This is a genomic window from Rhodopseudomonas palustris, assembly GCF_003591005.1.
Classification (GTDB): domain Bacteria; phylum Pseudomonadota; class Alphaproteobacteria; order Rhizobiales; family Xanthobacteraceae; genus Rhodopseudomonas; species Rhodopseudomonas palustris_K.
Genome location: NZ_QYYD01000028.1, coordinates 1 through 57,671 on the forward strand (window position 1 = coordinate 1; position 57,671 = coordinate 57,671).

Annotated in this window: 48 protein-coding genes (1 of these 48 running past the window's edge); 21 read left to right on the forward strand and 27 right to left on the reverse strand. The window is 66.4% G+C overall.

What is annotated here, in order from left to right; all coding sequences use genetic code 11:
- Window positions 1–287: 287 nt before the first annotated feature.
- The 12 genes from D4Q52_RS21910 to coxB form a co-directional block, all read right to left on the reverse strand.
- Entirely contained in the window at window positions 288–938 is a 651-nt protein-coding gene (locus tag D4Q52_RS21910) for a hypothetical protein (protein ID WP_119858699.1), read from the reverse strand.
- Between the two features lie 150 nt (window positions 939–1,088).
- Window positions 1,089–1,676, reverse strand: coding sequence for a GNAT family N-acetyltransferase (locus tag D4Q52_RS21915; RefSeq protein WP_119858700.1), 588 nt, complete (start codon window positions 1,674–1,676; stop codon window positions 1,089–1,091).
- Between the two features lie 57 nt (window positions 1,677–1,733).
- Window positions 1,734–3,023 carry a M16 family metallopeptidase gene (locus D4Q52_RS21920; protein ID WP_119858701.1) on the reverse strand — a complete coding sequence of 430 codons (1,290 nt, stop codon included), beginning with the start codon at window positions 3,021–3,023 and terminating at the stop codon, window positions 1,734–1,736.
- Complete coding sequence (gene thrC / locus D4Q52_RS21925) at window positions 3,020–4,438, reverse strand: threonine synthase (RefSeq protein WP_119858745.1); 1,419 nt, start codon at window positions 4,436–4,438, stop codon at window positions 3,020–3,022. Before thrC ends, D4Q52_RS21920 begins: the two co-directional genes overlap by 4 nt.
- A 155-nt stretch (window positions 4,439–4,593) precedes the next feature.
- On the reverse strand, window positions 4,594–5,391 hold the full coding sequence (locus tag D4Q52_RS21930) for an SURF1 family protein (RefSeq protein ID WP_119858702.1): 798 nt from the start codon (window positions 5,389–5,391) through the stop codon (window positions 4,594–4,596).
- A complete protein-coding gene (locus D4Q52_RS21935; protein WP_119858703.1) occupies window positions 5,388–5,783 on the reverse strand; it encodes a DUF983 domain-containing protein in 396 nt (131 codons plus the stop codon). Before D4Q52_RS21935 ends, D4Q52_RS21930 begins: the two co-directional genes overlap by 4 nt.
- 170 nt (window positions 5,784–5,953) lie before the next feature.
- Window positions 5,954–6,808: a cytochrome c oxidase subunit 3 gene (locus D4Q52_RS21940; protein WP_119858704.1), complete on the reverse strand. Its 855-nt coding sequence runs from the start codon at window positions 6,806–6,808 to the stop codon at window positions 5,954–5,956.
- 69 nt (window positions 6,809–6,877) lie between these two features.
- Complete coding sequence (locus D4Q52_RS21945) at window positions 6,878–7,501, reverse strand: cytochrome c oxidase assembly protein (protein WP_119858705.1); 624 nt, start codon at window positions 7,499–7,501, stop codon at window positions 6,878–6,880.
- A 9-nt stretch (window positions 7,502–7,510) separates the two neighbouring features.
- A complete protein-coding gene (locus D4Q52_RS21950; RefSeq protein ID WP_119858706.1) occupies window positions 7,511–7,672 on the reverse strand; it encodes a CoxF protein in 162 nt (53 codons plus the stop codon).
- Between the two features lie 12 nt (window positions 7,673–7,684).
- A complete protein-coding gene (locus D4Q52_RS21955; RefSeq protein ID WP_119858707.1) occupies window positions 7,685–8,626 on the reverse strand; it encodes a heme o synthase in 942 nt (313 codons plus the stop codon).
- 73 nt (window positions 8,627–8,699) lie between these two features.
- Window positions 8,700–10,325 (reverse strand): cytochrome c oxidase subunit I, encoded by a 1,626-nt coding sequence (gene ctaD, locus D4Q52_RS21960; protein ID WP_119858708.1) that lies wholly within the window; start codon window positions 10,323–10,325, stop codon window positions 8,700–8,702.
- Between the two features lie 70 nt (window positions 10,326–10,395).
- On the reverse strand, window positions 10,396–11,256 hold the full coding sequence (coxB, locus tag D4Q52_RS21965; RefSeq protein ID WP_119858709.1) for a cytochrome c oxidase subunit II: 861 nt from the start codon (window positions 11,254–11,256) through the stop codon (window positions 10,396–10,398).
- 422 nt (window positions 11,257–11,678) lie between these two features.
- Between coxB and D4Q52_RS21970 the strand changes: the two genes are divergently transcribed.
- Window positions 11,679–12,215, forward strand: a complete 537-nt coding sequence (locus D4Q52_RS21970; RefSeq protein WP_234831287.1) for an invasion associated locus B family protein — start codon at window positions 11,679–11,681, stop codon at window positions 12,213–12,215.
- A gap of 258 nt (window positions 12,216–12,473) precedes the next feature.
- On the opposite strand, the gene D4Q52_RS21975 is transcribed toward D4Q52_RS21970, so the two are convergent.
- Window positions 12,474–12,899 carry an organic hydroperoxide resistance protein gene (locus D4Q52_RS21975; protein ID WP_119858711.1) on the reverse strand — a complete coding sequence of 142 codons (426 nt, stop codon included), beginning with the start codon at window positions 12,897–12,899 and terminating at the stop codon, window positions 12,474–12,476.
- Window positions 12,900–13,012: 113 nt separating this feature from the next.
- A complete protein-coding gene (locus D4Q52_RS21980) occupies window positions 13,013–13,480 on the reverse strand; it encodes a MarR family winged helix-turn-helix transcriptional regulator (RefSeq protein WP_119858712.1) in 468 nt (155 codons plus the stop codon).
- Window positions 13,481–13,771: 291 nt separating this feature from the next.
- On the opposite strand from D4Q52_RS21980, the gene tldD reads away from it, so the two are divergent.
- Both tldD and lepB read left to right on the forward strand, forming a co-directional pair.
- Entirely contained in the window at window positions 13,772–15,199 is a 1,428-nt protein-coding gene (gene tldD, locus D4Q52_RS21985; RefSeq protein ID WP_119858713.1) for a metalloprotease TldD, read from the forward strand.
- Complete coding sequence (gene lepB / locus D4Q52_RS21990) at window positions 15,196–15,966, forward strand: signal peptidase I (protein ID WP_119858714.1); 771 nt, start codon at window positions 15,196–15,198, stop codon at window positions 15,964–15,966. Before tldD ends, lepB begins: the two co-directional genes overlap by 4 nt.
- 239 nt (window positions 15,967–16,205) lie before the next feature.
- Here lepB and D4Q52_RS21995 read toward each other — a convergent pair whose 3' ends face one another.
- The 3 genes from D4Q52_RS21995 to D4Q52_RS22005 all read right to left on the reverse strand — a co-directional run bounded on the left by D4Q52_RS21995 (window position 16,206) and on the right by D4Q52_RS22005 (window position 19,008).
- On the reverse strand, window positions 16,206–16,760 hold the full coding sequence (locus D4Q52_RS21995) for a PAN domain-containing protein (protein WP_119858715.1): 555 nt from the start codon (window positions 16,758–16,760) through the stop codon (window positions 16,206–16,208).
- A 295-nt stretch (window positions 16,761–17,055) separates the two neighbouring features.
- Window positions 17,056–18,426 carry a glutamate--cysteine ligase gene (locus D4Q52_RS22000; protein WP_119858716.1) on the reverse strand — a complete coding sequence of 457 codons (1,371 nt, stop codon included), beginning with the start codon at window positions 18,424–18,426 and terminating at the stop codon, window positions 17,056–17,058.
- Between the two features lie 90 nt (window positions 18,427–18,516).
- Window positions 18,517–19,008 carry a MarR family winged helix-turn-helix transcriptional regulator gene (locus D4Q52_RS22005; protein ID WP_119858746.1) on the reverse strand — a complete coding sequence of 164 codons (492 nt, stop codon included), beginning with the start codon at window positions 19,006–19,008 and terminating at the stop codon, window positions 18,517–18,519.
- A 124-nt stretch (window positions 19,009–19,132) separates the two neighbouring features.
- Here D4Q52_RS22005 and gstA point away from each other — a divergent pair, with 124 nt between their 5' ends.
- The 4 genes from gstA (at window position 19,133) to D4Q52_RS22025 (ending at window position 24,924) form a co-directional block, all read left to right on the forward strand.
- Window positions 19,133–19,747 carry a glutathione transferase GstA gene (gene gstA, locus D4Q52_RS22010; protein WP_119858717.1) on the forward strand — a complete coding sequence of 205 codons (615 nt, stop codon included), beginning with the start codon at window positions 19,133–19,135 and terminating at the stop codon, window positions 19,745–19,747.
- Between the two features lie 231 nt (window positions 19,748–19,978).
- Complete coding sequence (locus tag D4Q52_RS22015; RefSeq protein ID WP_147407843.1) at window positions 19,979–21,736, forward strand: hypothetical protein; 1,758 nt, start codon at window positions 19,979–19,981, stop codon at window positions 21,734–21,736.
- Window positions 21,737–21,832: 96 nt separating this feature from the next.
- A complete protein-coding gene (locus D4Q52_RS22020) occupies window positions 21,833–23,635 on the forward strand; it encodes a type I secretion system permease/ATPase (protein WP_119858719.1) in 1,803 nt (600 codons plus the stop codon).
- Window positions 23,632–24,924, forward strand: a complete 1,293-nt coding sequence (locus D4Q52_RS22025) for an HlyD family type I secretion periplasmic adaptor subunit (protein WP_119858720.1) — start codon at window positions 23,632–23,634, stop codon at window positions 24,922–24,924. The genes D4Q52_RS22020 and D4Q52_RS22025 overlap by 4 nt, the downstream gene beginning before the upstream one ends.
- Before the next feature lie 596 nt (window positions 24,925–25,520).
- Here D4Q52_RS22025 and D4Q52_RS22030 read toward each other — a convergent pair.
- On the reverse strand, window positions 25,521–27,737 hold the full coding sequence (locus D4Q52_RS22030; protein ID WP_119858721.1) for a 3-hydroxyacyl-CoA dehydrogenase NAD-binding domain-containing protein: 2,217 nt from the start codon (window positions 27,735–27,737) through the stop codon (window positions 25,521–25,523).
- A gap of 105 nt (window positions 27,738–27,842) precedes the next feature.
- Between D4Q52_RS22030 and D4Q52_RS22035 the strand changes: the two genes are divergently transcribed.
- Window positions 27,843–28,616 carry an EAL domain-containing protein gene (locus tag D4Q52_RS22035; RefSeq protein ID WP_119858722.1) on the forward strand — a complete coding sequence of 258 codons (774 nt, stop codon included), beginning with the start codon at window positions 27,843–27,845 and terminating at the stop codon, window positions 28,614–28,616.
- Window positions 28,617–28,732: 116 nt separating this feature from the next.
- Here D4Q52_RS22035 and D4Q52_RS22040 read toward each other — a convergent pair whose 3' ends face one another.
- The 3 genes from D4Q52_RS22040 to D4Q52_RS22050 all read right to left on the reverse strand — a co-directional run bounded on the left by D4Q52_RS22040 (window position 28,733) and on the right by D4Q52_RS22050 (window position 32,369).
- Window positions 28,733–29,941: an acetyl-CoA C-acetyltransferase gene (locus D4Q52_RS22040; protein WP_119858723.1), complete on the reverse strand. Its 1,209-nt coding sequence runs from the start codon at window positions 29,939–29,941 to the stop codon at window positions 28,733–28,735.
- 167 nt (window positions 29,942–30,108) lie between these two features.
- On the reverse strand, window positions 30,109–31,899 hold the full coding sequence (locus D4Q52_RS22045; protein WP_119858724.1) for an acyl-CoA dehydrogenase C-terminal domain-containing protein: 1,791 nt from the start codon (window positions 31,897–31,899) through the stop codon (window positions 30,109–30,111).
- Window positions 31,900–31,982: 83 nt separating this feature from the next.
- Window positions 31,983–32,369 carry a nuclear transport factor 2 family protein gene (locus tag D4Q52_RS22050; protein WP_119858725.1) on the reverse strand — a complete coding sequence of 129 codons (387 nt, stop codon included), beginning with the start codon at window positions 32,367–32,369 and terminating at the stop codon, window positions 31,983–31,985.
- Between the two features lie 353 nt (window positions 32,370–32,722).
- Between D4Q52_RS22050 and D4Q52_RS22055 the strand changes: the two genes are divergently transcribed.
- The 4 genes from D4Q52_RS22055 to D4Q52_RS22070 all read left to right on the forward strand — a co-directional run bounded on the left by D4Q52_RS22055 (window position 32,723) and on the right by D4Q52_RS22070 (window position 38,817).
- Window positions 32,723–33,271, forward strand: coding sequence for a TetR/AcrR family transcriptional regulator (locus tag D4Q52_RS22055; RefSeq protein WP_119858726.1), 549 nt, complete (start codon window positions 32,723–32,725; stop codon window positions 33,269–33,271).
- Window positions 33,272–33,613: 342 nt separating this feature from the next.
- A complete protein-coding gene (locus D4Q52_RS22060) occupies window positions 33,614–36,946 on the forward strand; it encodes a tetratricopeptide repeat protein (protein ID WP_119858727.1) in 3,333 nt (1,110 codons plus the stop codon).
- A gap of 162 nt (window positions 36,947–37,108) precedes the next feature.
- The gene (locus D4Q52_RS22065) at window positions 37,109–38,032 is read left to right on the forward strand and encodes a sulfite exporter TauE/SafE family protein (protein ID WP_119858728.1); all 924 of its coding nucleotides are present in this window, start codon (window positions 37,109–37,111) and stop codon (window positions 38,030–38,032) included.
- Window positions 38,032–38,817, forward strand: coding sequence for a TIGR02186 family protein (locus tag D4Q52_RS22070; protein ID WP_119858729.1), 786 nt, complete (start codon window positions 38,032–38,034; stop codon window positions 38,815–38,817). Before D4Q52_RS22065 ends, D4Q52_RS22070 begins: the two co-directional genes overlap by 1 nt.
- Window positions 38,818–39,140: 323 nt before the next feature.
- Here the strand turns inward: D4Q52_RS22070 and D4Q52_RS22075 are convergent, their stop codons facing one another.
- The 4 genes from D4Q52_RS22075 to D4Q52_RS22090 all read right to left on the reverse strand — a co-directional run bounded on the left by D4Q52_RS22075 (window position 39,141) and on the right by D4Q52_RS22090 (window position 45,716).
- On the reverse strand, window positions 39,141–40,442 hold the full coding sequence (locus D4Q52_RS22075; RefSeq protein ID WP_234831288.1) for an NRAMP family divalent metal transporter: 1,302 nt from the start codon (window positions 40,440–40,442) through the stop codon (window positions 39,141–39,143).
- 344 nt (window positions 40,443–40,786) lie between these two features.
- Complete coding sequence (gene pdeM, locus D4Q52_RS22080) at window positions 40,787–41,485, reverse strand: ligase-associated DNA damage response endonuclease PdeM (RefSeq protein WP_425328506.1); 699 nt, start codon at window positions 41,483–41,485, stop codon at window positions 40,787–40,789.
- A gap of 80 nt (window positions 41,486–41,565) precedes the next feature.
- On the reverse strand, window positions 41,566–44,244 hold the full coding sequence (locus D4Q52_RS22085) for a ligase-associated DNA damage response DEXH box helicase (protein ID WP_119858730.1): 2,679 nt from the start codon (window positions 44,242–44,244) through the stop codon (window positions 41,566–41,568).
- Between the two features lie 293 nt (window positions 44,245–44,537).
- On the reverse strand, window positions 44,538–45,716 hold the full coding sequence (locus D4Q52_RS22090) for an ABC transporter substrate-binding protein (protein WP_234831289.1): 1,179 nt from the start codon (window positions 45,714–45,716) through the stop codon (window positions 44,538–44,540).
- A 376-nt stretch (window positions 45,717–46,092) separates the two neighbouring features.
- Between D4Q52_RS22090 and D4Q52_RS22095 the strand changes: the two genes are divergently transcribed.
- The 7 genes from D4Q52_RS22095 (at window position 46,093) to D4Q52_RS22125 (ending at window position 54,228) form a co-directional block, all read left to right on the forward strand.
- The gene (locus D4Q52_RS22095) at window positions 46,093–47,448 is read left to right on the forward strand and encodes an outer membrane protein (RefSeq protein WP_119858732.1); all 1,356 of its coding nucleotides are present in this window, start codon (window positions 46,093–46,095) and stop codon (window positions 47,446–47,448) included.
- A 514-nt stretch (window positions 47,449–47,962) separates the two neighbouring features.
- Window positions 47,963–49,009, forward strand: a complete 1,047-nt coding sequence (locus D4Q52_RS22100; protein WP_119858733.1) for a ligase-associated DNA damage response exonuclease — start codon at window positions 47,963–47,965, stop codon at window positions 49,007–49,009.
- Window positions 49,006–50,841 (forward strand): ATP-dependent DNA ligase, encoded by a 1,836-nt coding sequence (locus tag D4Q52_RS22105; RefSeq protein WP_119858734.1) that lies wholly within the window; start codon window positions 49,006–49,008, stop codon window positions 50,839–50,841. Before D4Q52_RS22100 ends, D4Q52_RS22105 begins: the two co-directional genes overlap by 4 nt.
- Before the next feature lie 70 nt (window positions 50,842–50,911).
- Complete coding sequence (locus D4Q52_RS22110; RefSeq protein ID WP_119858735.1) at window positions 50,912–51,214, forward strand: DUF6460 domain-containing protein; 303 nt, start codon at window positions 50,912–50,914, stop codon at window positions 51,212–51,214.
- A 73-nt stretch (window positions 51,215–51,287) separates the two neighbouring features.
- Window positions 51,288–52,562, forward strand: a complete 1,275-nt coding sequence (locus D4Q52_RS22115) for an MATE family efflux transporter (RefSeq protein ID WP_119858736.1) — start codon at window positions 51,288–51,290, stop codon at window positions 52,560–52,562.
- Between the two features lie 132 nt (window positions 52,563–52,694).
- Window positions 52,695–53,402: a carbonic anhydrase gene (locus D4Q52_RS22120; protein WP_119858737.1), complete on the forward strand. Its 708-nt coding sequence runs from the start codon at window positions 52,695–52,697 to the stop codon at window positions 53,400–53,402.
- Between the two features lie 91 nt (window positions 53,403–53,493).
- A complete protein-coding gene (locus D4Q52_RS22125; protein ID WP_119858738.1) occupies window positions 53,494–54,228 on the forward strand; it encodes an MBL fold metallo-hydrolase in 735 nt (244 codons plus the stop codon).
- Window positions 54,229–54,444: 216 nt separating this feature from the next.
- Here the strand turns inward: D4Q52_RS22125 and D4Q52_RS22130 are convergent, their stop codons facing one another.
- A complete protein-coding gene (locus D4Q52_RS22130) occupies window positions 54,445–55,539 on the reverse strand; it encodes a quinone-dependent dihydroorotate dehydrogenase (RefSeq protein ID WP_119858739.1) in 1,095 nt (364 codons plus the stop codon).
- Window positions 55,536–55,880, reverse strand: a complete 345-nt coding sequence (locus D4Q52_RS22135) for a DUF952 domain-containing protein (RefSeq protein WP_119858740.1) — start codon at window positions 55,878–55,880, stop codon at window positions 55,536–55,538. The genes D4Q52_RS22130 and D4Q52_RS22135 overlap by 4 nt, the downstream gene beginning before the upstream one ends.
- 337 nt (window positions 55,881–56,217) lie before the next feature.
- On the opposite strand from D4Q52_RS22135, the gene D4Q52_RS22140 reads away from it, so the two are divergent.
- Both D4Q52_RS22140 and D4Q52_RS22145 read left to right on the forward strand, forming a co-directional pair.
- Window positions 56,218–56,844, forward strand: a complete 627-nt coding sequence (locus tag D4Q52_RS22140; protein ID WP_119858749.1) for a S24 family peptidase — start codon at window positions 56,218–56,220, stop codon at window positions 56,842–56,844.
- A gap of 86 nt (window positions 56,845–56,930) precedes the next feature.
- Window positions 56,931–57,671, forward strand: partial view of a carbonic anhydrase gene (locus D4Q52_RS22145; RefSeq protein WP_119858741.1) — the 5' portion only. It continues 18 nt past the right edge of the window; 741 of the gene's 759 nt are visible here — the first part of the coding sequence; it begins with the start codon at window positions 56,931–56,933; the stop codon falls past the right edge of the window.

Here is a 57,671-nt window from a genome sequence, read left to right on the forward strand (position 1 = left end):
CCCCCCCCCCCCCCCCCCCCCCCCCCCCCCCGCGGCGGGGGGGGGCCCCCCCCCCCCCCCCCGCGCCGGGCGCGGGGGGGGGGGGGGCCCCCCGAGCCGCGGGCATTGCGGATGAACTCTTCGCCACCCCACCCCGCTCGCTGCGCGAGCGACCCTCCCCCTCCAGGGGAGGGTGAAGAAAACCGCTTCGGCATGACCATCTAACTCACAGCCCGCGTCGCCCTCACCCCGGCCCTCTCCCGCAAGAGGGAGAAGGGGCGCGCTGCGGGTGGGGCAGCGTCGTGCGACTACTTCTTGCGGCGGCTTTTCGGTTCGGGCTTCAGCGCCTGCGGGTCGAAGCCGATGTAGAACACGTAGGCGTCGTTGACGTCGGCGGAGGGTGCCGGATAGACGACGTCTTCGGTGACCAGGCTGAACGGGACGCTGCCGTCGCTGCCCATGTTGACAGCGGTGCGGTAGGCCTTGGTGAACACGGTCTTGGGCGAGACGCCGTCCTGCACCACGGCGACGCGGATCGGGACTTCGACCGTGCCGGGCGCGCCGGCCGGGCCGGCGATGACGCGGCCCTGAATGCCGATATGCGCCGTGATCATTCCGCTGTTGAGATTGCATTCGCGCGCGGTGCGACCGATCACCACCTGATAGCGCAGGTCGTTGCCGGCGGCCTCTTTGCCCGGCAGCCCGATCGCATACGTCGCCGCACCGGCCCGGATGGTGACCGGCGGACAGGTCAGGTCGCTTTCGGCGATCGGACCGTTGGAGATGGTGGGCGCCGGCTCGGACGCACCGCCGCCGAACAGGCTCTTGAAGCGGTCGGTGAAGGATTGCGACCACGCCGGCGTCGCCAGCATGGCGCCGCAGACCGCGGCGCCGGCCGCCAGCCACACGGCGCGCCGCGTCCCGCGGCCCGCCGACGCTCGTTTCACATCATGTCTCATCACTCTACCCGGGCTGTGAAGGTCCACACTGCCGCTGTACGGCGCCGCGACGCGCGCCGATCCGAAAGGCAGCCGCGCGCGGCGTTATAGCAAAGCAATGCCGGCGATCCAAAGGCGGCAATGTCGCGAACCGCACCGTTGCGGCGCAGCTCAGCCGCGAAAGTCCTCGTGCAGCAGGCCGTACAGCAGGTGGTCCTGCCAGACCCCGTTGATGCACAGATAGCGCCGCGCCAGGCCCTCGCGGGTAAAGCCGCATTTTTCCAGCACGCGGATCGACGGCGCATTGGTCGGGATGCAGGCGGCCTCGACGCGGTGCAGATTGAGTTCGCCGAACAGCGTCGGCAGCAGCACCCGCAGCGCCGCCGTCATGATGCCGCGGCCCGCATAGGGCTCGCCCATCCAATAGCCGATGGTACCGGCCTGGACGATGCCGCGGCGGACATTGGCCAGCGTGATGCCGCCGAGCATTTCGCCGCTGCTCTCGATGAACACCAGAAACGGATAGGACCGGTCGGCCGCGATGTCCTCGGCATAGCGCCGCAGCCGGCGGCGGAAGCCGGAGCGGGTCAAATCGTCGGACGGCCAGATCGGCTCCCATGGCGTGAGATAGGTCCGGCTGCGCTCGCGCAGCTCGGCCCATTGCACGTAGTCGGCCATCTGCGGCGAGCGGAGCAGCAGCCCGTTGCCACGCGGCGCGAGCGCGGCGGGGCCGGCGGACGGAATTCGAAACAGCGCCATGTCGACACTCCGATCCGCGCTGGCGGGGCGCTCAGCCGCCGCGCAGCGTGCGCGGCGTCAATGATACGACGTCTTGGCCTTGGATTGTGTCAATCCTTCCGCAAAACCGACCGCGCTGTCCAGACCTCTGCCGCCGCCGAGCGCCACCACGGCGGGCTGGCCGCGCGACATCAACTGCCGGGCGGCCGCACGGGTGCTGTCGATGCTGACCGCGTCGATCCGGGCCACCAGCTCGTCGACCGGCAGTGGCCTTCCGTACGCCAGAATATGCCGGGCAAGCTGTTCGGCGCGCGAGCTGCAGCTTTCCAGCGCCATCAACAGGCCGGCCTTCATCTGCGCCTTGGCGCGGGCGATCTCGGCGTCGGTCAGGGTCTCCACCGCGTCGTTGATGACGTCGACGATGACTTCCATCATCTCCGGCGCATCGTCCGGATCTGTGCCGGTGTAGAGGCCGAAGAAGCCGGTGTCCGCATAGGGGGCGTGGAAGGTGTAGATCGAGTAGCACAGGCCGCGCTTCTCGCGGACCTCCTGGAACAGCCGCGACGACATTCCGCCGCCGAGGATGTTGGTGAACACCTGCAGGCTGAACAGCGATTCGTCGCGCTGCGGCAGGCCTTCCAGCGCCAGCGTCAGATGCGCCTGCTCGAGATCGCGCCGCACCACGCGCGAGCCGCCGGCACCGAACATCGCCGGCTGCGGCTTCGGCGCCGGCGTGGCGTCGAAGCTGGCGAAGCGCTGCTGCACTTCCTCGACGACGCGCTGGTGATCGACCGCGCCAGCCGCCGACACCACCATGTCGGGGCCGCGATAATGCGTCGACAAATAATTCTGCAGCTTGTCGCGGTTGAAGCCCTTCAGCGTCTTGGCGGTGCCGAGCAGCGAGCGGCCGATTGGCTGCTCCGGGTAGCAGAGCTCGTTGAGATATTCGAACACGACGTCGTCTGGCGTGTCCTGTGCGGCGCCGATCTCCTGCACGATCACGCTCTTCTCGCGCTCGAGCTCCTCGGCCTCGAACGACGGATGGGCCAGGATATCGCTCAGCACGTCGAGCGCCAGCGGCACGTCGGCCTTCATCACCCGCGCATAGTAGGCGGTGGTTTCGGTCGAGGTCGCGGCGTTGAGATCGCCGCCGACCGCCTCGATCTCCTCGGCGATCTCGCGCGACGTCCGCCGCGTGGTGCCCTTGAAGGCCATATGCTCGAGGAGGTGCGAAATACCATGTTCGTCCGGCTTCTCGTCGCGGCCGCCGACGCCGGTCCAGACGCCGAGCGCGGCGGTTTCGAGATGCGGCATAGTGTCGGTGACGACGGTCAGGCCAGAGGGAAGCTTGCTGACTTCGACCGTCATCCGAGAACTCCTTGCTGGGCCGCGCGACTGACTGACAGCACGTGGCGTTCGATCGCCGCCTGATCGCGCGGCATGATTTTAAAGGTTTCAGTCCGGCTCATCAGTCCGTCGAGCCAGGCCGGAAGCTCGGGCCGCATTCCGCAGGCGGCTTCCACCGCATCCGGGAATTTGGCCGCGTGCGCCGTGGACAGAACGATGTTGGGCACGGATGGGTCCGTGGTGTCGCGATCGGCGACCGCGAGCGCCACCGCGGTATGCGGATCGACCAGATCGCCGGCTTCGCGCCAGGCGGCGCGGATCGCCGATTCGGTCTCGGCTTCGTCGGCGCGGCCGGCGTCGAACTCGTCGCGCACCGCGGCCAGCAGCGCATCGGGCAGCACGAACCGGCCGGACTGGCCGAGCGAGCCCATCAGCGACCGGATCAGCGCCGTGTCGCGACCGGAGGCTTCGAACAGCAGCCGCTCGAAATTCGACGACACCTGGATGTCCATCGACGGCGAGGTGGTGGCGTGCACCTCGCGCACCTCGTAGATGCCGGTCTTCAGCGTGCGCGCCAGGATGTCGTTGATGTTGGCGGCGATTTTCAGCCGGCGCACCGGCAGGCCCATCTTCTTGGCGACGTAGCCGGCGAAGATATCGCCGAAATTGCCGGTCGGCACCGTGAAGTCGACCAGCCGGTTGGGGGCCCCGAGCGCGACCGCGCTGGTGAAGTAGTACACCACCTGCGCGACGATGCGGGCCCAGTTGATCGAATTGACGCCGGACAGCGCCACCTGATCGCGGAACTTGTGGTGGTTGAACAGGCCCTTCACGATCGCCTGGCAATCGTCGAAATGGCCCTCGATCGCCAGCGCATGGACGTTAGGCGCACCCGAGGTCGTCATCATCATGCGCTGCACGTCCGACACGCGGCCGTGCGGGAACAGCACGACGAGATCGACCGCTTCACGATTGGCAAAGGCATCGACCGCGGCGCCACCGGTGTCGCCCGAGGTCGCGACCACGATGGTGGTGCGCTGGCCGCGCTTCTGCAGCGCATGATCCATCAGCCGCGAGATCAGCTGCATCGCGACGTCCTTGAACGCCAGCGTCGGGCCATGGAACAGCTCGAGCACGAACTGGCTTGGCCCGCTCTGGCGCAGCGGCACCACCGCCGGATGGCGGAAGGTGGCGTAGGCTTCGTTGGCCATGCGGCCGAGCTCGGCGTCGGAAATCTCGCCGGCCACGAACGGCCGGATCACCTCGACGGCGACCTCCCAATACGGCCGGCCGAACAGGCTGGTGATCGTGTCCGGCGCTAGCTGCGGCCAGACTTCGGGCACATACAGGCCGCCGTCGCGGGCCAGCCCGGTCAGCATCACATCGCAGAAACCGAGGCGCGGGGCCTCGCCCCGGGTCGAAACATAGGTGGTCAAGGTGTCCTCCAAAGGCCTGGGTGCGACCAAGCCTTTGATATCGATTGGAATTACTCACGCGCGGGTGAAATCACCGGCACCATAAGGGTTTTGCCGCGCAGGGGAAACCGCTGTCGACGAAAAGACGTCGCCGCGGATCGGCCGATCGACGGGGGTTAGGCGATGCGCCGCGACGCGCGAGGTTGCGACGCCGCGGCGCCCCAGCGCTGGCCCAGCAGCCAGACCAGAAAGGCGATGCCGACGGCGGCCGCCAGCCCGAACCAGGTGATGGCGTATTGCAGATGCTGATCGCGCAGATGCACGCCGAGCGGCCCGGGCTTGGGCAGCCCGTTGGCCGGCACGGGGGATTCGAGATCGATGTAGAACGGCGCGACGTTGCCGCCCCAGCCGAGCAGCGCCGCCATCGCCGGAACGTCGCGGCTGAACCACAGCCGCTTGGCCGGATCGGGGCTGGGCGTAAACAGCCCGCCCCCCTCCGGAAAGCGCAGATAGCCGGTCATCGTCACCGTCTGGCCGCCGTGCAGCGGCTTGACGATGCGGTCCTGATAGGCTCGGTCCTGCATGGTGTTGGGCACGAAGCCGGCATTGATCGGAACCGTCGCGCCGTCCGGCAGCCGCGCCGGCAGGAACGCCCAGGTGCCGGGTCCGGCGACATCGTCACGGATCGCCGAGCCCGACGAGTACACCATGGCGTCCGGCAGCTCACCGTAAGTGGCCGTGAAGCTGACGCGGCGAAATTCGTCGGCGGCCGGCGTCAACGTCGTCCATTCGCCCGGCGGCGGCAGCGCGGCCGGCGCGGCGGCGAGGCGCTCGGTCAGAGCGGCGATCAGCGCGTGCTTGGCGGCGCGGCGCTGCAGCTGCCAGAACCCGAGCGACAGCAGCACCGCGACGATCAACAGCGCGATCAGGCTCATCCCGGCGATGCCGCGCCGGCGCGACGAGGTGCTGGTCATTTTGGTTCGCGCCCGACCAGGCGGCCTTCCTGCGCCTTATGGTGGAATTGCAGCGCGATCAGCAACGCTTTCATCGAGCGCAGCGGCAGCAGCGTGGTGGCGAGCACCAGCGGAATCCATAGCGCCGCATGCAGCCAGAACGGCGGCTGATACTTCACCTCGACGATCAGCGCGCAGCCGACCACGATAGCACCACCGAGCAAAATCATGAATACCGCCGCGCCGTCACCGACATCGATGAATGCGTAGTCGAGGCCGCAGGACTCGCAGCGCGGCGCAAGCGTGAGAAAGCCCGCATAGAGTTTGCCTTCACCGCACCGCGGGCAGCGGCAGGCGACGCCGCGCAGCGCGGATTGCGGGACGGTGGGAGACGGCTTCTCCGCGGGCGTCATTGCGAGCCGAAAGCGAAGCAATCCAGAACCCAGTGCACGGGGCTCTTGGATTGCTTCGTCGCTTCGCTCCTGGCAATGACGGACTTTTCCTGGCGCATCGTTAGTCAGCCTCGAAAGCAAAGGGCGGCCGCATGGGCCGCCCTTCTTTAACACAAACCGGAAGCCGATCCTCAGCCGCCGTGCGCCATGGTCGAGGCGCCGTGGCCCCAGACGTAGATGCAGACGAACAGGAACAGCCAGACCACGTCGACGAAGTGCCAATACCAGGCGGCGAATTCGAAGCCGAGGTGATGGGTCGGCGTGAAGTGGCCCTTGTAGACGCGGATCAGGCAGACCAGCAGGAAGATGGTGCCGACCAGCACGTGGAAGCCGTGGAAGCCGGTCGCCATGAAGAAGGTCGCGCCGTAGATGTTGCCGGCGAACGAGAACGCGGCGTGGCTGTACTCGTAGGCCTGCACGAAGCTGAAGGCGGCGCCGAGCAGCACGGTCAGGATCAGCGCCTTCTTCACGGCGGCGCGATCGTTGTGCAGCAGCGCGTGGTGCGCCCAGGTCACCGTGGTGCCCGAGGTCAGCAGGATCAGCGTGTTGAGCAGCGGCAGGTGCCAGGGATCGAATGTCTCGATGCCCTTGGGCGGCCAGACGCCGCCGAACAGCGCATCGCGGGTGGCGTGCACCGGATCGCCCGGAAACAGCGCCGAATTGAAATAGGCCCAGAACCAGGCGACGAAGAACATCACCTCCGAGGCAATGAATAGGATCATGCCGTAGCGGTGGCTGATCTGCACCACGCGGGTGTGGTCACCCTTGAACTCGGCCTCGCGGATCACGTCGCTCCACCAGCTCGCCATGGTGTAGAGCACGCCGATGACGCCGACGCCGAACACGATCGGAGCGCCCTGGAACATGTGATGCATCCAGGCGACCGCGCCGAGCGCCATGATGAAGGCGGCGACGGAGCCGACAAACGGCCACGGGCTGGGATCGACGAGGTGGTAGTCGTGATGTTTGGTGTGCGCCGTGGCCATGTTCGTGCTCTCCGTTGCAGTGCCGGGGCGGTCGCCCTGCCCGCCCGGCGTCGTCAGCGTTTCCGTTTGTTATAGATTGCCTTTGCGCGCCCCGGCCTCGCTCGAAGCCACCGGTTTCGGCGCCGGATCGCGCATCGGATAGAAGGTGTAGGACAGCGTGATGTTGTTGACGGTGTCGTTCTCGCTGTCGGCCGCGAAGGCCGGATCGACGTAGAACACCACCGGCATCTCGCGGGTCTCGCCGGCCGCCAGCGTCTGCTCGGTGAAGCAGAAGCAGTTGATCTTGGTGAAGTAGGAGCCCACCGTCAGCGGCGTGACGTTGTAGGCCGCCTGCCCGGTGGTCTCGTGCTTCGCGGTGCTGGTAACGGTGTAGTACACGGTGACCACCTTGCCGATCGGCACCTCGACCTCGCGCTGCTCGGGCTCGAACTTCCACGGCAGCCCGTTGATGTTGGAATCGAAACGCACCGTCACGGTGCGGGCCAGCGGATCGGAGGTCGGCGCGGCGCCGACCTGGGTGGTGCCGTTGAAGCCGGTCGTCCGACAGAACCAGTTGTAGAACGGCACGGCCGCGAACGAGGCGCCGACCATCAGCGCCACCACCAGCCCGCAGATCGACGCGACCATCGCGTCACGGCCGAAACCGCGGCGGGGAGCCGGCTGCGGCGCGGGACTGGGCGGGACCTGGGGCATCGCTCTCTCCTACATCGGCCGGTGCAGCACGATCGGACCCTTGACCATGGTCACGGCGAAGAACAACGCCACCAGGACGACGAGCGCGAGGGCGATCGCGATCGAGCGCTCACGCTGGCGCTTCTTCTGCGCTTCGGTGAGCACCACGCCCGGCCTCCTCTGCGGCTCCATCCGGCGGCCTCCTCAGGCGAACAGCGACCAAATGGCCTTCGCGGCGACCTCGACCAGCAGGATCGAGAACAGTGCGAACAGATACAGGATCGAGAACTTGAACAGATTGCGCGAGGCGCGCAGCGCCGCGCTGCCGGTGCGGTGGCGATACACCCGCACCGCCAGGACCAGCATCCAGCCGCCGAGCGCGAGCGACGCCAGGCCGTAGACGGCGTCGAAATAGCCGAGCGGCCACGGCGCGGCCGCAACCGCGACCAGCACGATGGTGTAGAGCAGGATCTGCAGCCGCGTGTGATCAGGTCCAGCGACGACCGGCAGCATCGGCACTCCGGCGCGCGCGTAGTCGTCGTTGCGGAACAGCGCCAGCGCCCAGAAATGCGGCGGCGTCCAGAAGAAGATGATGGCGAACAGCAGCAGCGGCTCGACCGCCAGCGACCCGGTCACCGCGGCCCACGCCACCACCGGCGGCAGCGCGCCGGCGGCGCCGCCGATCACGATGTTCTGCGCGGTCGAGCGCTTCAGCCACATCGTGTAGATCACGACGTAAAAGAAAATGGTGAAGGCGAGCAGCCCGGCCGACACCCAGTTCACCAGGATGCCGAGCGTCAGCACCGAGAAGAACGCCAGGATCAGGCCGAACGCCAGCGCTTCAGGCTTCGTCACGCGGCCGCGCGGAATCGGGCGGTTGGCGGTGCGCGTCATCTTGCTGTCGATGTCGTCCTCGTACCACATGTTCAGCGCGCCGGAGGCGCCGCCGCCGACCGCGATGCACAGGATGGCGGTGATCGCCAGCACCGGATGAAAGCTGCCCGGCGCCATCAGCAGGCCGACCAGCGCCGTGAACACGACCAGCGACATGACGCGCGGCTTGAGCAGCGCGAGATAATCGCGGACGCCCGCCTCGGAGATGCGGGGAGCAGCGAGTTCGACCTGATTGGTGTCGATGACCGACAATTCGTGACCTCTTGGGCTTTAGACCGCATCCGCCAAGGTCAAGCCGTGGCGGATGCTCGTTGATATCGGTGCCTCAGCGAACCTGCGGCAGCACCTCGAACTGATGGAACGGCGGCGGCGACGACAGCGTCCATTCCAGCGTGGTGGCGCCGACGCCCCACGGATTGTCCGCCGCCTTCTCCTTCTTGATGAAGGCGAGCGCGACGCCGTAGAGGAAGATCAGCACCGCAAAGCCGGAGATATAGGAGCCGATCGACGACACCAGGTTCCAGCCCGCAAAGGCGTCCGGATAGTCGACATAGCGGCGCGGCATGCCCGACAAGCCGAGGAAGTGCTGCGGGAAGAACACAAGGTTGACGCCGATGAACGTCGTCCAGAAGTGCAGCTTGCCGATCGTCTCCGAATACATGTAGCCGAACATCTTCGGGAACCAGTAGTACCAGCCGGCAAAGATGCCGAACACGGCGCCGAGCGACAGCACGTAATGGAAGTGCGCGACGACGTAATAGGTGTCCTGCAGCACGCGGTCGACGCCGGCATTGGCCAGCACCACGCCGGTGACGCCGCCGACCGTGAACAGGAAGATGAAGCCGACGGCCCACAGCATCGGCGTCTTGAACTCGATCGAGCCGCCCCACATCGTGGCAATCCAGGAGAAGATCTTCACGCCGGTCGGCACCGCGATCACCATCGTGGCGGCGACGAAATAGGCCTGCGTCGCGCTCGACATGCCGACCGTGTACATGTGGTGCGCCCAGACGACGAAGCCGATCACGCCGATCGCCACCATGGCGTAGGCCATGCCGAGATAGCCGAACACCGGCTTCTTCGAGAAGGTCGAGACGATCTGGCTGATCATGCCGAACGCCGGCAAAATCAAGATGTACACTTCGGGGTGACCGAAGAACCAGAACAGATGCTGGAACAGCAGCGGATCGCCGCCGCCTTCGGCCGAGAAGAAGGTGGTGCCGAAGTTGCGGTCGGTGAGCAGCATGGTGATGGCACCGGCCAGCACCGGCAGCGACAGCAGCAGCAGGAACACGGTGACCAGGATCGACCACACGAACAGCGGCATCTTGTGCAGCGTCATGCCGGGTGCGCGCATGTTGAAGATCGTGGTGATGAAGTTGATCGCCCCCATGATCGACGACGCGCCGGCGAGATGCAGTGCCAGAATGGCGAAGTCGACCGCGGGCCCGGGATGGCCTGACGTCGACAGCGGCGCGTACATCGTCCAGCCGGCACCGACGCCGTTCGACGACGGCTCGCCTTCCACGAAGGTCGAGATCAGCAGCAGCGCGAACGCCGCCGGCAGCAGCCAGAACGAGATGTTGTTCATGCGCGGGAACGCCATGTCGGGCGCCCCGATCATCAGTGGCACGAACCAGTTGCCGAACCCGCCGATCATCGCCGGCATCACCATGAAGAAGATCATGATCAGGCCGTGCGAGGTCACGAAGACGTTGTAGGTGTGATACTCGTGGAACAGCTGCACGCCCGGATACATCAGCTCGATGCGGATCGCGATCGACAGCGCGCCGCCGATGATCCCCGCGATGATCGCGAAGATCAGATACATCGTGCCGATGTCCTTGTGGTTGGTCGAATAGACGTAGCGCCGCCACCCGGTCGGATGCGCGTGGGCATGATCGTCATGCGCATGATCGGAATGAGCAACCCGTGCAGCTTCCATCGCCATTTTCAAATCCTGACTTGAAACTTTCGAACCCTGCGGTCCCTGTTCGAACGTGCCGCGCGCGGCGATGCGATTACCGCGCGGCGGCGCCTGCCGAGGCGTAGGACGCGCCGGCCGTGGACGCAGTCTGCTGCTTCTTCCAAGCGTCGTATTCCTGATCGTTCACGACGCGGACGACGATCGGCATGAAGGCGTGGTCCTTGCCGCACAGTTCCGAGCATTGGCCGTAGAAGCGGCCTTCCTTGGTAGCCCTGAACCAGCTCTCGTTGAGCCGGCCCGGAATGGCGTCGATCTTGACGCCGAACGACGGGATCGCCCAGGAGTGGATCACGTCCGCCGCGGTGGTCTGGATCCGCACCACCTTGTTGACCGGCACCACCATTTCGTTGTCGACGCCGAGCAGCCGCGGCGGCTTCGGATTCATCTTGGCGCGCTCGTCTTCACTCAGCATGATCGAGGTGAACTCGATCTTGTCGTCGGGATACTGGTAGCTCCAGTTCCATTGGTTGCCGGTCGCCTTGATGGTGACGTCGGCCTTCGGCACGTCGAGCTGAAAGAACAGCAGCCGGAACGAGGGCACCGCGACCGCCACCAGGATCAGCACCGGAATGATCGTCCACGCCACTTCGATCAGCGTGTTGTGGGTCGTCTTCGACGGAACCGGGTTGCTCTTGGCGTTGAACTTCACCACCACGATCACCAGCAGCGCCAGCACGAACAACGTAATCGCGGTGATCAACCACAGCAGAAAGCTATGAAACCAGACGATGTTCTCCATCACCGGGCTGGCCGCGGCTTGCAGCTGCATCTCCCAGGGCGATGGCTGCCCCTCACCCGCTAGCGCCGCTCCGCCGGGCCCGATCAGGGCTCCCATTGCGCCGATCATCGCAGCGCCAAGCAAACGCCGATCGTATCGGCCCTTCGACATTGTCATGCCGCCGTCGCTCCCCTACGTATTTTGCGGGCTAACCAACTTGCGCCGAATGCCCCTTATGGCATCCACGGGGACGATTGTTCGTCTCCCTAAGAATGCTTCTTATTCTGTCTTTCAAATCACAATTCGCCAGTACCCGCAATGCAGTATTGTACGTTCGGTGGGGCCTCTCGGATGTTTGTCCGGCGCCGATAAATCCATGATACCTCTCGGCATATTGCCGGTGCTCTAGTATTGTGAACCACGCTTGACAGCGCCACATGTCGATGTAGGCACAAACACGCGCAGGCACGGGAGCCTGATTCGCCCGCGGAACGGCACCGCCTTGATGGTGCCGTCATTCCCGGTCAGTCGGAGCCCGCTCCACGCCATGTTTCTCTGACCTGAAAGCGACCCCGATGGGCCTTGCCGAACGTTTGCCGATGCTCGCTCTCCGCCGTCGCCTCGCGCGCGGGAGCGCGGCCCGGCTGGCCCTCACCGCCGCGCTGATCGGCGCGGCTCTGCTCGGGACTGCGGGTCATTCATACGCGCAGGGCGCCGTGCGCTCGGTGCATGGCGACTGGCAGATCCGCTGCGATACGCCGCCCGGCGCCAAGGCGGAGCAGTGCGCGCTGATCCAGAGCGTGGTGGCGGAAGACCGTTCCAATGCCGGCCTCACGGTCATCATCCTCAAGACCGCCGATCAGAAGAGCAAATTGATGCGCGTCGTGGCGCCGCTCGGCGTGCTGCTGCCGTCGGGCCTCGGGCTCAAGCTCGACAACGTCGACGTCGGCCGCGCCGGCTTCGTGCGCTGCCTGCCCAACGGCTGCGTTGCCGAGGTGGTGATGGACGACAAGCTGCTCGGACAGCTGCGCACCGCCAAGACCGCGACCTTCATCATCTTCGAGACCCCCGAAGAGGGCATCGGCTTCCCGCTCAGCCTCAACGGCCTCGGCGAAGGCTACGACAAGCTGCCGTAGGCTGCGGCGATCGACACATGTCAGTATGTGTTCGCCGCGCTCTCTATGAGGCGCAGCGCCTCCCCATGACGGCCGTCATGGCCAGGCTTGACCCGGCCATCCACGGCCACAAGCACAGCCTCGCATGAAATTGTGGATGCCCGGGCCTACGCCGCGCAGAGGCGGCTACGGCCGCGCAGGCGGGTCAAGCCCGGGCATGACGATCTTTGTGCGGAGACTGCCGAGACATCCAACCACCGCCTCAGGCGGCAGCGAACCTCACACCAGCGTCAGCGTCACGTCGATGTTGCCGCGCGTCGCGTTGGAATACGGGCAGACGATGTGGGCGCGGTCGACAAGGGTCTGCGCCTGGTCGAGGTCCATGCCGGGCAGGCTGATCTTGAGTTCGACCTCGATGCCGAAGCCGGTCGGGATCGGGCCGATGCCGACCGTGCCGGTGACGCTGACGTCCTTCGGGATCGGCAGCTTGTCGCGCCCGGCGACGAACTTCATCGCGCCGAGGAAGCAAGCCGAATAGCCGACCGCGAACAGCTGCTCCGGATTGGTGCCGGCACCGCCACCACCGCCGAGTTCCTTCGGCGTGGTCAGCGCGACGTCGAGGTTGCCGTCGCTCGATACGCCGCGGCCGTCGCGGCCTCCGGTGGCGGTGGCAGTGGCCCGGTAGAGAACCTTTTCGACTGACATGGCGGTCTTCCTTCCTAGGGGGTTAAGTCAAAGTTGGCGATAAGATCGCGCCGATGAAGATCGCGCGCGATATCTTACACCGGCGTGTGCCGGGCATCCGGTTGGGCTCCTGCTTACGCGGCCTCGAACAGACGGCCCCGCACCTTGGTGAGTTTGTTGCGCAGGTCGACGATGTCTTCCAGCGAGCCGCCCATCGCGGCGCCGAGGCAATCGGGCACGTGCCTAAGTTGCTGGCGCAACGCGCGGCCCTCCTCGGTGAGGCTGACGATGACTTGCCGCTCGTCCTCGACCGACCGCTTCCGGCTAATCAGCCCCCGCGCCTCCAGCCGCTTCAGCAACGGCGTCAGCGTGGTGGTCTCGAGATAGAGCTGATCGCAGATCTCCGAGACGTTGACCCGATCCTTCTCCCACAGCACCAGCATCACCAGATACTGCGGATACGTCAGATCGAACTCGCGCAGCAGCGAGCGATACACCTTGTTGACGCCGAGCAGCGTCGAATACAGCGCGAAGCACAGCTGGTTCTCCAGCCTCTGCTTGTCTGAGCTGCGCGGCGGCCGGCTCGGCGATGTCGATTTCATGGATGAGGTTTAGATCGTGCGCGATATATTGGCAAGCGATCGATTAGGCCGGAAGCCTGACAATCGATCACGTCATTGCGAGGAGCGCAGCGACGAAGCAATCCAGGGACGCAGTGCCCGGAGCTGGATTGCTTCGCTCCGCTCGCAATGACGAAAAGCGCAAGCTACATGGACAAACCCTCATTTTGCTTCGAGCGGATCTGGGGTGATGATGCGTCGTCCCGCCAGCCTCTCGCACAAAGCCGGCGGAGCGCCTATCTTCCTCCCCGAACAACATCGGGAACACGCCTCATGACCAACCCAGCCCAGACCTCCCTGCTCGACCGCGCCAAGCTCGATCGCGACGCGGTGCGGCGTGAATTGACGCGAGGGCTCGCGGGAGCGGACGATGGCGAGCTGTTTCTCGAATACAGCCAGACCGAAGCACTCGCCTTCGACAACGGCCGGCTCAAGCAGGCGACCTACGACACCGCGCAGGGATTTGGCCTGCGCGCCGTGAAGGACGATGCGGTCGGCTATGCGCACTCCTCGGATGTGTCGCTGCCGGCGCTGATCCGCGCCGCCGATGCGGTGGCTGCGGTGCGCGGCGATTACAGCGGCACGCTGGCGGTGGCGCCGGCGCACACCAATGTGCGGCTGTATGGCGACGACAACCCGCTCGACGCGCCCGGCTTCGAAGCCAAGGTCAAGCTGCTCGCCGAGATCGACGCCTATATCCGCGACAAGGACCCGCGCGTCCGCCAGGTCTCGGTGTCGGTCGGCGCCACCTGGCAGGTGGTCGAGATCCTGCGGCCCGACGGCGAGAGCTATCGCGACATCCGCCCGCTGGTGCGGGTCAACGTTTCGGTCGTCGCCGGCCAGGGCGATCGGCAGGAGAGCGGCTCCAAGGGTTATGGCGGCCGCGAGCCCTATGCGCGCTTTATCGAGACCAAGGCCTGGCGCGACGCCGCCGACGGCGCGCTGCGCGAGGCGCTGGTCAATCTGGAATCCGTGCCGGCGCCAGCCGGTGAAATGGACGTCGTGCTCGGCCCAGGCTGGCCCGGCGTGATGCTGCACGAAGCCGTCGGTCATGGCCTCGAGGGCGACTTCAACCGCAAGAAGACGTCTGCGTTTGCAGGCCTGATGGGCCAGCAGGTCGCCGCCAAGGGCGTCACTGTGGTCGACGACGGCACCATCTCGGCGCGGCGCGGCTCGCTGTCGATCGACGACGAAGGTACGCCGACCAGCCGCACCGTACTGATCGAGGACGGCATCCTCACCGGCTACATGCAGGATCGCCAGAACGCCCGGCTGATGGGCATGAAGCCGACCGGCAACGGCCGCCGGCAGTCCTACGCCCATGTGCCGATGCCGCGCATGACCAACACCTACATGCTGGCCGGCCAGCACGATCCGGCCGAGATCCTCGCTTCGGTGAAGAACGGCATCTACGCGGTGAACTTCGGCGGCGGTCAGGTCGACATCACATCAGGCAAATACGTGTTCCAGTGCACCGAGGCCTACCGGATCGAAAACGGCAAGATCGGCGCGCCGCTGAAGGGCGCGATGCTGATCGGCAACGGTCCGACCGATTTGCACCGCATTTCCATGATCGGAAACGACATGCAGCTCGACGACGGCATCGGCACCTGCGGCAAGAACGGCCAGGGCGTGCCGGTGGGCGTCGGCCAACCGACGCTGCGGATGGATCGGATCACGGTCGGAGGCACCGGCGGATGAACGACAAGACGGGCGTGATCAGCGGGGCGGCGCGGCGCTGGGGCGCCCAGATCGGGCAATTGGCGGCGGTGGTCGCGATCGTGCTGATCGGCAAGGGCGCGCTGGCCGAGCCGTTTTACGTGCCGTCCGGCTCGATGGAGCCGACGCTGCTGATCGGCGACGCACTGCTCGCCTCGAAATATCCCTATGGTTACTCCACCGCGTCGCTGCCGATCCATGTCGCGTTTCCCGAAACAGGCCGCGTGTTCAGCGCCACGCCGCATCGCGGCGATGTCGTGGTGTTTCGCTGGCCGGGCGACCGCTCGCAGGTCTGGGTCAAGCGCGTCATCGGCCTGCCCGGCGACAAGATCGAACTGACGGGCGGCGTCGTGCGCATCAACGGCGTCGCCGCCACGGTGAAGCCCGACGGTGTCGGCAAGGCCGAGGACGAAGACGGCGCATTCGAGACTGCCGCCAAGTACGTCGAGACGCTGCCGGACGGCGTGTCGCATCCGATCTTCAAGTTGTACGACAATGGCCGGCTCGACAACACGCCGGAAGTCACCGTACCGCCCGGACATTTGTTCGTGATGGGCGACAACCGCGACAACTCATCGGACAGCCGTGTCCCGGTGCGTCAGGGCGGCGTCGGCATGCTGCCGATGGACAATCTGGTCGGCCGCGTCGACGCCATCGTCGGCTCGTGGAATCCCGGCGTCCGCAAGGAGCCGTTGACCAACTGGATCTCCGGCTTCCGCGTCGCCCGGTTCTTCACCTCGGTGCATTGAGCGTAGGATGGGTTGAGCGCAGCGAAACCCATCAACCACGTCGCCCGGGATGATGGGTTTCGCAAGAGCTCAACCCATCCTACGCGCTACGCGCTCGGCGTCCTTACCGCGTGGGCTTCACGTCTTAGCATCGATCGTAGGATGGGTTGAGCGCAGCGAACCCCATCAATCACATCGCCCGAACTGATGGGTTTCGCTGCGCTCAACCCATCCTACCGGCAGCTAAGTATCAACGTCACTTACCGCACCACGCCAGACACATAACCCGGCCGGCGCCGCGGCGGTTTGATCTGGCTTTTCAGAAAGCAGCGCGCGTTGCGGCCGACCAGGCCGGCGCGGGCGTAGCTCCAGGCGCGGCATTTGTTGTCTTCTTCGCAGGCCGCCTTGCAGGCATCGTCGGCCTCGCCCGACTTCATCTCGAAATTGCGATAGTCGCCGCCGATGCGATCGATCGACGCTTCGATCGATCCGTTGCGCGGCTCGATCACGCCGGCGCCGCGCACGCCGGACACACAGCAATTGCTCGGGCTGCGCTGCGGCACGCCGCTCTTCAGCCAGCAGTAAGCGCCGTCTTCCGGCGCCTGCGGATAGGAGAACGTCCACGATCGGCAGCGCCGATCGCGTTCGCACATCAGCGCACAGTCCGCCGGATCGTTGCTCGATACCGGCGCGCGCAGATAGTCCGCGCCGGGGCGATCGAAGTTTGTCTGCGCCCGCACGCAATGCGGCAGCAGCGCCGCCGCAGCCACGACGAGCACGAGTAACCATGCCCTGCCTAGGCCGCCTCGTCGCATCAACGCTCGCTCTCGATCAGGCCCGCCTTCACGATGCAAAATATGCAGTGGGCCGCAGTTCCAAAATGCCATCTGACGGCGACCGACCTGTATGCGGGATGAACGGCTGTTTATCGTTCGGTCATGCTGTCTAAAGTGCTGCAGGAGCCAAGCACAGATGCTCGCCGCAGTCATGCCGTTCTTTCAGATGCCTTGACCGGCGCAACGTCGTCGACAGCCGCAACACGCGGCCACGTCACACAAAGTCGCGAGCTATCCGACGGCGCGGCGGATTGCCGCGCGCGAGCCAGCCCGGTCAGAACGCGTATTCGTCGTAAGCCGGCTCGACCGAGCCGCGCCAGACGCCGTGGTACTTCTCCAGCATTTCCTCGGCCGGCGAGCGGCCGGCGGCGAGGATCTGGTCGAGCGGCGCAAGATGCCGGGATTCGTCGGCGCCGAATTGATCGATCCGGCCGCGACGGCGTAGCCCGGCATGCGCCAGCACCAGGCATTCCTTGGCGACTTCGAACAGAAAGCGGTTACCGATCTTCGCCTTGAAGCCGAGCCGGGGGACGTCGTCGCGCAGCGCCTGACGCTCTTCGGCGGTCCAGCTCTTGACGATCTCCCAGGCCGCATCGAGGCTGGTGTCGTCGTACAGCAGGCCGACCCAGAACGCCGGCAGCGCCGGCAGCCGGCCCCACGGCACGCCATCGGCGCCGCGCATCTCGAGGTAGCGCTTCAACCGCACTTCCGGAAAGATCGTCGACAGATGATTGGCCCAGTCCGACAGCGTCGGGCGCTCGCCCGGCATCTTTTCATTGTTGCCGTCGAAGAAATCGCGGAACGACGAACCCGAGACGTCGATGTACTGATCGCCGCGCTTGACGAAGTACATCGGCACGTCGAGCGCGTAGTCGACCCAGCGCTCGAATCCCATGCCGTCCTCGAACGCCCACGGGATCATGCCCGAGCGCGCATTGTCGGTGTCGCGCCAGATCTCCGAGCGGAACGACAGAAAGCCGTTCGGCTTGCCTTCGGTGAACGGCGAGTTGGCGAACAACGCGGTCGCGATCGGCTGCAGCGCCACCGAGACGCGCAGCTTCTTGACCATGTCGGCTTCCGACGAGAAGTCGAGATTGGTCTGCACCGTGCAGGTCCGGTACATCATGTCGAGGCCGTAGCGGCCGACCTTCGGCATGTAGTTGGTCATGATCTTGTAGCGGCCCTTCGGCATCACCGGGATGTCGCCGCGCGACCAGGACGGCGTCATGCCGAGGCCGAGAAAGCCGATGCCGAGCGGCGTTGCGATCTCGCGCACCTGCGCCAGATGCGCCATCAGTTCGGCGTGGGTCTGATGCACGTTGTCGACCGGCGCGCCCGACAGTTCGAACTGACCGCCCGGCTCCAGCGAGATCGCGCCGCCGCCGGTGACGTCGTGCAGCCCGATGATGTGCGGGCCTTCCATGATCGGCTCCCAGCCGAGCAGGATCTGCATGCCCTCCAGCAATGCGCCGATGCCGCGCGCGCCCTCATAGGGCACCGGCCGATGACCTATGAGGGTGAACGGCGTCTTCTCGTGCTCGGTGCCGATGCGGAAGTCGCGCGGCGGTTTAACGCCCGCCTCGATCCAGCCGACGAGTTCGTCGCGCGAGTTCAGCGGCGTCATATCGATCTGGTCACGCGCCATGGGAATTCCGAAATCAGCGCGCAGCAGTGGTCGGCGCAGGGTGGGAGCCGCGGTTGCAATCAGCCGCGAGCCGGAAAGGTGAGCTGTGTATCATCGCGCCGCCGCGGTGTCTTGTTGGTCCGGCGCGGCGGGCGTGCCGCTGCAGGCGCAGCCGAGCCGGTCGAGCAGCCCGCACAGCCGCGACGCGTCGGCATCGGACAATTTCGAGCCGACGTGCTTTTCGATCGCGGCCGAATACGCGGCCCACATCTTCTTCTGCAACTCGCGCCCGGCGTCGGTGATTTCCACGAACTGGCCGCGCTTGTCCATCTTGCACTCGCGGCGGGCCGCCAGCCCTTCGTCGACCAGCCGGTCGATCAGCCGCGACGTGGAGTATTGCGGAATCAGCATCTGCTTTTCGAGTTCGACCGGGCGCATTTCTCCACCCGGCGCGCGCGTCAGTTCGAGCAGCGCGTCGTACCAGGCGAGCGGCGGAAAGCCGGCCTTCTTCAATTCCTGCTCGACCGCATCGAGCACGCGGCTGCGCACCCGCATCAGGCGGACCCAGGCAGCGGTCGCTTCGGTCGAGGGTTTGCGTTTCATCGCCTCATCCATCGTGCCGGGGAGTCTACTCCAGCGGATGCAGATGCATCAATCTTGACTCCTCCATGCAGGCGCATTTAATCGCCGCACGGCCTTTTTTCCATCATCCCCCGGGAGATTCTCGATGAAGCTGTATTACGCGCCGGGCGCGTGCTCGCTGTCGCCCCATATCGCACTCAGCGAATCCGGTCTGCCGTTCGAGCTGGTGAAAGTCGACATCCGCGCCAAGAAGACGGAAAACGGCGACGACTATTTGCAGATCAATCCCAAGGGCTCGGTGCCGGCGCTCGGCCTCGACGATGGCAGCGTGCTGACGGAGGGCCCGGCGATCGTGCAGATGATCGCCGACAAGGTCGGCGGCGGCAAGCTCGCCCCCGAAAACGGCACGCCCGAGCGCTATCGCCTGCAGGAGTGGCTGAACTTCATCTCGACCGATCTGCACAAGAGCTTCGGCCCGCTGTTCGCCCCGACGCTCGGCGACGACGCCAAGGCGTTCTTCAAGGACCGGATCGCCAAATATCTGGCTTATGCGGACAAGCAGCTTGCCGGCAAAGACTATCTGATGGGTTCGGCCTTCACCGTCGCGGACGGTTATCTGTTCGTGATCCTGAACTGGTGCGACCGGATGAAGATCGATCTCGCGCCCTACCCCAACCTGTCGGCCTATCGGGCCCGCGTCGCCGCCCGGCCGCAGGTGCAGAAGGCCCTGCAGAGCGAAGGGCTGCTGCAAAAGGCATGAACCCACTCATCACCTGATCGGCCAGCGGCGGCGCAGCATGATCTGCGCCGCCGTTTTCGCGTGCGCGGCAAGTGCATCATCGGCGTGTCTTAAAATCAGTGTCATGACAATTGCCGGCGTGCCGCTAACCGGCCGTTAGCCAGGAACTCCGCGCGCATTCGCCGGCAGCGCAACCGGAAGAGGTGTTCCGCCCTTGAATTTCCACGCACAAACCGACGTGGAGAACAAGCAATGAGCACGACAGACACCGGCACTTCTCCGGACCGTATGAATGCGATGATGGGTTCGGCCGCGATGTTCGCCGAGCCGCAGGCTGCGTCCGAGCCCCAGGGCGGCAGCTTCGGGCAGTCCAGCGCGGACGACTCGCAGTCGACCGGCCAGCAGGCCAACGCCGATAACATGCAGAATATTCCCGGCGGCACCCTCGACCCCCGCCCGACCCAGCCGGCGAATTCCGGCGCTGGACAGGCCGCCGCCCAGCCCGGCTCGGGCGCGTCGCCGGCCGCCGATGGCGGACAGGCCAGCCCCCCGCCGGAAGCGGCCGGCCCGTCGACCGACACCCCCGCGCCCGGCGCTTCGGCTGATGGCGGATCGACCGCGGGCGGCGCCACCGACACGCCACCGGCCGACGCCTCGGCTTCGGCGGGTGCCGGCGGTCAGGGCTCGACCACCGCCAATGTCGATGGCAGCGCCTCCGCGGGCAACAGCGGCTCCTCGGCTGACGGCGGCGCCAGCAGCAGCATCACCGATCCGGTTGGCGTGAGCGGTCTGGTCGACAATTTGCTATCGCCGCTTGGCGGCGCCGTACCGCTGCATCTCGCCGGTCAGGGCGCCGTCACCCAGCCGGTGCTCGATGTCGCCAACAGTGTGGTCCTGAACGTCCACAACGTGCTGGAATCGCTGTCCGACCAGACCGGCACCGCGCACATCGTGCACGGCATCACCGATCTGGGCGAAACCATCGGGCTCGGTCAGCTCGGCGCTGAGCCCGGGGCCGGTGGTAACAGCAACCTGCTGACCGATGTGCTCAACCTGCCGGGCGACGCGCTCAACGGCGATCTCGGCAGTTCGATCGATCACATCGGCGCCGACCTGTCCAATGTGATCGATGCCACCGCCGGTCTCGGTGACGCCGTGCTCAATGGCTCCGATCCGCTCAATCCGATCCCCGAACTGATCCACAGCGTGGGGAGCGATCTGCAGTCCAACCCGCTGCTGACGCTTGGCGGGACCGATGGCGACGGCAGTAGCGGCCTGCTCAGCGGTGTGGTCGGCGACCTGTCGCATTCGTCGAGCGGCCATCTGGTCGATGTCGGCGTCGACGGCGTCGGCACGCCGCTCGGCAATGGTCTCGCGCTCGACCTGCTGTCGACGCCGGACGGCGCATCCTCGCCGATCGACGTCAGCGCTATCGATGTCGGCCCCACCGGTCCGCAATTGATCGACCTGACGCTCAACGGTGACTCGATCGGCGGATCGCAGGGCGGCGTGACCGACGGGCTCGGCAACGTCCTCAATCTGGACGGTGTCGGCCAGGATCTGACCAATGGCGCGCTGTTGTCGCTGAACGGCGGCAATAACGGCTCCGGGCTGCTCGGCGGTGACGCTCTGAACCTCAACGGCTCGTCGACCGGTCACCTCGCCGACGCCAATGTCGACGGCACCGGCACGTCGCCGCTGGTGGTCGACGCGCTGGCGGAGCACGGCAGCGGCCCGCAATCGCCGGTCGACGTCAACGCTGTCGATGTCGGCCCGAACGGCCCGCAGGTCGCCGACGTCGGCGTCAACACCGACGCGCCTGCTCTGTCGCTGGCGCCGCTCGCGGGCGGCAGCGATGGACTGGTCGGTAGCATCACCCAGGTGACCGGCATCGCCTCGACCGACGGCGCGCCGCTGTCCGACCTCGGCTCGGTCGAAGACGTCGCGTCGATCGCGCCGATCGGCGGCGATCACGGCCTGCTGCATCTCAACGGCGCGCAGATCATCTGAGCCCGTCCGGCTGCGATCAACGGCGCGGGATACGTCCCGCGCCTTCTGCCTCACCGTCTCTCATAACCCGACAACAAGAAACACGAGACACCCCCGATGATCGGCTCCCGGCTGCGGCTTTCGACGCTTCCTCCTGCGATTCGCGCCGCGCTGGCGTCGATCCGGCTCCCGCTCGTGGCGATCGTGGTCGCCAGCGCGCTGATCAACCTGCTGATGCTGGCCGGCCCGATCTTCATGCTGCAGGTCTATGATCGCGTGCTGCCGAGCCGCAGCCTGTCGACGCTGAGCGGCTTATTGCTGATCGTCGCGGTGCTGCTGATCATCCAGGGCGTGGTGGATTCGCTGCGCAGCCGGCTGCTGCACCGGATCAGCGAGGCGATCGACAGCGGGATCCGCGACGCCGCCTTCGACAGCACCCAGCATGCCGCCCTCACCCGCCGCGACGGCGATCCGCTGCAGACGCTGCGCGATCTCGACAGCGTCCGCGGCTTCATCGCCGGCAGCGGACTGATCGCGGTCTGCGACCTGCCGTGGACGCCGGTCTACATCCTGGTCTGCACGCTGTTTCATCCGCTGATGGGATTGGCGGTCGCCATCGGCGCGCTGGCGCTGTGCGCCATCACGGTCGCGACCGAGCTGTCGACCCGCAACCCGACCCGTGCATTGGTCGGCCTCGCCGCATCGCGCCGCGCCGCCGGCGAGACCGCCGTGCATCATGCCGAAACGGTACGGGCGCTCGGCATCGGCGCGCGGATGCGGCAGATCTGGACCGAGCGCAGCGACGCCTTCCTCGATGGCCAGCGCCGCGTCGCCGATCTCAATGGCGGCTTCGGCAGCGCCTCGCGCTTCCTGCGCACCGCGCTGCAATCCGGCATCTTGGCGCTCGGCGCCTATCTGGTGGTGCGGCAGGAGGCAACGCCGGGCGTGATGCTGGCGGCGACCATCCTGTCGGTGCGAGCGCTGGCGCCGATTGAACTGGCGATCGCTAATTGGCGTGGCTTCATCGCCAGCCGCGAAGCCTTTCAGCGGTTGTGCGCACAGCTCAACGCGATGCCGCAGTCCGCGGCGCTCACCGAACTGCCGCGGCCGCAGCGCTCGCTGCAGGTCAACAGCGTCAGCGTCACGGCGCTGCGCACCGAACGCCTGGTGGTCAACAATATCAGCTTCCAGCTCGCCGCCGGCAGCGCGGTGGCGATCATCGGGCCGAGCGGCTCGGGCAAATCCACTTTCGCGCGCGCGCTGGTCGGCATCGTGCCGGCGTTGCGCGGCGTGATCCGGATCGACGGCGCCGCCTTGGCCCAATGGGATCCGGCGCGTCTTGGCGAGGCGATCGGCTATCTGCCGCAGGACGTCGCGCTATTTGCCGGCACCGTGGCGCAGAACATCGCGCGGTTCGCGGCGACGCCGGATCACGCCCGGATCATCGCGGCGGCGCGCGAAGCAGGCGTGCACGACATGATCCTGCGGCTGCCGAACGGCTATGAGACCGAAGTCGGCGACGGCGGATCGATGCTGTCGGGCGGCCAGCGGCAGCGCGTCGCGCTGGCGCGCGCGCTGTATGGCGATCCGTTTCTGGTGGTGCTCGACGAGCCCAACTCCAACCTCGACACCGAAGGCGAACAGGCTCTGCTGCAGGCGATCCGCCGGGTGCGTGCGCGCGGCGGCATCCTGGTGATCGTCGCACACCGGCCGACGCTGCTCACCGCGGTCGATCATCTCCTGGTGCTGAACGCCGGCCAGATGCAGGCATTCGGCCGCACCGAGGCGGTGCTGCCGTTGCTGGCGCCGAAGCAGCCGGCCGCTTCTGTGGCGAAGCCCGCTCCCGAAAAGCCTGCTGCGGCCAAACCCGCGGCGCCCAAACGCAGGCGTACGCCTGCTGCCGCGGGAGCGAGCACATGACCACCCCGTCGCATTCGATCCGCCAGCATATCATCGCGGTCGCCATCGCGGCCGGATTTATGGTGGTGAGCATCGGCGTGATGAGCGCCGCCACCGAAATGGCGGGCGCGGTGATCGCGTCGGGCCAGCTGGTGGTGCAGTCGGAAGTGAAGAAGGTGCAGCATCCAACCGGTGGCGTGGTGAAGGACTTGCTGATCGGCAACGGCAGCCGGGTCAAAGGCGGCGACGTCGTGCTGCGGATGGACGAGACCGTCGCGCGCGCCAATCTGGCCGCCGTCGACAAGGCCCGCTGGGAGCTTGAAGCCCGGCAGGCGCGGCTGCAGGCCGAGCGCGACAGCAGCGACGACGTGCAGTTTCCCGAACTCCTCACCGAACAGACCGACCCGACCGCGGCTGCGATCGTCGCCGGCGAGCGCAGGTTCTTCCATCTGCGCCGCGACGCTGCCGAGGGCCAGAAGCGGCAGCTGCGCGAACAGATCGTGCAGCTCACCGAACAGATTGCCGGCCTCGGCGATCAGCTCACCGCCAAGAAGCAGGAAACCGATTTTCTCGACAAGGAGCTCGGCGGCGTACAGCAGCTGTGGGATCAGCGGCTGGTGTCGATCAACCGGCTGACCTCGCTGCAGCGCGATTCGGCGCGGCTGCTCGGCGAACGCGGCCAGCTCACCGCCTCGATCGCGCAGGCCAAGGGCAAGATTTCGGAGACCGAGCTGAAGATCCTTCAGATCGATCAGGATTTCCGCAGCGACGTCGCCAGGGAGCTCGCCGAAGTCCGCGCCAAACTATCAGAGACGGTCGAAAAGCAGGTCGCGGCGCGCGACGCCGCCGACAAGCTCGAACTGCGCTCGCCGCAGGACGGGCTGGTGCACGATCTGACGGTGCATACCAAAGGCGGCGTGATCGGCGCCGGCGAAACCATCATGACGATCGTGCCGGATCAGGATCAGCTGCTGGTCGAGACCCACATCGCGCCGCAGGACATCGATCAGATCCGCATCGGCCAGACCGCGATGCTGCGCTTCACCAATTTCAACCAGCGCACCACGCCGGAGATCGACGGCGAAGTCATGCGGATCGGCGCCGACGTCTCACGCGACGACAAGGCCGGCGCGAGCTATTTCGTCGTCCGCATCGCGATCCCGCAGGATCAGATCGCCCAGCTCGGCAAGACCCACCTGATGCCCGGTATGCCGGTCGAAGTCTTCGTCCGCACCGCCGAGCGCACCATGCTGTCGTATCTGATGAAGCCGCTCGCCGACCAGATGCAGCGGGCATTCAGGGAGAAGTAATTACTCGAGGGGAAAGGAAGGCGAGCCGAGCACGGCGCACCTTCCCCGCTTGCGGGGGAGGTCGACGCGCGAAGCGCGGCGGGTGAGGGCTCTCCTCTCCGCGAGTCGCTGAGTCAGCGGCTGGGGCGCCCTCACCCCAACCCTCTCCCGCAAGCGGGAGAGGGAGCGCGCTGCGCCGCGGGGCGGGCGGTCGTTATGGAAGGGGAAGGCGAGCCGAGCACAGCGCACCTCCCCCGCTTGCGGGGGAGGTCGGATCGCGGAGCGATCCGGGTGAGGGCTCTCCGCTCCGCGAATCGCTGAGTCAGCGGCTGGGGCGCCCTCACCCCAACCCTCTCCCGCAGGCGGGAGAGGGAGCTCGCTGCGGCGTGGGGCGGGCGGTCGTTATGGAAGGGGAAGGCGAGCCGAGCACAGCGCACCTCCCCCGCTTGCGGGGGAGGTCGGATCGCGGAGCGATCCGGGTGAGGGCTCTCCGCTCCGCGAATCGCTGAGTCAGCGGCTGGGGCGCCCTCACCCCAACCCTCTCCCGCAGGCGGGAGAGGGAGCGCGCTGCGGCGTGGGGCGACGACCTCATTTCAGCAAGGAAGGACGGAGCGCCCTTACGCCGCCGCCTGCTTCTTCGGGGCGAAGCGGTGGTAGAAGGTGTCGCCGATCTTGGCCATGTCTTCGAGCAGCTTGGGCGGGGTGAAGCGGGAGCCGTATTTGCCCTCGAGCTTGTGACAGAGCGCGACGAACTCCTTGGTGCCCATGAAGTCGATGTAGCTCAGCGTGCCGCCGGTGAACGGCGCGAAGCCGAAGCCGAGGATCGAGCCGACATCGGCCTCGCGCGGATCGACGATGACGTTGTCCTCGACCGTGCGGGCGGCTTCGACGGCCTGCACCGCCAGGAAGCGCTGCTTGAGCTCCTCGACATCGATCGTGTCCGGGTCAAGGTGCTTCGGCTGCAGCGCCGCGATGCCGTCCCACAGGCTCTTCTGGCCCTTGCCCTTCTCCGGATAGACGTAGAAGCCCTTGCCGTTCTTGCGGCCGAACCGGCCCTGCTTTTCGACCAGCTCGACCATCAGCTTCTTCTGCTGCTGATCGACCGCCTGTTCGCCGAGATCGGCTTCGGTCGCCTTCATGATCTTGAGAATCAGATCGAGCGCCACTTCGTCGGCCAGCGACAGCGGGCCGACCGGCATGCCGGCCATCTTGGCGGCGGTTTCGATCATCGGCGCCGGGACGCCTTCCATCAGCATCTCGAGGCCTTCGGCGGTGAAGCGCAGCACGCAGCGGTTGGCGAAGAAGCCGCGCGAGTCGTTGACCACAATCGGGGTCTTGCCGATCTGGCGGGTGTAGTCGAGCGCAGCCGCCAGCGTCGCGTCGGCGGTGTTGTTACCGAGGATCACTTCGACCAGCATCATCTTCTCGACCGGCGAGAAGAAGTGGATGCCGATGAACTTCGACTGATCCTTGAATTCTTCGGCCAGCGAGTTGATCGGCAGCGTCGAGGTGTTGGAGGCGAAGATCGCGCCTTCCTTCAGCAGCGGCTGTGCCTTGGCGTAGGTTTCGGCCTTGACCTTGCGATCCTCGAACACCGCTTCGATGACCAGATCGGCATCCGAGATCGCGTTGAAGTCGGCCGTCGCGGTGATGCGCGACATCAGTGCCTCGGCGTCGGCCGGCTTGGCGCGGCCCTTCTTGATCAGCCCGTCGATCACCGACTGGCAGTGTGCCTTGCCCTTGTCGGCGCTTTCCTGGTCGCGGTCGATCAGCACCACCTCGATGCCGGCTTTCGCCGAGACGTAGCCGACGCTGGCGCCCATGAAGCCGGCGCCGATGATGGCGAGCTTCTTGACCTTGGTGGGCGGCACGCCCTGCGGACGGCGCGCGCCCTTGTTGAGCTCCTGCATCGACAGGAACAGGCTGCGGATCATCGCCGCGGCTTCCTTGGTCTGCAGCACATGAGCGAAGTAGCGCGACTCGATCCGCAGCGCGACGTCCATCGGCACCAGCAGGCCCTCATAGACGCAGCTCATGATGGCGCGAGCGGCCGGATAGTTGTCGTAGGTCTCGCGGCGATAGATGGCGTTGCCGGCCGGGAACATCATCATGCCCTGCTTGGAGAACACCGGGCCGCCGGGCAGCTTGAAGCCCTTCTCGTCCCACGGCGCCACCGCCTTGCCGCCGTTCTTGATCCACGCCTTGGCGGTGTCGATCAATTGATCTGCCGGCACCACGGCGTCGACCAGCTTCAGCGCCTTGGCCTTGTCGAGCTTGAGCTGATCGCCCTTGAGCAGGATGGTCATCGCTTCCTGCGGATTGACGATGCGCGGAATCCGCTGGGTGCCGCCGCCGCCCGGGAACAGGCCGACCTTGATCTCGGGCAGGCCGAGACGCGTCTTCGGATTGTCGGCCGCGACGCGGTAGTGACAGGCCAGCGTGACTTCGAAGCCGCCGCCGAGCGCCATGCCGTTGATCGCCGCGACCCACGGCTTGCCGCCGGTCTCGATGCCGCGCAGGATCTGCGACAGCTTGCGGCTCTCGTCGAACAGCATCTGCTGCGCGGCTTCCTCGCCCTTGTCCTTCTTGAGCTGGGCGAACTGCTTGGTCATCGCCTCCAGCATCGACAGGTCGGCGCCGGCGCAGAACGCGTCCTTGGCCGAAGTAATCACCACGCCCTTGACGGCCGCGTCCTTGGCGGTCGCGTCCGCGATCGCGGCGAGTTCCTCGATGGTCTTGGTATCGAGCACGTTCATCGACTTGCCGGGCAGGTCCCAGGTAACCAGCGCGATGCCGTCGGCGTCGGTCTCGATCTTGAAGTTGCTGTAGCTCATCGCTGTGTGCTCCGGTTCGAACTAATTAGCTAAACGTTGCTTAAGGGTCTGATTGTAGGGTCCGGTTTTTCGTGCGTTGCGCGCGACAGCAAAACTGGAGGCCTTATGAGTTCCGCTTGCGCCGGATGCCACGACGGCATCGCGGTTCCGTTCGAGATGAAGATGGCTTTTCAGCCGATCGTCGACCTGTCGGCGCAGCGGGTGTGGGGTTACGAAGCGCTGGTGCGCGGGCCGAACGGTGAGCCCGCCGGCATGATCCTGTCGCAGGTCACCGACGAGATGCGCTACCGTTTCGATCAGGCTGCGCGCGTGCTGGCGATCGAAACCGCCGGCAAGCTGTTCACCGATTCCTCCACGCGGCTGTCGATCAACTTCATGCCGAACGCCGTGTACGAGCCGAACGCCTGCATTCAGAAGTCGCTCGCCGCCGCCAAGCGCGCCCAGTTCCCGCACCGGAACCTGATGTTCGAGTTCACCGAGAACGAGCGCATGCTCGACGTGGCGCACGTCAACCGCATCATTGAGGCCTATCGCGCGCTCGGCTTCATGACCGCGCTCGACGATTTCGGCGCCGGCTACGCGGGGCTCGGCCTGCTGGCCAAGCTGCAGCCCGACTTGATCAAGATCGACATGGACGTGCTGCGCGACATTCACCTCAGCCGCGCCAAACAGGCGATCATCGCCGGCATCGTCGGCATCGCCCGCGAACTCGACATCCGCGTGCTGGCGGAAGGCGTCGAGAACGAACAGGAATGCACCGTGCTGCGCGCCGCCGGGATCTCGCTGTTCCAGGGTTACCATTTCGCCAAACCCGCCTTGATGGCTCTGCCCGAGGTGCCGATGCTGACGTCCAAAATCGACGTCAGAGCGGCTGTGTAGTTCGCGTAGCCCGTAGGGTGGGTTAGGCGCTCTTGCGCCGTAACCCACCGATCGCGCACGGGGATGGAATGGTGGGTTACGCGCCTTCGGCGCTAACCCACCCTACAAGGACAGGCTCACACCCGCTCGATGATGGTCGCGGTGCCCATGCCACCGCCGATGCACAGCGTCACCAAGGCGGTCGCCTTGCCGGTGCGCTCGAGTTCGTCCAGCACGGTGCCGAGGATCATCGCGCCGGTGGCGCCGAGCGGATGGCCGAGCGCGATCGCGCCGCCATTGACGTTGATCTTGTCGTCCTCGATCTCGAACGCCTGCATGTAGCGCAGCACGACCGAGGCGAACGCCTCGTTGAGCTCGAACAGGTCGATGTCGCTCTTCTTCATGCCGGAGCGCTCGAACAGCTTGTTGGTGACGTCGACCGGACCGGTCAGCATCATCGCCGGCTCAGAGCCGATATTGGCGAAGGCGCGGATTTTGGCACGCGGCTTCAAACCGTGTTTCTCGCCCGCTTCCTTGCTGCCGAGCAGCACGGCGCCGGCGCCGTCGACGATGCCGGACGAGTTGCCGGCATGGTGCACGTAGTTGACCTTCTCGATTTCCGGATGCGACTGCACCGCGACGCCGTCGAAGCCGCCCATCGCGGCGATCGCCGCGAATGACGGCTGAAGCTGCGCCAGCGACTGCATCGTGGTCGACGGCCGCATGTGCTCGTCCTTGGCCAAAATCGTCAGGCCGTTGATGTCCTTGACCGGCACCACCGACTTGTCGAACCGGCCCTCGTCCCAAGCCTTGGCGGCGAGCTGCTGGCTGCGCACCGCGTAAGCATCGACGTCGTCACGCGAAAAACCGTATTTAGTGGCGATCAGATCGGCCGAGACGCCCTGCGGCATGAAGTAAGACGGCACCGCGATCGACGGGTCCATCGGCCACGCGCCGCCCGAGGCGCCGAGGCCGATGCGGCTCATCGACTCCGCGCCGCCGCCGATCACCAGCTCGTGCTGACCGCTCATCACCTGCGCGGCAGCGAAGTTCACCGCGTCGAGACCCGAGGCGCAGAACCTGGAGATCTGCACGCCGGGCACCGCTTCGCCGAGGCCGGCGTTCATTGCCGCAAACCGGGCGATGTCCGAGCCCGCCTCGCCGACCGGATCGACCACGCCCATCACGACGTCGTCGACCACATCCTGCTTGAGGTTGTTACGCTCCTTCAGCGCCTTCAGCGGCACCGTGGCGAGCGCCACCGCGGTCACCTCGTGCAGCGAGCCATCGGCCTTGCCGCGGCCGCGCGGGGTGCGAACGTGATCGTAGATATAGGCTTCGGGCATGGGGTCTCTCCCGTTTCGGTCCGCGCTCAGAGTGCCGGACGAATTACACAATCGAATGCTGATCCGTCATTGCGAGGAGCGAAGCGACGAAGCAATCCAGACTTCGTGTGCGGCATGGATTGCTTCGCTGCGCTCGCAATGACGATGATTGTTGACGCAAGCTTTGTTCAGAACGCTTCCGCCGGCAGCTCCATGGTGGTCGTGCTGCCGGTCTGCAGTCGTGCCAGATGCAGCGCGGTGGCGGGCAGCGTCCGTTCCATGAAGAAGCGACCGGTGACCAGCTTGGTGGTGAGATAGGGCGTGGCGCCGTCGGCAGCAATCTTGTCCTGCGCCACCTTGGCCATCTTGGCCCACATGTAGCCGCAGGCGACCAGGCCGAACAGATGCATGTAATCGGTGGCGCCGGCGCCGGCATTGTCGGGCGCCGCCATCGCGTTCAGCATCAGCCAGGTGGTGGCCTGCTGCAGATGGCCGAGCGAGGTCGACAGCGGGCTGACGAACGGCTTCATCGCCTCGTCGCCGCCGTGCTCTTTGGCGAAGGCGCCGACCTCGGCGAAGAATGCCATCACGGCGCGGCCGCCGTCGCGCGGCAGCTTGCGGCCGACAAGGTCCAGCGCCTGGATGCCGTTGGCGCCCTCGTAGATCATCGCGATGCGGGCGTCGCGGACGAACTGTTCGACGCCGTTGGCATGGATGTAGCCGTGGCCGCCATAGATCTGCTGCGCCATCACGGTGTTGGCGAAGCCGGTGTCGGTGAGCACGCCCTTCAGCACCGGCGTCATCAGGCCGAGGTGATCGTCGGCGGCCTGCCGCTCCTTGGCGTCTTCCGAACGATGCGCGACGTCGCTCTTCAGCGCGGTCCACAGCACCAGCGCACGCGCCGCCTCGTTGAACGAGCGCATCGTCAGCAGCGCGCGGCGGATATCGGGATGCACGATGATCGGGTCGGCCGGCTTGTCGGTCGCCTTCGGGCCCGACAGCGCGCGGCCCTGCAGCCGCTCGCGCGCGTATTCGACGGCGTTCTGATACGCGATTTCGGACTGCGCCAGACCCTGCACGGCGACGCCGAGCCGGGCCTCGTTCATCATCACGAACATGCCCTGCATGCCCTTGTTCTCTTCGCCGACCAGCCAGCCGGTGGCGTCGTCGTAGTTCATGGTGCAGGTGGCGTTGCCGTGAATGCCCATCTTGTGCTCGATCGAGCCGCACACCACGCCGTTGCGCGCGCCGACGCTGCCGTCGGCATTGACCAGAAACTTCGGCACCACGAACAGCGAGATGCCCTTGATGCCGGCCGGCGCGCCTTCGATCCGCGCCAGCACCAGATGGATGATGTTGTCGGCCATGTCGTGCTCGCCGGCCGAGATGAAAATCTTGGTGCCGGTGATCTTGTAGCTGCCGTCCGCCTGCTTCACCGCCTTGGTGCGCAGCAGGCCGAGGTCAGTGCCGCATTGCGGTTCGGTGAGGTTCATGGTGCCGGTCCATTCGCCGCTCACCATCTTGGGCAGATAGATCTGCTTCTGCTCCGGCGTGCCATGCACCGTCAGCGCCGCCGCCGCGCCCATGGTCAGGCCCGGATACATCGCAAACGCCATGTTGGCCGAGTTGAGGAATTCCTGCACCGTCTGGGTCAGCGTGATCGGCAGCCCCTGCCCGCCATATTCGGGCGGCGACGACAGGCCCATCCAGCCGCCTTCGGCGATCTGCTTGTAGGCTTCCTTGAAGCCCTTCGGCGGCGTGACGCTGCCGTCGTCGTGGCGGGTGCAGCCTTGCTCGTCGCCGATGGCGTTGAGCGGATGCAGCACTTCCTCGCTGAGCCGCGCCGCCTCGTTGATGATCGCCTCGCGCACGTCCGGCGCCGCGTCGGCGAAGCCGGGCAGATTGTTGTAGCGGTCGAACTGAAACACGTCGTTCAGCAGGAAGCCGACATCTTCAACGGGAGCCTTGTAGATCGTCATGCGCGTCTCTCGATCGGGATCAGGTGTGAAGTGTACGCCATGGGGAAGACATCAGACGGCGGCCACGAGGATTTGACTGCGCGCTACTGCCGCGCCAGCTGCTCGCCCATCAGCCGGTGCAGCAGATTGATCGCCTTCAGTGGCCGGACCATGACCTTGAAGTTCGTGATCCGTCCATCGTCCGCAAAGGTGATGATGTCGACGCCGTTGAGCTTGATGCCGTCGATCACGTTCTCGAATTCGAGCACAGCGCCGTTTGAGCTGCGCCACTCACCGACATAGGAGAAGCCGGGGCCGCCCAATACCTTTTCGGCGCTCGCCAGGTATTTAAATACGATGTCGCGGCCGACCTGCGGCGTGTGCACCACCGGGCTCTCGAACACCGCGTCGGGATGCAGCAGCTCCCACAGCGCGGCGTGGTCGTGGCTCTTCATGAAGGAGTACCAGGCATCGAGGCCGTTCAGTGCCATCGGTTGCGCTCCAAATTCGTGAAAGTTGATTGCAGAAGGCGATCCACTGCCGCTTCCGGCCCGAGGCGGCGGGCGGTCACGCGGCACGTCCGATGCTGACAGCCAAACGAGGTTTCGCTGCGCGTTCGCGAGGCTGAACGGGCTGACGGCGACGACGCGTCACGCCGAGATTGCGGGCGGCGGATTCGAAGGGCCGGCCCGGAGACCGGACCGCATTGCCACGCAGGATCGCTGTCATCGCCACCCATCGCGCGGCGTGATCGCCGCACCCTTTCGGACCGTTTCCATACATCCCTGAATGGTATCTAGCCAGACGGCTTGGCCGTGTCAATACACTAGTGTATGGTCGACTGATGGAAACGGATACCAAGGACCGGCTGACCCGCGCCGACTGGCTGGCGCACGGCCTGCGGATGCTGGCCCGCGAGGGCGCGGGCGCCCTGAAAGTTGGCGATCTGGCAGCGGGGCTGGACGTCTCGCGCGGTAGTTTCTATTGGCATTTCAAGGACGCGACCGATTTCCGCGTGCAGCTGCTGCAGCTGTGGCAGGAACGCGTGACCGATCAGGTGTTTCGCGAAATCGACGCCGCGATCGTCGGCCCGGCGCGGCTGACGCATTTGATGAAGCTCGCCTTCAACGAGGACCGCAGCCTTGACCGGGCGATCCGGGCGCTGGCCGAGACCGACCCGACCGCCGCCGAGATGGTGTCATCGGTCGACACCAGGCGGGTCGACTACCTCGCCAAGATCCTGATCGAATCCGGCGTCGAGAGCCGCCGCGCCAAGTCGCGCGCCGAATTCCTGTACTGGGCCTATATCGGCCAGACCGCGATGCTCAACCCCGCCCACACCGTCATCACCGAACGCGACATCGACGATTTGAGCGCCCTGTTCACCCGCTGACTCTCCCCAAGCACAGCGCAACCTCTCCCGCTTGCGGGAGAGGTCGGATCGCGCAGCGATCCGGGTGAGGGGTACGGCCTCTCCACGCTTCACGGACTCACTGCTCGGGGCTCCCTCACCCCAGCCCTCTCCCGCAAGCGGGAGAGGGAGCGCGCTTTACCTCGGAGCTACACGGGCCAAGTTTCCCGCCGCTCCGCCGCCATCCTTAACTCGGTATTTACCCTAACGCGAAAAAGTCGGTGCGAGAGGCAGCCCTCCTGCATTGAATTCAGGTGTCGTTCGCGTGGGACACGACGGGGAGGTTGCGAGCGCCGCAGTTGGCAGTTCGGAAGCGACCAGAACATGAATCGCGTATCGTGGAGCGTCGAAGGCATCGAACCGTCAGTGCGTGAGCGCGCGGAAGCCGCCGCCAAGCGCGCCGGCATGTCGCTCGCGGACTGGATCAACGGTCAGCTCGGCGACTCCGCGCCGCAAGCCTCGGATCCGCCGGAAACTCCGCAGGCTCGGCCCCCGCTGCATGCCGAGCCACGCGCCGCTGCGCCGGAGCTCGAGCCGCCTCGCGGCGTGATGTCCGACAAGGCGCCCGACGTCGCCGAGATTCATCAACGGCTGGATTCGATTGCCCGCCAGATCGACCAGATCTCGCGGCCGCCGACGCGCGGCGAGCCGGTGGCGCGGCAGCTCAACGACGCGATTTCGCGGCTCGATGCCCGGCTGGCGCGGATCACCGAGCCGAAGCCCGCGCCGCAACCCGCCGCACAGCCGGAGCCGGTGCCGCAGTCGCCGACCGAGCGGGTCGAGCGCGCCGCCACCCAGGTCTATCGCGCCTCGCCGCCGCTCGATCCCAACGCGCTGGACCTGGCGATCGCCGAAATTGCCGCCCGGCAGAGCGAACTCGACACCCCGATCAACCGCGTGCCGCCGCGGCAGGCGCCGTCGATCGCGCCGGAAATGACGCCGCCGTCTGGCCCGAACTTCTCCAGCCTCGAGCAGCAGCTGCTCAAGATCACCAGCCAGATCGACGCGCTGCAGCGGCCCGACCAGATCGAGCAGTCGATCGCCGCGTTCCGCACCGAGCTTGCCGAGATCCGCCAGACCATCATCGAGGCGATGCCGCGCCGGGCGATCGAATCGCTCGAAGGCGAGATCAAATCGCTCGCGCAGCGGCTCGACGACAGCCGCGCCGGCGGCACCGACGCCGACGTCATCGCCGGCATCGAGCGCGCGCTCGGCGAGATCCACGCCGCGCTGCGGTCGCTGACCCCGGCCGAACAGCTCGCCGGCTTCGACGAGGCGATCCGCAATCTCGGCGGCAAGATCGACATGATCGTGCGCAACAGCGACGATCCCGGCACCATGCAGCAGCTCGAAAACGCCATCGTGGCGCTGCGCGGTATCGTCTCCAACGTCGCTTCCAACGACGCGCTGGAGCAGCTCGGCCGCAACGTCCACACCCTCGCCGAGAAGATCGACCAGCTGTCCCGGGTCGACAGCAGCAGCGATTCCTTCGCGGCGCTGGAGAACCGCATCAGTGCGCTGACGGCCGCGCTCGAGAGCCGCGGGCCTGTGGCCGCCGCCTCGACCGAGCAGCTCGAGGGCGCGATGCGAGCGCTGTCGGAACGTCTCGACCATCTGCCGGTCGGCAACGACAATTCGTCGGCGTTTGCGCATCTCGAACAGCGCGTCACCTATCTGCTCGAGCGGATGGAGCAGGCTGCCGGCCAGCGCGGCAGCGGCAATCTCGAGCGCGTCGAGGAAGGCCTGCAGGACATTCTGCGGATGCTCGGGCGCCAGCAGGACAGCTTTGGCCGCATCGCCGAGCTCAGCCGCGCCGAGCCGGCGTTCGATACCGGCGTGGTCGAAACCATCAAGCGCGAGATCTCCGATATCCGCTTCAGCCAGTCGGAAACCCACCGGCACACCCAGGACTCGCTCGAAGCGGTGCACAACACGCTCGGCCATGTGGTCGACCGGCTGGCGATGATCGAGACCGATCTGCGCAGCGCGCGCTCCGCGCCGCCGGCCCCCGAACCGGCCAAGCCGGCCCCGCAGGCCCCCGCGCCGGCCGCGGCTCCCGAACCGCAGGTCGCGCCGCCGCCGCGCCCCGAATTGCCGAACCCGGCCGCCATGCCGGCTTTCGAAGCGGCGCCGCGCGAATTTGCGCAGAGCCGGCCGGCCGAGCCGGTCGTTGCTGCGGCGCCTGCGCCAAGCTCGCGGGCGATCTTCGACATTCTCGATCCGCAGGCGAACCGCAGCCGCGCGCCCGAGCCGCAGATCACCACGCAATGGAGCCCGCCGGAGGCGCTGCCGCCGGATCACCCGCTGGAACCCGGCACTCGCCCGCCGGCGCGGGTCGCCTCGCCGTCGGAGCGGATCGCCGCGTCGGAAAGCGCGATCAGCGAATTCGCCGGCGCGGCCAAGACTGAACCCGCCAGCAGCTCGAGCTTCATCGCGGCCGCGCGCCGTGCCGCCCAGGCGGCGGCTTCGGCCACCGCTCAGCCGGCCGACAAGGGCAAGGCCAAAGCGAAAGCCAAGAACCCGGCCGGCCCTGCGGCCCCAGCTGACGGCAAACCCGGCACCACGCTCGGCTCCAAGATACGCTCGCTGCTGGTCGGCGCCAGCGTCGTGGTGATCGTGCTCGGCACCTTCAAGCTCGCCATGAACCTGCTCGACAACGACCACCCGGTGCCGGCCGCGAGCCTGCAGCAACCCGACCTGCAGGACGGCGGCGACGCTGCCGACGAGGATGACGAGATGCCGGCCGCGGCACCGTCGGCTCCCACTCCGTCCGTTCCGTCGATGACCTCGCCAACCCCGCTCAACCGGCAGTCGCTGTTCGGCCCGGCACAGACACCGGCGGAGCCAGCGCCGATCGCGGCGCCGGCGCCGGTCGCCACGACTGCGTCGGCCGACGTCACCGGCGCGATCCCCGTGCCTCAGGCCACCGCACCTGCCTCCATTACCACGATCGCAATCCCGGCCGGCGAGACGCTGCCCGACGCAATCGGCGGCCCGGCGCTGCGCAAGGCGGCGCTGAAGGGCGACGCTGCTGCGGCCTACGAGGTCGGCACCCGCTTCGCCGAAGGCAAAGGCGTGCCGGCGAATGCCGAGGAAGCAGCCAAATGGTACGGCCGCGCCTCGCAGGCCGGAATCGTCCCGGCTATGTTCAGGATGGGGACCCTGAACGAAAAGGGCCTCGGCGTGCCGAAGGATATCGATACGGCGCGGCGCTACTACGTCCGCGCGGCGGACCGCGGCAACGCCAAGGCGATGCACAATCTCGCGGTGCTCGAGGCCGATGGCGGCGGCAAGGGCGCCAACTACAAGAGCGCGGCGGAGTGGTTCCGCAAGGCCGCCGAGCGCGGCGTCCCCGACAGCCAGTTCAATCTCGGCATCCTGTACGCCCGCGGCATCGGCGTCGAACAGAACCTCCCCGAGTCGTTCAAATGGTTCAGCCTCGCGGCTGCGCAGGGCGACAACGACGCCGCCAAGAAGCGCGACGACGTCGCCAAGCGGCTCGATGCCCAGTCGCTGGCGGCCGCCAAGCTCGCGGTGCAGACCTTCACGGTCGAGCCGCAGCCTGACGACGCCATCAAGGTCGCGGCCCCGGCCGGTGGCTGGGACGCCCAGCCCGCCGCAGCGGCGAAGTCGCCCGGCAAGCGCGCTGCGCGCTAGAATCGTTCACCACCGCACCAGGCTCGGGGCGGCGGGAGGCGAAAAACCTCGGCCGTCGCCGATTCTTTAATCCAAGGGCAGGTGGTTATCGGTTATGCAGGGCTGCGGGGCCCTCGCGGCCCGCGCTTTCAGCCACAGCGACGAACTCCGAAGCGACCGCGCGTGCAGCTCTATCTCCCGATTGCAGACCTTCCGGTCAATGTTCTGCTCATCCTCGCGATGGGCGCTGCGGTCGGGTTTGTGTCCGGCATGTTCGGAGTCGGCGGCGGCTTCCTGATGACGCCGCTGCTGATCTTCATCGGTATCGCTCCGGCCGTTGCGGTCGCCTCCGTCACCAGCCACATGGCCGCGTCGTCGTTTTCTGGCGCGCTGTCCTATTGGCGGCGCCGGGCGATCGACCCGATGCTGGCGTTTGTCCTGCTCTGCGGCGGCATTGCCGGTACCGCGCTCGGCGTGTGGTTCTTCGTGCTGATGCGCTCGGTCGGCCAGCTCGATCTGATGATCGCGCTGTCCTATGTGGTGCTGCTGACCGCGGTCGGCGGGCTGATGGTCTATGAGGGCATCCGCGCCATCCTGCGCAGCCGCCGCGGCCAGGTGCCGCTTGCCGGCCGCACCGGCAACCGCAACTGGATCCACGCGCTGCCGCTGAAGATCCGGTTCAAACGCTCCAAGATGTATCTGTCGGTGATCCCGGTGGTGACAATCGGCCTGCTGATCGGCTTCATCGGCGCCGTGATGGGCGTCGGCGGCGGCTTCATCCTGGTGCCGATGCTGATCTATCTGCTGCGGGTGCCGACCAGCATGGTGGTGGGCACCTCGATGGTGCTGACGCTCGTTACGATGCTGATCGCCACCGTGCTGCATGCCGCCACCAATCACCTCGTCGACGCCGTGCTGGCGCTGATCCTGATGATCGGCGGCGTCACCGGCGCGCAATTCGGCGCCCGCGCCGGCCAGCGCATTCGCGGCGAACAGCTGCGGCTGCTGCTCGGCCTCCTGGTGCTGGCGGTCGGCATCCGCTTCGCCATCGATCTCGGCATCAAGCCGGACGAACTGTTCACCTTGCGCGAAACCGGACCGAATTGATGGGGGCCCGGGGCGGACAGCTTGTGGCGATCGTGGCGCTGGCACTGCTCGGGCTGGCCGGGCCGGTGCGCGCCGAAAAGCTGATCGTCTCGGTCTCCAACGCCCGGGTGACGGTGACGCCGAACTATTCCGGTGGCGAACTCGTGCTGTTCGGCTCGGTCGAGCGCGACAGCCCGGCGCCGGTCGAGTCAATGGCCTATGGTCTCGTCGTCACCGTGATCGGCCCGCGCTCCGACATGGTGACGCGGCGCAAGGAGCGCCGCTTCGGCATCTGGATCAACACGGATTCGCGACAGTTTCTGATGGTGCCGAGCTATCTGGCGGTGTTTTCCAACCAGCCGCTGCAGGCGATCGCCGCGCCCGAGGTGCGGCGGCGGCAGCAGCTCGGCATCCGCTACACGTTGCTCACCCAGCGCATCGGCACCGACTATGCGGACGTCGTCTCCGACGATCAGTTTCGCACCGCCTTCGTGCGACTGCGCGAGGAGCGCAAGCTGTACGAGGAAGACCCGGCAGCGGTGAAATTCCTCACCCCGACGCTGTTCCGCACCGGCATTCCGCTGCCTGCCGAAGTGCCGATCGGCAGCTACGAGGTGCATATCAAGCTATTCCAGAACGGCGAATTGCTGACCCAGACCGAGACCTCGTTCGAGATCGCCAAGGTCGGCTTCGAACAATTCGTCGCCACCGCGGCCAAACAGCACGGCATCCTCTACGGCCTGTTCACCGCCCTGATGGCGCTCGCCACGGGATGGATGGCGTCAGTCGTGTTCAGGCGGGACTAATCGCACCCGCGCACGCCCCAAGCACGCTCCAAACCACGCGCCCCAAGCGGCGTCCCCAACCACGCCCCGCGCCTACCCGAGCACGTCATTCCGGGGCGCGCGTGTAACGCGCGAACCCGGAATCCCGGAGTTCAGGGCACCCCGGCAGCGCCACGCGTGTGGACCTCTCGACTCAACAATTTCGGGATTCCGGGTTCACGCAGCTTCGCTGCGTGCCCCGGAATGACGTGCCTGGGGCTGGCTCGTCGAAAGACGTGCGTGGGGCTTGCTCGTCGAAAGACGTGCCTGTGGCGGGCTTACGGAATGACGTGCCTGTGGCCGGCTTACAGAAAGTATCCGATCGCCATCGCCGCCACGCTCAGCGCCATCGCGGCGGTGGACAGCCAGCCGAGCCAATACAGCCAGCCGCGGACGATGAACTGCTTCATGATGGCGCGGCGGCGCGCGATCAGCATCAGCAGGACCATCACCGGCACGGCCAGCACGCCGTTGATCACCGCGCTCCAATACAGCGCCGAGATCGGGTTGATCGGCGCGAAGTTCAGCGCGATGCCGAGCGTGCCGGCCAGCGCCAGCACGCCGTAGAACGCGGTCGCCTCCTTGGGTTTTCGCGCCAGCCCAACCGGCCAGCGCCGGCCTTCGCCGACCGCATAGGCGGCCGATCCGGCCAGCACCGGAATAGCCAGCAGGCCGGTGCCGACGATGCCGAGCGCAAAAATCCATTCAGCCAGCGGGCCGGCGATCGGCCGCAGCGCCTCGGCCGCCTGCGCCGAGGTCTCGATATCGGTCTTGCCGGCGGCATGCAGCGTCGCCGCCGCCGTGGTGATGATCGCCAGCGCGATCAGATTGGAAAACGCCATGCCGATCACGGTGTCGGCCCGGATCCGCTGGAATTCACTGCGGGCATCGCGCGGCGACTTCACCAGCGGCTTCTTGTCGGGATCGATGCGTTCTTCCTCGGCCTCCTGAGAGGCCTGCCAGAAGAACAGATAGGGCGAGATCGTGGTGCCCAAGATGGCGACGATCGTGGTGAGATAATCGACGCTCCAACTGATCCGCGGCAGCACCAGGCCGGTCAGCGCCTGCGGCCAGTCGACCTTGGCGACAGCCAGCGCCGCCACATAGGCGAACAGGCACAGCGTCAGCCATTTCAGCACCGCGACGTAGCGGCGATAATCGAAAAAGATCTGCGCGATCACCGAAATCGCTCCGAAGCCGACGACGTAGAGCAGCGGGTGCCCGCCGATCAGCAGCTTGGTCGCGTCGCCCATCGCGGCAAGGTCCGCCGCGATGTTGATGGTGTTGGCGGTGAACAGCAGCAGCACGATCACGCCGAGCAACTTGCCGGAGTAGTGGCGGCAGACATTGCCGGCGATGCCGTGTCCGGTGACGCGGCCGACCCGGCCGGAGATCTCCTGGATCGCCGTCATCAGCGGGAAGGTCAGCAGCATCGTCCAGCCGATGCCATAGCCGAGCTGCGCGCCGGCCTGGCTATAGGTGCCGATGCCGGACGGATCGTCATCGGAGGCGCCGGTGATCAGGCCCGGGCCGAGGGTCTTGAGGAAGTTGCGGAAACGGAAGGTCTCGAGGCGCTGAACCTTGGGGGCGGACGGATCCGGATCGATGAAATCCGCGTGGAGGGGCTTGTCGTCTGGCTCGGTTGTCACGCGCATCCCCGGCCATTGCGGCACCTGCGACAACCTAACTCAGGCAGGTTCGTTCCGGCAATGGAACGCGAGCTGTAGCCAGCGGAGCGGCCCGAGCGTTTCCGGCCGCCCCCCCCCAAGCAGTAAGTCATTCCGGGGCGCTCTACCGGGCCGCCTTGGGCCGGCCCGTCGGCGCGAACCCGGAATCTCAGCCCCAAGCACGACACGTCGAGATTCCGGGTTCGCTCGCTGCGCGAGCGCCCCGGAATGACTCGCGGAGAGGCGGTGCGCAACCGAGAACCGAGTGAAGTTCACGCCCGTCCTCAGCAACACCGCGAGGCGGCTATGGCGTGGAGGCGGTGGTCGCCGAGCACGTGGGCGATGAAGGCCGCGGAGCCGAACAGCCGGGCAAAGGCGGCGTCGCGGATGTTGAGGCCGCCGGTGTAGGCGCCGAACGCCGGCATCACCACGCGCTCCCCGTCGCCGGCAAAGCAGCGCCGCTCGACGCTGCGGCCGCGGCGGCTGACGCGCGCCTTCGGATGCAGATGCCCGGCGATCTCGCCGCGCGCGCCGGTCGGCTCGTGCCGGAACGCGATCGCCCCGACTGTCACTTCGGCCGCAACGCTGCCGCCGAGATCGCTCGGCAGTTCCGGATCGTGATTGCCGGCGATCCAGATCCAGTCGCGGCGGGCCTGCAGCGCGGTGAGAATATCGCGATTAGCGGGGCTGAGCCGGCCATGGGCGTGGCGATCGTGAAAGCTGTCGCCGAGCGCGATCACACAACGCGGATCGAACCGCGCGATCACCGCGCCTAAGCGCCCCAGCGTCGCCACGGTGTCGTAAGGCGGCAGCAGCACGCCGCGCATCGCGTAGCTCGAGCCTTTTTCCAGATGCAGATCGGACACGACCAGCAGCCGCTCGTCTTCCCAGTACAGCGCACCGGACAGATCAGCGACGAAACCGGCGCCGGCGATGCTGACGACCGGTGCGGGATCGGGTTCGTAGAAGATGCGGCCAGCCAGCAAGCGAGTCCCCGTAGGATGGGTTGAGCGCAGCGAAACCCATCAGTTCAGTGCGAGCATGTGATGGGTTTCGCTTGCGCTCAACCCATCCTACGTGTCGTTGGATCTTCCATCGCCTCGCGCACCAGTTCGTCGGCGGCTTCGGCGAGCAGTTCGTCGCTGGCCTCGCCGTACACCGGTTCGCGGCCAATTTCCAGCATCACCGGCACCGCGAGAGGCGACACGCGGTCGAGTTCCTTGTGGACGATGTGCCCTTTGATTCGCGTCAGCATATCACTGAGACGCCGCAAATCGAGCAGCCCTGTGGCGGCGTCGGCGCGGGCGGCGCGCAGCAGCACGTGATCGGGCTGGTGCTTGTTGAGCACGTCGTAGACGAGATCCGTCGAGAACAGCACCTGCCGGCGCGTCTTCTCCTCGCCGGCGAAGCGCCGCGCGATCAGTCCGGCGATGATCGCAGCGTAGCGGAAGGTGCGCTTCATCAGCGCCGATTCGGCGAGCCAGGCTTCGAGATCGTCGCCCAGCATGTCGGGATCGAACAGCGCGTCGAGATCGAGCCGGCCCTGCCGGATCATCTGCGACGTGTCGCCGATCCCCCACACCGCCAGCGCGTATTCATTGGCGACGAAGCCGAGCGGCCGGGCGCGCGCCCGTTCCAGCCGCCGCGTCAGCAGCATGCCGAGCGTCTGATGCGCGAGCCGTCCCTCGAACGGGTAGCAGACCAGATAGTTCTTGTTGGCGCGCGGAAACGTCTCGACCACCAACTCGGTCCGCCCCGGAATCCGAGACGCCTTGGTCTGCAGCGCCAGCCAGTCACGCACCTGATCCGGCAGGCCTGTCCAGGCGCGCTTGTCGGCGAGCAACCCGCGCACGCGTTCGGCCAGATAGGTCGACAGCGGAAACTTGCCGCCGAGATAGGACGGCACCCGCGCGTCCTTGTCGTGCGCGCGCGAGACGTAGACCTGATCCTCGACCAGCGCCTCGTAGCGCACCACTTCGCCGCCGAACACGAAGGTGTCACCCATCGAAAGGCCTTCGATGAAGCCCTCCTCGATCTGCCCGAGCATGCGCCCGCCGCGCGCGATCACGCCGGTGTGCCCGCTGCCTTTCGACTTCGCCGAGCGCACCAGCTTCACCTTCAGCATCGCCTCTTCGACGATGGTGCCGACGTTGAGGCGATAACTCTGCCGCACCTTCGGATTAGCGACGCGCCAGCGGCCCTGCTTGTCCTGCTTGATCTTGGCGAAGCGCTCGTAGCTCTTCAGCGCGTAGCCGCCGGTGGCGACGAAATCGAGCGTGTCGTCGAAATCAGCGCGACTGAGATCGGCATAGGGCGCGGCGCTGCGGACCTCGCGATAGAGGTCGTCGGCGAAAAACGGCTCGCCGCAGGCGCAGCCGAGGATATGCTGCGCCAGCACGTCGAGCGCACCGGTGCGTTGCGGCGGCGTGTCCTGCGCGTTTTCCGCGACCGCGTCGATCGCGGCGGCGCATTCCAGCACTTCGAAGCGATTGGCCGGCACCAGCACGGCGCGCGAGGCTTCATCGAGCCGGTGATTGGCGCGGCCGATGCGCTGCATCAGCCGCGACGCCCCTTTCGGCGCGCCGACATTGATGACGAGGTCGATGTCGCCCCAGTCGATGCCGAGATCGAGCGACGAGGTACACACCACGCCGCGCAGCTTGCCGGCGGTCATCGCGTCTTCGACGCGGCGGCGCTGCGTGACGTCGAGCGAGCCGTGATGCAGCGCGATCGCCAGGTTGTCGTCGTTCATCCGCCAGAGTTCCTGGAACAGCATCTCGGCCTGGCTGCGGGTGTTGACGAACACCAGCGTGGTCTTGTTGCGCTTAATCAGATCGTAGATCTCGCTCAGCGCATGCCGCGCCGAGTGACCGGCCCACGGCAGCCGCTCCTTGGTATCCAGCATCTCGACGATGGGCTGCGCCGCACCGCTGGCGACGACGATGTCGGCCTGATCTGCTCCCTCTCCGCTTGTGGGAGAGGGCCGGAGTGAGCAGCCCGCCGCAGGCGCGGCGCCCGTTCTTGCCCCCTCACCCGTCGCCTCACTGCGTTCGGCGCCACCCTCTCCCACAAGGGGAGAGAGGAAGAAGGGTTGCGGCACCAGGAATCGCGCAAGTTCGTCCGGATCAGCCACCGTCGCCGACAGGCCGGTGGCGCGGAGCTGCGGCGCGATCCGCCAAAGCCGGGCGAGGCCCAGTGATAACAGGTCGCCGCGCTTCGACGTCACCAGGGCGTGCAACTCGTCGAGGATGATCCGGCGCAGCGAGCCGAACAGAAACGGCCCATCGTCGGAGGCGAGCAGCAGCGCCAACTGCTCCGGCGTGGTCAGCAGGATGTCCGGCGGATATTTGCGCTGCCGGGCCCGCCGCGACACCGGGGTATCGCCGGTGCGGGTTTCGACCCGGATCGGCAATCCCATCTGCGCGATCGGCGCTTCGAGATTGCGTGCGATATCGACTGCCAGCGCCTTGAGCGGCGAGATGTACAGCGTGTGCAGGCCGCGGCTTGGACCTTCCTCCCGCGCGCGGGGCGCCGCCTCGCTGAGTTCCACCAGCGTCGGCAAAAAGCCGGCCAGCGTCTTGCCGGCGCCGGTCGGGGCGATCAGCAACGCAGCGCGGCTGGCGCGGGCCCGCTCGAGCAGCGCCAGCTGATGCGCACGCGGCGCCCAGCCGCGCTCGACGAACCAGCGACGGAAACGTTCGGGCAGCAGGTCGATGGCGGACTCGGTCGCGGCGGGGCTCACTCCGCCAAGCTAGGGATTCGAACCGCGCAGGTCGAGGTATGGCGCCGGAAATCTCGGCCGCCGCTGCGTCATTGCGAGGAGCGAAGCGACGAAGCAATCCAGCTCCGTACACTGAACTCTGGATTGCTTCGCTTCGCTCGCAATGACGTACTTTGGCCGGCTCGGCCCATTTCGCTGCCGTCGTACGGCTTCGTGGCGCGCATCGATCCGAGCGGTCGCCCAAACGAACATGGCCGGACGAGCCCGGCCATGTCGCAGCGGATTGATGGGTCGGTTCCGATCGATGGCCGGACTTACTCCGTGACCGGCTTGTCGGAGACGTCCCAGTCCTTGCCGTTGAACTGCATGGTGTAGAGCGTCTTGATCGAGGTGTAGTCGGTCGGCGTGTAGGAATAGCTGACGCCCGGCAGCATGTGCGGCGTGCTGAAGCCGCCCAGCATCGACGCCTGCTTGAGAACGTTTTCGTGCGTGAGTTCGTCGCCGCAGCGGCGCAGGATCTCCGCCATCGCGGCGGCCTGGCCGTAGCCCGAGAACGCAATCGAATTGTCCGCCGTGACGTTCGGCAGATACTTCTTGCGCAGCTCTTCGAACGCCATCACGCCCGGATCATTGGCCCATTTGGCCGATCCGATGTCCTTGGTGTAGGCGATCGCCACGATGCCCTTGGCGTTTTCGAGCCCCGCGGCCTCGAGAATCGAACGCCCGGTCGAGCCGGCCGACAGCAGCTGCAGCGGCTTCCAGCCGAGCTCGGCGACCTTGCGGATCGACTGCGACGTCGCCTTGCCGGTGGTGATGTTGTAGAATACGTCGGCGCCGGACTTCGATAGATTGATCATCTGCGAATCGATGGTCGGCTCGGTCAGGTCATAGCTGGCTTCTGCTACCACCTTGGCCTTGCCGCCGGCCTCTTCGAGCACCTTCTTGAACGGCCCGAGGAAGTCGCGGCCGAAATCATCGTTCTGGTAAAGAATGGCCACCTTGGCGTCGGGCTTGTTGGCGACGACGTATTTGGCGAGGATGCGGGCTTCCGTCGGGTATAGCGGCAGGCCCGCCATGGTCCATTTGAAGTTCTTCGGATCGTTCCATTTCGAGGCGCCGGTGTTCAGCAGCAGTTGCGGCACCTTCTTGTTGTTGAGATATTTGTGGACCGCGGTCTGCGGCGCAGTGCCGAGCGAGCCGTACAGCGCCAGCACCTCCTCCTGCTCGACCAGCCGGCGGGTCGCCTCGACCGCCTTCGGCGCGCTGTAGGAGTCGTCCAGGGTGATGAACTTCACTTTGCGCCCGTTGATGCCGCCCTTCTCGTTCAGCATCTGGAAATAGGCTTCGCCGACGCGGCCGAGCACACCGTAGAGCGAGCCGGGACCGGAATGCGGCACGGTCTGCCCGATCTTGATCTCGGTATCGCTGGCGCCGGGATCGTATTTCTTGTCGGCAGCCATCGCCGGGGCGGCAAGCAGCACCGCGCCCACCATGGTGGACGCGAAGACGGATTTCGAGCGCTGATTCATGCAGTTTCCTCCTGGGCCGGTTCGCTGGCGCGTCCGGTTCTCGTTCTGCCGTCGGCGGGTTCGCTCTTACGGCGGCGGCATCCTGTGCGGAACGCCTGCCGATCGCAACCCTGGATGTGCAGGAAACGTCAATGGATTTCCCGCCAAATGGGAAGTCGCGAGGTTTGTCCAGCGACCTCTCGCCGCAGCCGGCCCGGCGCCCGGGGAGCCGGGAATTAGCGCCGTTAATCAGTCATTTACGCGTGCATCAGCGCGCGAATTCCGACAGGTGTGGCAGTCCGGGTACAGCGGGAAGCGGCGAACAGAGTTAGTTTTCGCCGATCATCAGGAAGGTTACCCCATGAAAAAGATTCTCGCCGGTGTGGCGCTCGTTGGCACCGCGGTCAGCGCCCAGGCAGCCGATCTCGCCGTCAAAGCTCCCTACATGAAGGCCCCGGTGGCGATGGTCTATGATTGGACCGGCTTCTACATCGGCGCCAACGTCGGCGTCGGCGTTGGTCGTGACCTTGCGGCGCATGCCTTTCCGGCCGGCGGCACCTTCAACTCCACCTACCTGCAGCCGGAAGGCGTGATCGGCGGCGGTCAGATCGGCTATAACTGGCAGAGCAACACCACCTTCCTGGGTCCGTTGCTGATCGGCGTCGAAGCCGACATCCAGGGCAGCGGCATGTCCGACGGCCGCACCACGCTGAACAGCCTGGTCGGCCCGGTGAACTACAATCAGAAGCTCGACTGGTTCAGCACCGTGCGCGGCCGTATCGGTCTGGTGCGTGGCCCGGCGGTCGGCTACTTCACCGGCGGTTTCGCGGCCGGCAACGTCAAGACCACGATCACGGAAACCGGCGTGGGTCAGTTCGGCATCAGCGAAACCCGCACCGGCTGGACCATCGGCTCCGGCGTCGAAGCGGCGCTCGGCGGCAACTGGACCGGCAAGATCGAGTATCTGTATCTCGACCTCGGCAAGCGCGACGATGCGTTTTTCGGTACCCAGGCGCTGCGCACCGAATATCGCGAGAGCATCTTCCGCGTCGGCTTGAACTACCGCATCGGCGGCAACGGCATGTACATCACTCCGCCGCCCGCGAACTGGGCCGGCCTGTACATCGGCGCCAACTTCGGCGGCGCGCTGGGCCGCAACGCCACGACCGCCTCGCTCGCCGGCTTCAACGAGAATTTCAGCCTGTCGCCCGATGGATATGTCGGCGGCGGTCAGATCGGCTACAACTGGCAGGCTGCGAGCTGGGTGTTCGGCGTCGAAGCCGACTTCCAGGGCTCGACCCAGAAGGACGACCGCACCGCGGTGCTCGGCTCAAACATCGCCTATAACCAGAAGCTGCCGTGGTTCGGCACCGCCCGCGCCCGTCTCGGCTACGCGATCGACACCTCGTTGTTCTACGTCACCGGCGGTTACGCTTACGGCAACGTCAAGACCAACATCGTGACGCCGTTCACCAACGACACCGTCACCAACAGCCGCAGCGGTTACGCGGTCGGCGCCGGCGTCGAGACCCCGTTCAGCCTGTTCGGCCTGCTCGGCCCGAATTGGACGTCGAAGACCGAATATCTGTACGTCGACCTCGGCTCGAAGACCGACTCGTTCGCAGTGATCGGTCAGTCCACCAGCAAGGTGACCGAGCACATGCTCCGCACCGGCATCAACTATCACTTCAATCAGCCGATCGTCGCCAAGTACTAAGCTTCGCTTCGGATCAGCACCCGAGACAGCAAACCCCGGCCGCAAGGCCGGGGTTTTTGCTTTTGGTGCCGTCGCGTGCAGCACGCACGGCGCCCCTCTCCCGCTCGCGGGAGAGGTCGGATTGCGCAGCGATCCCGGGGGAGGGCACTCCCCTCCCGAGTCGCGGAGTCAGTGCTTGGGGCGCCCTCACCCCAACCCTCTCCCGCAAGCGGGAGAGGGAGCGCGCTGGGGCTCGCGGCCGACGATTTTTGCTGAACACAGGAGACGCGCCGAGCACGGCGCACCTCCCCCGCTTGCGGGGGAGGTCGGATCGCGCAGCGATCCGGGTGAGGGCTCTCCGCTCCGCGAGTCGCTGAGTCCGTGCTCGGGGCGCCCTCACCCCAACCCTCTCCCGCAAGCGGGAGAGGGAGCGCGCTGCGGTGCGGGGCGGGCGATGCCGAATCGCTTCAGGGGCGCGGCGGAACCAGTGCGGGTGCGGCTCGTTTGTCGCTCAGGCCCGCCTATATAGTGAAGCATGCGTCCCCACGACATTCTGATGCCGATCGCCTCTGGTCTGTGCTGCAAGCCGGGGGGCTTCCATATCGATCCGGTGCGCCCGGTGGAGCGCGCCGTGATTACTCATGGCCATTCCGACCACGCCCGACCCGGCCATGGCGCCGTGCTCGCCACGCAGCAAACCCTCGACATGATGCGGCTGCGCTACGGCGAGAATTTCGCCGGCAATACGCAGGCGATCCGTTATGGCGAGACTCTCCGGCTCGGCGACACCACCATCACGTTCCACCCCGCCGGCCACGTACTCGGCTCCGCCCAGGTCGCGGTCGAATGCGGCGGCATCCGCATCGTCGCCTCCGGCGACTACAAGGACGCGCCCGACCCGACCTGTACGCCGTTCGAGATCGTGCCGTGTGACGTGTTCATCACTGAGGCGACCTTCGGCATTCCGGTGTTTCGCCATCCCGACGCCGCGGGCGAAGTGCGAAAGCTGCTCGACTCCGTCGCGCTGTTTCCGGAGCGGGCGCATCTGGTCGGCGCCTACTCGCTCGGCAAGGCGCAGCGGGTGATGGCACTGATCCGCGAGGCCGGCTACGACGCGCCGATCTATCTGCACGGCGCGATGGAGAAGATCACGCATTACTATGCGGAGAACGGCGTGCCGCTCGGCGAGCTGCGCCCGGTGAAGGGCGTCAAGAAAGCGGAGCTCGCCGGCACCATCACGCTGGCGCCGCCGTCGGCGACCTCCGATCTGTGGACGCGGCGCTTCCCCGATCCGCTCACCGCGTTCGCGTCGGGCTGGATGCGGGTGCGCGCCCGCGCCCGGCAGCGCGGCGTCGAGCTGCCGCTGGTGATCTCCGACCATGCCGACTGGGACGGCCTCACCGCGACGATCGCGGCGACCGGCGCCGGCGAAGTCTGGGTGACGCACGGCCAGGAGGACGCGCTGGTGCATTGGTGCCAGAGCAAGGGCTTGGCGGCGCGGCCGCTCGACCTGGTCGGCTATGGCGACGAGGACGAAGACGTCGGCATGCCGGCGGCCGAGAGCGAGGCCACGGAGGCATGAACCGCTTCGCCGCGCTGCTCGACCGCCTCGCCTACGAACCCGGCCGCAACGCCAAGCTGCGGCTGCTGGTCGCTTACTTCCGCGAGGTCGAAGACCCCGATCGCGGCTACGCGCTCGCCGCGCTGACCGGCGCATTGTCGTTCCGCCATGCCAAGCCGGCCCTGATCCGCGCTTTGATCGCCGAGCGCACCGACCCGGTGCTGTTCGAGATGTCGTACGACTATGTCGGCGATTTGTCGGAGACGGTGGCGCTGATGTGGCCGTCGCCAACGCGGACTGATACGAGATCCCCTCCACGCGACGCGGCCTCCTCCCCTCCCCCTTGCGGGGAGGGGTCGGAGGTGGGGGTCCACAGCGGGAGCCCATCCTTGGGGCGCCCTCACCCCAGCCCTCTCCCGCAAGCGGGAGAGGGAGCGCGCAGTGCAGCGGGAAAGGGCCACAACAACCCGCCTCCGCCAACCCTCACCGAGATCGTCACCACACTGCACAGTCTCGGCAAGGCCGAGATGCCGGCGCAGCTGACGCGGTGGCTGGATGAGCTCGACGAGACCGGGCGTTGGGCGCTGCTCAAGCTGGTCACCGGCTCCTTGCGTATCGGCGTCTCCGCGCGGCTGGCCAAGACGGCCGCGGCGGCGTTCGGCGGCAAGGATGCGCACGATGTAGAGTTGATCTGGCCCGGTCTCGAGCCGCCGTATCTCGAGCTGTTCGCCTGGCTCGAAGACCGCGGGCCGCAGCCGGTCAATCGAGATCCGGCGCCATTCCGCCCCGTGATGCTGGCGCATGCGGTCGAGGACGGCGACTTCGCCGCGATGAACCCGGCCGATTACATCGCCGAATGGAAATGGGACGGCATCCGCGTCCAGGCCGTCAGCGGCCGCGGCGAGGACGGCGACATCGTCGTGCGCCTCTATTCGCGCAGCGGCGAAGATATCACCATGAGCTTTCCGGACCTGCTGCCGTCGCTTCGCCTGCCCGGCGCACTCGACGGCGAGCTTCTGGTGCTACGCGAAGGCCGGGTGCAGACCTTCAACGTGTTGCAGCAGCGGCTCAACCGTAAATCGGTGACTCCAAAGCTCACCAAGGAATATCCGATCCATCTGCGCGCCTATGATTTGCTCGGCGACGGCGACGAGGATCTGCGCACGCTGCCGTTCGCCGAGCGCCGCGCCCGGCTCGAAACCTTCATCGCCCGGCTGGACGATCCGCGGATCGACCTGTCGCCGACCGTCGCGTTCGACGATTGGGAGGGACTGGCCGCCGCGCGGCGCGATCCGGCCTCCGCCGGCGCCGGGCTCGATGCCGACGCGGTCGAGGGCGTGATGCTGAAGCGGCGCGACGCGCTGTATCTGCCGGGCCGGCCGAAAGGCCAGTGGTGGAAGTGGAAACACGACCCGCACATCATCGACGCCGTGCTGATGTATGCGCAGCGCGGCCACGGCAAGCGCTCGTCCTATTACTCCGACTACACGTTTGGAGTGTGGACCGATGGCGATAACGGCGATCAGCTGGTGCCGGTCGGCAAGGCGTATTTCGGCTTTACCGACGAAGAGCTGCTGCAGATCGACCGCTTCGTCCGCCGCAACACCGCCGAGAAGTTCGGCCCGGTCCGCCATGTCGTGCACCAGCCCGACCAGGGCCTGGTGCTGGAAGTCGCGTTCGAAGGCCTGCAGCGCTCGCCGCGGCACAAATCGGGCGTCGCGATGCGCTTTCCGCGAATCAACCGGCTGCGCTGGGACAAGCCGCCGCGCGACGCCGACCGGCTGGAAACCTTGGAGCGGATGCTCAAGGCCGAAACGCCGCGCCGTGAAAAAGCCGAAGCGGGCGGGCATTGACGCCAAGGTGCCGGTTTCCCATTTCCGGAGCAGCGGTTATCATCCGGCCGCACCGCGAAGGACTGACTCGATGCGCGACGACACCCGAAATCTGCCGGCCAGTGGCGACGGCCTGACCCGCTTCCTCGGCGGCTCACCGCTCGCGGTGCTGTTTCGCCTGGTGCTGATGTCGGTGCTAGTCGGCGTCGTGCTGGCCGCGGTCGGCCTCGACCCGTGGAATATCCTCGTCAGTATCCGAATACTGTTCGAGCGACTGTGGGATCTCGGCTTCGACACCATCGCCGGACTGTGGCGCTACTTCCTGCTCGGCGCCGTGATCGTGATCCCGATCTGGCTGCTGTCACGCGTCTTCAGCAGCCCGCGCGGACGCTGATCCAGGCGCCTGAAGCTTGCCACAAGCCGCCAGCGTCAGTTCCCGGCAGGTGTTTGCCATCGCCGGACCGGCGATGGTGGCCAATCTGACAACGCCGCTGCTCGGCGTCGTCGCCACCGCGGCGATCGGCCGGCTTGGCGATGCCACGCTGCTCGGCGGCGTGGCGATGACCTCGGTGATCTTCGACTGCCTGTTCTGGCTGTTCGGCTTCCTGCGGATGAGCACGCTGGCGTTCACCGCGCAATCGCTCGGCGCAGGCCATAGCCGCGAAGTCCCAGCGCATCTGCTGCGCGGACTGATCGTCGCCGGCGCGGTCGGCCTGCTGTTGGTCGCGCTCCAGGCGCCACTTGCGAGCGCCGTGATCGGCGCAATGGGTGGCAGCGACGCCGTCAGCGCGGCGGCGCGAAGTTACTTCATCATCCGGATCTGGTCGGCGCCGCTGGTGCTGGCGAATTTCGCCGTGCTCGGCTGGCTGGTCGGGCAGGCCCGCGCCACGCTGGCGCTCGGCGTGCAGGTCGCCATCAACCTCGTCAACATCGTCGCGACCGTGACGCTGGTGCTGTGGTTCGACTTCGGTATCACCGGCGCCGCGATCGCGGCTATTATCGCCGAAGGCTCCGGACTGATCATTGGGCTCGTGATCGCCGTCTGGCTATTCCGCGGCGTGCCGCGGTTGCCACGTGCGGCGTTGTTCGATCGCGACAAACTCAAACGGATGTTCGCGGTCAATCGCGACATCATGATCCGCACCGCGGCGCTGATCACCGTATTCCTGTTCTTCACCGCACAGGGCGCCCGCTCCGGCGACGTCATTCTGGCGACCAATTCGGTGCTCAACAACTTCCTCATGGTCAGCGCGTTCTTTCTTGACGGCCTCGCCAACGCCGCCGAGCAGCTGTGCGGCCGCACGCTCGGCGCACGCGACCGCGCCGGCTTCGTGGCGGCAACGCGACTGGTCATTCTGTGGGGGTTCGCATTCGCGATCGTCGTCAGCGCGACCTACGCGCTCGCCGGACCGCTATTGATCGACGCGATCACCTCGAGCCCCCAACTGCGCAGCGCCGCGCGCGACTATTTGTGGCTGGTGACGCTGGCCCCATTGCTCGGCGTGTTTGCCTTCGCGTTCGACGGCATCTTCATCGGCGCCACCTGGGCGCGCGAGATGCGCAACCTGATGCTGCTGTCGCTGGTGCTGTTCTTCGCCGGCTGGCTGGCGCTGCGTCCGTTCGGTAACACCGGACTATGGCTGGCGCTGCTGCTGCACTACGTCTGGCGCGGCGGCCTACAGGCGCTGCGCTATCCGGCGATGCTGCGATTATCATTTCCAACCCGCGCGGCAACGCGCTGAATTTTTCTAAAGCTTGTTGCGGCGGCTTAAGCCGGTCTTCACAACGGATTAGTCGCGTCCAAAACAGCTCTTCGCGGAAGCCGCGGGCTGGAACTACCATCTCGGCGGGAACGCCCCGTGGAGGAGAGATGGATGTGCAATGCCTGCGTTGATAACGGACTATCCCGACGCAAACTGTTTCAAGGCGGACTGGGACTACTCGCCGCCGCGGCGCTCCCAACGGCCGCCTCCGCGCAGGCCGCGCCCAACCCGACCGACACGCCGGACGCCGCCCTCGACAAGCTGATGCAAGGCAATGCCCGCTACATCCGCAACGAACTTCGCGAACGCGACTTCTCGGCCGGCCGGGTCGCCCGCTCGCAGGGGCAGTCGCCGTTCGCCGCGATCCTCGGCTGCGCCGACTCGCGGATCGCGCCGGAGCTGGCGTTCGATCAAGGCCCGGGCAATCTGTTCGTCGTCCGCGTCGCCGGAAATTTCGTCACGCCCGACGGCCTCGCCAGCCTTGAGTACGGCGCCGCCGTGCTCGGCACAAAGGTGATCCTGGTGCTGGGTCACAGCAATTGCGGCGCCGTCAACGCCACGATCGGCGCGCTGCAGAAGGGTAATGACCTGCCCGGCCACATCGGCGATCTGGTGCGCGCCATGAAGCCCGGCGTCGAACCTGCGCTGAAAGAGACCGGCGACGACCTGCCGCAGCGGGCGGTGATCGCCAATGTACGCCACAACGTCCAGGCGCTGCAGGAGTCGCAGCCGATCCTCGCCAGCATGGTGGCAGGTGGGAAGCTCAAGGTGGTCGGCGGCGTTTACGATCTCGCCACTGGCAAGGTTGAGCTGATCTGAGACGCAATCCGGCGATGGTGGGGCTTTCGCTTCCGTTTCCCCGAGCGTAGAGGTGCCCCGGCACGGCAACCCGCCGGCCGGGGGATCAGCAATGCAACTGCGATTTGTCGGCTGCGGCGACGCGTTCGGCTCCGGCGGCCGGCTCAACACCTGCTTCCACATCTCCGGCGAAAGCGCCAATTTCCTGGTCGACTGCGGCGCCACGTCGCTGCCGGCGCTGAAGCGCTATGGAATCTCGCGGGACGCGCTCGACCTGGTGCTGATCACTCACTTCCACGGCGATCACTTCGGCGGCCTGCCGTTCCTGCTGCTGGAGGCGCAGTTCGCCAAGCGCAAGCGGCCGCTGGTGATCGCCGGTCCGGCCGGCATCGACATCCGGCTGACGCGGGTGATGGAAGCGTTGTTCGAGCATGCGTCGGCGACCAAGCCGAGCTTCGATCTGCAGGTGATCGCTCTGGAGCCGGCCATCGCGCGCAGCTTCGGGCCAGTGACGGTGACGCCGTTTCCGGTGGTTCATGGCGATTCCGGCGGCCCGTTTTACGCCTACCGGATCGAGGCCGAGGGCCGGACGCTTGCTTACAGCGGCGACACGCAGTGGACGCCGACGCTGGTCGATGCCGCGCACGACGCCGATCTGTTCGTCTGCGAGGCCTATACTTACGATCGCGCGGTGAAGAACCACATCAGTCTGAAGCTGCTCGAGAGCCACCTGCCGCAGATCAACCCGAAGCGGCTGATCCTGACCCATATGGGCGACGAGGTGCTGCACAGGCTCGACAGCATCACGCATCTGGCGGCGAGTGACGGGATGATCGTGGAGTTGTAGTCCGCATGTCCCTGTAAGCTGCGGCGCTTGATTGACTGATAGTTCTCGCCCTGCGCGGCCTAAAGCCCCAAGCACGTCGTTCCGGGGCACGAGCGCAAGCTCGTGAACCCGGAACCTCGATGTTGGCGTGTTCTTTTCCAGCCTGTCGGGATTCCGGGTTCGCGCGCTGAAGCGCGCGCCCCGGAATGACGTGCTTGGGGCAAGGACAAAGCGAAATTACACCGGCCACTCTTCCGCAGTGATCGTCGGGGCATCGGCGCCGACGATTTCGGACAGCGAGTCGCGGCCGGTGCGGAGCAGGGTCGAGGCGAGGTCGGACTTGATACTCTCGACCAGGCCGAGGCCCTTGTAGATCAGCGAAGAATACAGCTGCACCAGGCTGGCACCGGCGCGGATCTTGGTTAGCGCGGCGCCGCCGGAATCGATGCCGCCGACGCCGATCAGCGGAAACGCGCCCTCGGCCCGCACATAGGTCTCCGCCACCATCCGGGTCGACAGCCGGAACAGCGGCCGGCCGCTGAGGCCGCCCTGCTCGTTCAGCTTGCTGCGCTCGCGCAGCAGCGGCGAGCGCAAGAGTGTGGTGTTGGCGACGATCATGCCGTCGACGCGGCGCGAACGGGCGATGTGCACGACATCGTCAAGCTCGCCGAGCGTCAGATCTGGCGATATCTTAAGGAGCACCGGCGTGTCGCCGGCGCTGGCCCGCACCCGCTCGCGCGCCTCGATCACCCGCGCCAGCAGATCGTCGAGCGCCGCGGCCTGCTGCAGATTGCGCAGGCCTGGTGTGTTCGGTGACGACACGTTGACGGTGAAATAGCTGGCGACCGGGGCGAACGTCTCGATCAGTGTCACGTAGTCTGCGACACGATTGGCGCTGTCCCTGTTGGCTCCGACATTGACGCCGAGGATGCCGCCCTGCTGAGCCCGCGCCGCGAGACGCCGCAGCACCACCTCGGCGCCGTCGTTGTTGAAGCCCATGCGGTTGATCACCGCCTCGTCGCGCTCCAGCCGGAACAGCCGCGGCCGCGGATTGCCGGCCTGCGGCTTCGGCGTCACGGAGCCGATTTCGACGAAGCCGAAGCCGAGCCGCATCAGCGCGTCGGGCGCCTCGGCATTCTTGTCGAAGCCGGCCGCGATGCCGACCGGATTGGGAAAGTTGAGGCCGAAGGCCCGGACGGCCAGCTTGGGATCATCCGGCCGTGTTTTGATCTGCGGCAGCAGTTTCAACCCCTGGATCGCCAGCCGGTGCGCATCTTCGGCGTCGATCAGACGCAGCAGCGGCAGTGAAAGGGCGTCGAAGGCGCGGATCAAGGCACAAGCTCCGGAACGTCGTGGCCGCCGTCAGGTCGACTGGCGATGTCTTGCACCAATGTGACCGCGCCCAACGGCATCTCGCCATACAGGTGCGGAAACAGCGCGCCGCCACGCGATGGCTCCCAGCGCAGCGCTGGCCCGAGCGCCTCGGCATCGACGGCGATCAACTTGAGTCCGGTCTTGCCCGCATAATGCTTGGCGAGCGTGCCCGCCAGTTGCTCCGCGGTCGAGAAATGGATGAAGCCATCGCGGTTGTCGTCGGCACTGCCGCGATAGACCCCGGCCTGTTCGGCCATACGCCATGCGGGAGCATCACAAATCTTGTAAATCTTGCGCAAAGGCGCGGATTCCCTCGTGCGGAAGGTCGGGCGGATCGGTCATGCAACCCGCAACAATGCCGGGCAACCGAAATAACATCCGCGGAACCAAGACTTTGCGCACGTCCTGACAGCGCGGCCGGCCTCCCGAGGGTGACCCGGCGCGCATTCGGTTGCCTGGAAATCATCCGGGCCTGGGCTCGACCGTATCGGTGGCCTCGGTGCACTGCAAGGGCCGCGTTTTTGTCCCGCGAGGGGATTGCGGAACGCCGCGCGTTGAGGCAATAATTCCTACCTGTCAAGTCTTATTTCGTCGCCCCGGCCCAGCCGGGCTCGCATGGGGATGTCCGCGATGCAGATGCTGACGCACGACCAGATCTGGACAGCGCTGGACCGCTTGGCCGAGCGCTCCGGACTTTCGCCCTCCGGCCTCGCCAAAAAATCGGGGCTTGATCCCACCACCTTCAACAAGTCCAAGCGGATCACCAATGACGGCCGCGAGCGCTGGCCCTCGACCGAATCGGTGGCGAAGGCGCTGGCGGCGACCAACACCGCAATCGACAGTTTTGTGCAACTGATCACTGACCGGCCGCGCGTGGTGCAGTCGGTGCCGCTGCTCGGCCTCGCCCAAGCCGGCGCAGGGGGCTTCTTCGACGACGGCGGCTTTCCGGCCGGCAAGGGCTGGGACGAGATCGGCCTGCCCTCGATCAACGACGAGCATGCCTATGCGCTGCAAATCTCCGGCGAATCGATGAAGCCGGCCTATCGCGACGGAGACATCATCGTGGTATCGCCCGGCACCGCGATCCGGCGCGGCGACCGCGTCGTGGTGAAGACGACCAGCGGCGAAGTGATGGTCAAAGAACTGAGGCGGCGGACCACGAAAATAGTCGAACTGTCCTCGCTCAACCCCAGCCACCCCGATCGAACTCTGGCGCCGGCGGAGGTTGAATGGATCGCCCGCATCGTCTGGGCCAGCCAGTAATCACGACCGCTATAGCAATTCTCCTGACTTCACAAAACACGGACGGCCGCGATAGTTGAGTTCCCGATTGCTGGGAGCATCACATCATGAATCGTCGCGCTATTCTGAAGGCCTTCGCCGGTCTCGCAATCTGTCCGCTCTGTGCCTCGGCGGGCGTCGCCGCCGAAGCCAGCCATCATTGGGGATACGAAGGAGATGTCGGGCCGACCAAATGGGGCGAGCTCGATTCCGCCAATCAGATCTGCAGCATCGGCGTGCAGCAGTCGCCGATCGACATCGGCACCACGGTCGGCGCGAACCTGTATCCGATCGAGATCGAGTGGACCGGCAAGGTTGATACCATCATCAACAACGGCCACACGATCCAGCTCAACGTCGCCGACGACAGCCGGCTGAAGCTCGGCAGTGTCAACTTCAAGCTGGTGCAATTCCACTTCCATCATCCGAGCGAGCATCTCGTCGACGGCAAGAACTTCCCGATGGAAATCCACTTCGTTCATCGCACCGATTCGGGGACGCTCGGCGTGCTGGGCGTCTTGATCCAGGCCGGCAAGCCCAACCCGACCTTTGCCAGGATCGTCGCGACCATGCCGCAGAGCGAAGGACCCGCCATCAAGGCGGACGCTGCGATCGACCCGACCACGCTGCTGCCCGAGAACCGCGCCTACTATCGCTACGAAGGTTCGCTGACCACGCCGCCCTGTTCGGAGGTGGTCGACTGGATGGTACTGGCCCATCCGATCACGGTTGCAGAGCAGGACATCGCAGCCTTCGCCAAGCTGTATCCGATGAATGCGCGACCGTCCCAGAAGGAAAACCGCCGCTTC

Excerpts from the sequence above, each read along its gene's own strand:
- D4Q52_RS21910 (WP_119858699.1), bottom strand. The coding sequence starts at position 938 with ATGAGACATGATGTGAAACGAGCGTCGGCGGGCCGCGGGACGCGGCGC.
- D4Q52_RS21915 (WP_119858700.1), bottom strand. The coding sequence starts at position 1,676 with ATGGCGCTGTTTCGAATTCCGTCCGCCGGCCCCGCCGCGCTCGCGCCG.
- D4Q52_RS21920 (WP_119858701.1), bottom strand. The coding sequence starts at position 3,023 with ATGACGGTCGAAGTCAGCAAGCTTCCCTCTGGCCTGACCGTCGTCACC.
- D4Q52_RS21930 (WP_119858702.1), bottom strand. The coding sequence starts at position 5,391 with ATGACCAGCACCTCGTCGCGCCGGCGCGGCATCGCCGGGATGAGCCTG.
- D4Q52_RS21935 (WP_119858703.1), bottom strand. The coding sequence starts at position 5,783 with ATGACGCCCGCGGAGAAGCCGTCTCCCACCGTCCCGCAATCCGCGCTG.
- D4Q52_RS21940 (WP_119858704.1), bottom strand. The coding sequence starts at position 6,808 with ATGGCCACGGCGCACACCAAACATCACGACTACCACCTCGTCGATCCC.
- D4Q52_RS21945 (WP_119858705.1), bottom strand. The coding sequence starts at position 7,501 with ATGCCCCAGGTCCCGCCCAGTCCCGCGCCGCAGCCGGCTCCCCGCCGC.
- D4Q52_RS21950 (WP_119858706.1), bottom strand. The coding sequence starts at position 7,672 with ATGGAGCCGCAGAGGAGGCCGGGCGTGGTGCTCACCGAAGCGCAGAAG.
- ctaD (WP_119858708.1), bottom strand. The coding sequence starts at position 10,325 with ATGGCGATGGAAGCTGCACGGGTTGCTCATTCCGATCATGCGCATGAC.
- coxB (WP_119858709.1), bottom strand. The coding sequence starts at position 11,256 with ATGACAATGTCGAAGGGCCGATACGATCGGCGTTTGCTTGGCGCTGCG.
- D4Q52_RS21970 (WP_234831287.1), top strand. The coding sequence starts at position 11,679 with ATGCTCGCTCTCCGCCGTCGCCTCGCGCGCGGGAGCGCGGCCCGGCTG.
- D4Q52_RS21975 (WP_119858711.1), bottom strand. The coding sequence starts at position 12,899 with ATGTCAGTCGAAAAGGTTCTCTACCGGGCCACTGCCACCGCCACCGGA.
- D4Q52_RS21980 (WP_119858712.1), bottom strand. The coding sequence starts at position 13,480 with ATGAAATCGACATCGCCGAGCCGGCCGCCGCGCAGCTCAGACAAGCAG.
- tldD (WP_119858713.1), top strand. The coding sequence starts at position 13,772 with ATGACCAACCCAGCCCAGACCTCCCTGCTCGACCGCGCCAAGCTCGAT.
- lepB (WP_119858714.1), top strand. The coding sequence starts at position 15,196 with ATGAACGACAAGACGGGCGTGATCAGCGGGGCGGCGCGGCGCTGGGGC.
- D4Q52_RS21995 (WP_119858715.1), bottom strand. The coding sequence starts at position 16,760 with ATGCGACGAGGCGGCCTAGGCAGGGCATGGTTACTCGTGCTCGTCGTG.
- D4Q52_RS22000 (WP_119858716.1), bottom strand. The coding sequence starts at position 18,426 with ATGGCGCGTGACCAGATCGATATGACGCCGCTGAACTCGCGCGACGAA.
- D4Q52_RS22005 (WP_119858746.1), bottom strand. The coding sequence starts at position 19,008 with ATGAAACGCAAACCCTCGACCGAAGCGACCGCTGCCTGGGTCCGCCTG.
- gstA (WP_119858717.1), top strand. The coding sequence starts at position 19,133 with ATGAAGCTGTATTACGCGCCGGGCGCGTGCTCGCTGTCGCCCCATATC.
- D4Q52_RS22015 (WP_147407843.1), top strand. The coding sequence starts at position 19,979 with ATGAGCACGACAGACACCGGCACTTCTCCGGACCGTATGAATGCGATG.
- D4Q52_RS22020 (WP_119858719.1), top strand. The coding sequence starts at position 21,833 with ATGATCGGCTCCCGGCTGCGGCTTTCGACGCTTCCTCCTGCGATTCGC.
- D4Q52_RS22025 (WP_119858720.1), top strand. The coding sequence starts at position 23,632 with ATGACCACCCCGTCGCATTCGATCCGCCAGCATATCATCGCGGTCGCC.
- D4Q52_RS22030 (WP_119858721.1), bottom strand. The coding sequence starts at position 27,737 with ATGAGCTACAGCAACTTCAAGATCGAGACCGACGCCGACGGCATCGCG.
- D4Q52_RS22035 (WP_119858722.1), top strand. The coding sequence starts at position 27,843 with ATGAGTTCCGCTTGCGCCGGATGCCACGACGGCATCGCGGTTCCGTTC.
- D4Q52_RS22040 (WP_119858723.1), bottom strand. The coding sequence starts at position 29,941 with ATGCCCGAAGCCTATATCTACGATCACGTTCGCACCCCGCGCGGCCGC.
- D4Q52_RS22045 (WP_119858724.1), bottom strand. The coding sequence starts at position 31,899 with ATGACGATCTACAAGGCTCCCGTTGAAGATGTCGGCTTCCTGCTGAAC.
- D4Q52_RS22050 (WP_119858725.1), bottom strand. The coding sequence starts at position 32,369 with ATGGCACTGAACGGCCTCGATGCCTGGTACTCCTTCATGAAGAGCCAC.
- D4Q52_RS22055 (WP_119858726.1), top strand. The coding sequence starts at position 32,723 with ATGGAAACGGATACCAAGGACCGGCTGACCCGCGCCGACTGGCTGGCG.
- D4Q52_RS22060 (WP_119858727.1), top strand. The coding sequence starts at position 33,614 with ATGAATCGCGTATCGTGGAGCGTCGAAGGCATCGAACCGTCAGTGCGT.
- D4Q52_RS22070 (WP_119858729.1), top strand. The coding sequence starts at position 38,032 with ATGGGGGCCCGGGGCGGACAGCTTGTGGCGATCGTGGCGCTGGCACTG.
- D4Q52_RS22090 (WP_234831289.1), bottom strand. The coding sequence starts at position 45,716 with ATGGTGGGCGCGGTGCTGCTTGCCGCCCCGGCGATGGCTGCCGACAAG.
- D4Q52_RS22095 (WP_119858732.1), top strand. The coding sequence starts at position 46,093 with ATGAAAAAGATTCTCGCCGGTGTGGCGCTCGTTGGCACCGCGGTCAGC.
- D4Q52_RS22100 (WP_119858733.1), top strand. The coding sequence starts at position 47,963 with ATGCGTCCCCACGACATTCTGATGCCGATCGCCTCTGGTCTGTGCTGC.
- D4Q52_RS22105 (WP_119858734.1), top strand. The coding sequence starts at position 49,006 with ATGAACCGCTTCGCCGCGCTGCTCGACCGCCTCGCCTACGAACCCGGC.
- D4Q52_RS22110 (WP_119858735.1), top strand. The coding sequence starts at position 50,912 with ATGCGCGACGACACCCGAAATCTGCCGGCCAGTGGCGACGGCCTGACC.
- D4Q52_RS22115 (WP_119858736.1), top strand. The coding sequence starts at position 51,288 with ATGGTGGCCAATCTGACAACGCCGCTGCTCGGCGTCGTCGCCACCGCG.
- D4Q52_RS22120 (WP_119858737.1), top strand. The coding sequence starts at position 52,695 with ATGTGCAATGCCTGCGTTGATAACGGACTATCCCGACGCAAACTGTTT.
- D4Q52_RS22125 (WP_119858738.1), top strand. The coding sequence starts at position 53,494 with ATGCAACTGCGATTTGTCGGCTGCGGCGACGCGTTCGGCTCCGGCGGC.
- D4Q52_RS22140 (WP_119858749.1), top strand. The coding sequence starts at position 56,218 with ATGCTGACGCACGACCAGATCTGGACAGCGCTGGACCGCTTGGCCGAG.